Origin of the sequence: Idiomarina rhizosphaerae (genome assembly GCF_024159085.1) — a bacterium.
Taxonomy (GTDB): Bacteria; Pseudomonadota; Gammaproteobacteria; order Enterobacterales; family Alteromonadaceae; genus Idiomarina; species Idiomarina rhizosphaerae.
This window is the reverse complement of sequence record NZ_JAMZDE010000001.1, coordinates 224996-282666: the sequence shown is the minus strand read 5'-3', so window position 1 is coordinate 282666 and position 57671 is coordinate 224996. Positions and strand designations below refer to the sequence as shown.

55 protein-coding genes (2 of these 55 running past the window's edge) are annotated in these 57671 nt (G+C 47.7%); 39 read left to right on the top strand and 16 right to left on the bottom strand.

What is annotated here, in order from left to right; translation table 11 throughout:
* Together NJR55_RS01440 and katG are read left to right on the top strand one after the other, a co-directional pair.
* Window positions 1–255, top strand: partial view of a DUF418 domain-containing protein gene (locus tag NJR55_RS01440; protein ID WP_253617202.1) — the 3' portion only. The gene continues 990 nt to the left of window position 1, outside the view; 255 of the gene's 1245 nt are visible here — the last part of the coding sequence; the start codon falls outside the window, past its left edge; the stop codon is at window positions 253–255.
* A 153-nt stretch (window positions 256–408) separates the two neighbouring features.
* A complete protein-coding gene (gene katG, locus NJR55_RS01435; protein WP_253617199.1) occupies window positions 409–2589 on the top strand; it encodes a catalase/peroxidase HPI in 2181 nt (726 codons plus the stop codon).
* A 94-nt stretch (window positions 2590–2683) separates the two neighbouring features.
* Here the strand turns inward: katG and NJR55_RS01430 are convergent, their stop codons facing one another.
* Entirely contained in the window at window positions 2684–4990 is a 2307-nt protein-coding gene (locus NJR55_RS01430; RefSeq protein WP_253617197.1) for a TonB-dependent receptor, read from the bottom strand.
* A gap of 183 nt (window positions 4991–5173) precedes the next feature.
* Here NJR55_RS01430 and NJR55_RS01425 point away from each other — a divergent pair, with 183 nt between their 5' ends.
* Together NJR55_RS01425 and NJR55_RS01420 are read left to right on the top strand one after the other, a co-directional pair.
* Window positions 5174–5848, top strand: a complete 675-nt coding sequence (locus tag NJR55_RS01425) for an SDR family oxidoreductase (protein WP_253617195.1) — start codon at window positions 5174–5176, stop codon at window positions 5846–5848.
* 213 nt (window positions 5849–6061) lie between these two features.
* Window positions 6062–7864, top strand: a complete 1803-nt coding sequence (locus tag NJR55_RS01420) for a cytochrome c/FTR1 family iron permease (RefSeq protein ID WP_253617193.1) — start codon at window positions 6062–6064, stop codon at window positions 7862–7864.
* Between the two features lie 114 nt (window positions 7865–7978).
* Here NJR55_RS01420 and NJR55_RS01415 read toward each other — a convergent pair whose 3' ends face one another.
* Window positions 7979–10096, bottom strand: coding sequence for a TonB-dependent hemoglobin/transferrin/lactoferrin family receptor (locus NJR55_RS01415; protein ID WP_253617191.1), 2118 nt, complete (start codon window positions 10094–10096; stop codon window positions 7979–7981).
* Between the two features lie 139 nt (window positions 10097–10235).
* Between NJR55_RS01415 and NJR55_RS01410 the strand changes: the two genes are divergently transcribed.
* From NJR55_RS01410 to NJR55_RS01375, 8 genes are all read left to right on the top strand, one after another.
* Window positions 10236–11102 (top strand): heme/hemin ABC transporter substrate-binding protein, encoded by an 867-nt coding sequence (locus tag NJR55_RS01410; RefSeq protein WP_253617524.1) that lies wholly within the window; start codon window positions 10236–10238, stop codon window positions 11100–11102.
* 4 nt (window positions 11103–11106) lie between these two features.
* Complete coding sequence (locus tag NJR55_RS01405) at window positions 11107–12123, top strand: FecCD family ABC transporter permease (protein ID WP_253617188.1); 1017 nt, start codon at window positions 11107–11109, stop codon at window positions 12121–12123.
* Complete coding sequence (locus tag NJR55_RS01400) at window positions 12116–12892, top strand: ATP-binding cassette domain-containing protein (protein ID WP_253617185.1); 777 nt, start codon at window positions 12116–12118, stop codon at window positions 12890–12892. The genes NJR55_RS01405 and NJR55_RS01400 overlap by 8 nt, the downstream gene beginning before the upstream one ends.
* A gap of 13 nt (window positions 12893–12905) precedes the next feature.
* Complete coding sequence (locus NJR55_RS01395; protein ID WP_253617184.1) at window positions 12906–13640, top strand: HugZ family pyridoxamine 5'-phosphate oxidase; 735 nt, start codon at window positions 12906–12908, stop codon at window positions 13638–13640.
* Between the two features lie 143 nt (window positions 13641–13783).
* A complete protein-coding gene (locus tag NJR55_RS01390) occupies window positions 13784–16606 on the top strand; it encodes a TonB-dependent receptor (RefSeq protein WP_253617182.1) in 2823 nt (940 codons plus the stop codon).
* Window positions 16607–16609: 3 nt separating this feature from the next.
* Window positions 16610–18592 (top strand): metallophosphoesterase, encoded by a 1983-nt coding sequence (locus NJR55_RS01385; RefSeq protein WP_253617180.1) that lies wholly within the window; start codon window positions 16610–16612, stop codon window positions 18590–18592.
* Between the two features lie 79 nt (window positions 18593–18671).
* Complete coding sequence (locus NJR55_RS01380) at window positions 18672–19736, top strand: lysylphosphatidylglycerol synthase transmembrane domain-containing protein (protein WP_253617178.1); 1065 nt, start codon at window positions 18672–18674, stop codon at window positions 19734–19736.
* The gene (locus NJR55_RS01375) at window positions 19733–21952 is read left to right on the top strand and encodes a glycosyltransferase (protein ID WP_253617176.1); all 2220 of its coding nucleotides are present in this window, start codon (window positions 19733–19735) and stop codon (window positions 21950–21952) included. Before NJR55_RS01380 ends, NJR55_RS01375 begins: the two co-directional genes overlap by 4 nt.
* A 14-nt stretch (window positions 21953–21966) precedes the next feature.
* On the opposite strand, the gene NJR55_RS01370 is transcribed toward NJR55_RS01375, so the two are convergent.
* Window positions 21967–22422 (bottom strand): DUF3429 domain-containing protein, encoded by a 456-nt coding sequence (locus NJR55_RS01370; protein WP_253617174.1) that lies wholly within the window; start codon window positions 22420–22422, stop codon window positions 21967–21969.
* 87 nt (window positions 22423–22509) lie between these two features.
* Here NJR55_RS01370 and NJR55_RS01365 point away from each other — a divergent pair, with 87 nt between their 5' ends.
* Window positions 22510–23859, top strand: a complete 1350-nt coding sequence (locus NJR55_RS01365) for a DASH family cryptochrome (RefSeq protein ID WP_253617172.1) — start codon at window positions 22510–22512, stop codon at window positions 23857–23859.
* Between the two features lie 118 nt (window positions 23860–23977).
* Entirely contained in the window at window positions 23978–24985 is a 1008-nt protein-coding gene (gene galE, locus NJR55_RS01360) for a UDP-glucose 4-epimerase GalE (protein ID WP_253617170.1), read from the top strand.
* On the opposite strand, the gene NJR55_RS01355 is transcribed toward galE, so the two are convergent.
* Window positions 24955–25509, bottom strand: coding sequence for a 4'-phosphopantetheinyl transferase family protein (locus tag NJR55_RS01355; RefSeq protein WP_253617167.1), 555 nt, complete (start codon window positions 25507–25509; stop codon window positions 24955–24957). The genes galE and NJR55_RS01355 overlap by 31 nt on opposite strands.
* Before the next feature lie 79 nt (window positions 25510–25588).
* On the opposite strand from NJR55_RS01355, the gene NJR55_RS01350 reads away from it, so the two are divergent.
* The 23 genes from NJR55_RS01350 (at window position 25589) to NJR55_RS01240 (ending at window position 46469) form a co-directional block, all read left to right on the top strand.
* Entirely contained in the window at window positions 25589–26257 is a 669-nt protein-coding gene (locus NJR55_RS01350) for a beta-ketoacyl synthase chain length factor (protein WP_253617165.1), read from the top strand.
* Window positions 26247–27083 (top strand): lysophospholipid acyltransferase family protein, encoded by an 837-nt coding sequence (locus NJR55_RS01345; protein WP_253617163.1) that lies wholly within the window; start codon window positions 26247–26249, stop codon window positions 27081–27083. The genes NJR55_RS01350 and NJR55_RS01345 overlap by 11 nt, the downstream gene beginning before the upstream one ends.
* Complete coding sequence (locus NJR55_RS01340) at window positions 27025–27297, top strand: phosphopantetheine-binding protein (RefSeq protein ID WP_253617161.1); 273 nt, start codon at window positions 27025–27027, stop codon at window positions 27295–27297. The genes NJR55_RS01345 and NJR55_RS01340 overlap by 59 nt, the downstream gene beginning before the upstream one ends.
* A gap of 11 nt (window positions 27298–27308) precedes the next feature.
* On the top strand, window positions 27309–27560 hold the full coding sequence (locus tag NJR55_RS01335; protein WP_253617159.1) for an acyl carrier protein: 252 nt from the start codon (window positions 27309–27311) through the stop codon (window positions 27558–27560).
* Window positions 27560–28108, top strand: a complete 549-nt coding sequence (locus tag NJR55_RS01330; protein ID WP_253617157.1) for a COG4648 family protein — start codon at window positions 27560–27562, stop codon at window positions 28106–28108. The genes NJR55_RS01335 and NJR55_RS01330 overlap by 1 nt, the downstream gene beginning before the upstream one ends.
* Window positions 28086–29438 carry an AMP-binding protein gene (locus NJR55_RS01325; RefSeq protein WP_253617155.1) on the top strand — a complete coding sequence of 451 codons (1353 nt, stop codon included), beginning with the start codon at window positions 28086–28088 and terminating at the stop codon, window positions 29436–29438. Before NJR55_RS01330 ends, NJR55_RS01325 begins: the two co-directional genes overlap by 23 nt.
* Window positions 29439–29445: 7 nt before the next feature.
* A complete protein-coding gene (locus NJR55_RS01320) occupies window positions 29446–29802 on the top strand; it encodes an ApeI family dehydratase (RefSeq protein WP_253617153.1) in 357 nt (118 codons plus the stop codon).
* Window position 29803: 1 nt separating this feature from the next.
* A complete protein-coding gene (locus NJR55_RS01315; RefSeq protein ID WP_253617151.1) occupies window positions 29804–30544 on the top strand; it encodes a glycosyltransferase family 2 protein in 741 nt (246 codons plus the stop codon).
* Window positions 30545–30546: 2 nt separating this feature from the next.
* On the top strand, window positions 30547–31491 hold the full coding sequence (locus NJR55_RS01310) for an LpxL/LpxP family acyltransferase (RefSeq protein ID WP_253617149.1): 945 nt from the start codon (window positions 30547–30549) through the stop codon (window positions 31489–31491).
* 1 nt (window position 31492) lies between these two features.
* A complete protein-coding gene (locus NJR55_RS01305) occupies window positions 31493–33040 on the top strand; it encodes an HAL/PAL/TAL family ammonia-lyase (protein WP_253617147.1) in 1548 nt (515 codons plus the stop codon).
* On the top strand, window positions 33037–33447 hold the full coding sequence (locus NJR55_RS01300; protein WP_253617145.1) for an acyl-CoA thioesterase: 411 nt from the start codon (window positions 33037–33039) through the stop codon (window positions 33445–33447). Before NJR55_RS01305 ends, NJR55_RS01300 begins: the two co-directional genes overlap by 4 nt.
* Entirely contained in the window at window positions 33444–33974 is a 531-nt protein-coding gene (locus tag NJR55_RS01295) for an outer-membrane lipoprotein carrier protein LolA (RefSeq protein ID WP_253617143.1), read from the top strand. Before NJR55_RS01300 ends, NJR55_RS01295 begins: the two co-directional genes overlap by 4 nt.
* A 6-nt stretch (window positions 33975–33980) precedes the next feature.
* Window positions 33981–36203, top strand: coding sequence for an MMPL family transporter (locus NJR55_RS01290; protein ID WP_253617141.1), 2223 nt, complete (start codon window positions 33981–33983; stop codon window positions 36201–36203).
* A gap of 11 nt (window positions 36204–36214) precedes the next feature.
* The gene (locus NJR55_RS01285; protein WP_253617138.1) at window positions 36215–37450 is read left to right on the top strand and encodes an NAD(P)/FAD-dependent oxidoreductase; all 1236 of its coding nucleotides are present in this window, start codon (window positions 36215–36217) and stop codon (window positions 37448–37450) included.
* A 14-nt stretch (window positions 37451–37464) separates the two neighbouring features.
* Window positions 37465–38034 (top strand): DUF3261 domain-containing protein, encoded by a 570-nt coding sequence (locus tag NJR55_RS01280; RefSeq protein ID WP_253617136.1) that lies wholly within the window; start codon window positions 37465–37467, stop codon window positions 38032–38034.
* Window positions 38015–39208 (top strand): beta-ketoacyl-ACP synthase, encoded by a 1194-nt coding sequence (locus NJR55_RS01275; RefSeq protein WP_253617134.1) that lies wholly within the window; start codon window positions 38015–38017, stop codon window positions 39206–39208. Before NJR55_RS01280 ends, NJR55_RS01275 begins: the two co-directional genes overlap by 20 nt.
* 1 nt (window position 39209) lies before the next feature.
* Window positions 39210–39665 (top strand): hotdog family protein, encoded by a 456-nt coding sequence (locus tag NJR55_RS01270; RefSeq protein WP_253617132.1) that lies wholly within the window; start codon window positions 39210–39212, stop codon window positions 39663–39665.
* Window positions 39666–39669: 4 nt separating this feature from the next.
* The gene (gene fabG, locus NJR55_RS01265) at window positions 39670–40398 is read left to right on the top strand and encodes a 3-oxoacyl-ACP reductase FabG (RefSeq protein ID WP_253617522.1); all 729 of its coding nucleotides are present in this window, start codon (window positions 39670–39672) and stop codon (window positions 40396–40398) included.
* A complete protein-coding gene (locus tag NJR55_RS01260) occupies window positions 40398–41636 on the top strand; it encodes a beta-ketoacyl-ACP synthase (protein ID WP_253617130.1) in 1239 nt (412 codons plus the stop codon). Before fabG ends, NJR55_RS01260 begins: the two co-directional genes overlap by 1 nt.
* A 16-nt stretch (window positions 41637–41652) precedes the next feature.
* On the top strand, window positions 41653–42090 hold the full coding sequence (locus tag NJR55_RS01255; RefSeq protein ID WP_253617128.1) for an excinuclease ABC subunit A: 438 nt from the start codon (window positions 41653–41655) through the stop codon (window positions 42088–42090).
* Window positions 42091–42101: 11 nt separating this feature from the next.
* Window positions 42102–44240, top strand: coding sequence for a prolyl oligopeptidase family serine peptidase (locus NJR55_RS01250; protein WP_253617126.1), 2139 nt, complete (start codon window positions 42102–42104; stop codon window positions 44238–44240).
* A gap of 119 nt (window positions 44241–44359) precedes the next feature.
* Window positions 44360–45274 (top strand): SPFH domain-containing protein, encoded by a 915-nt coding sequence (locus tag NJR55_RS01245; protein ID WP_253617125.1) that lies wholly within the window; start codon window positions 44360–44362, stop codon window positions 45272–45274.
* Window positions 45267–46469 carry an EAL and HDOD domain-containing protein gene (locus NJR55_RS01240; RefSeq protein WP_253617123.1) on the top strand — a complete coding sequence of 401 codons (1203 nt, stop codon included), beginning with the start codon at window positions 45267–45269 and terminating at the stop codon, window positions 46467–46469. Before NJR55_RS01245 ends, NJR55_RS01240 begins: the two co-directional genes overlap by 8 nt.
* Here NJR55_RS01240 and NJR55_RS01235 read toward each other — a convergent pair.
* The 7 genes from NJR55_RS01235 to sufB are packed head-to-tail and all read right to left on the bottom strand — an operon-like array spanning window position 46466 to window position 52504.
* On the bottom strand, window positions 46466–46879 hold the full coding sequence (locus NJR55_RS01235; RefSeq protein WP_253617121.1) for a SufE family protein: 414 nt from the start codon (window positions 46877–46879) through the stop codon (window positions 46466–46468). The two genes, NJR55_RS01240 and NJR55_RS01235, sit on opposite strands and share 4 nt — an antisense overlap.
* A gap of 44 nt (window positions 46880–46923) precedes the next feature.
* Window positions 46924–47457 carry a putative Fe-S cluster assembly protein SufT gene (gene sufT, locus NJR55_RS01230; protein WP_253617119.1) on the bottom strand — a complete coding sequence of 178 codons (534 nt, stop codon included), beginning with the start codon at window positions 47455–47457 and terminating at the stop codon, window positions 46924–46926.
* A gap of 14 nt (window positions 47458–47471) precedes the next feature.
* Entirely contained in the window at window positions 47472–47828 is a 357-nt protein-coding gene (locus NJR55_RS01225) for a HesB/IscA family protein (protein ID WP_253617118.1), read from the bottom strand.
* Window positions 47829–47844: 16 nt separating this feature from the next.
* Window positions 47845–49062, bottom strand: coding sequence for an aminotransferase class V-fold PLP-dependent enzyme (locus NJR55_RS01220; RefSeq protein WP_253617116.1), 1218 nt, complete (start codon window positions 49060–49062; stop codon window positions 47845–47847).
* Window positions 49059–50309, bottom strand: a complete 1251-nt coding sequence (gene sufD, locus NJR55_RS01215; protein ID WP_253617114.1) for a Fe-S cluster assembly protein SufD — start codon at window positions 50307–50309, stop codon at window positions 49059–49061. The genes NJR55_RS01220 and sufD overlap by 4 nt, the downstream gene beginning before the upstream one ends.
* Entirely contained in the window at window positions 50306–51064 is a 759-nt protein-coding gene (sufC, locus tag NJR55_RS01210) for a Fe-S cluster assembly ATPase SufC (protein WP_253617112.1), read from the bottom strand. Before sufC ends, sufD begins: the two co-directional genes overlap by 4 nt.
* A 3-nt stretch (window positions 51065–51067) precedes the next feature.
* Window positions 51068–52504 carry a Fe-S cluster assembly protein SufB gene (gene sufB / locus NJR55_RS01205; protein ID WP_253617110.1) on the bottom strand — a complete coding sequence of 479 codons (1437 nt, stop codon included), beginning with the start codon at window positions 52502–52504 and terminating at the stop codon, window positions 51068–51070.
* Between the two features lie 360 nt (window positions 52505–52864).
* Between sufB and NJR55_RS01200 the strand changes: the two genes are divergently transcribed.
* Window positions 52865–53509, top strand: coding sequence for a response regulator transcription factor (locus tag NJR55_RS01200; RefSeq protein ID WP_253617109.1), 645 nt, complete (start codon window positions 52865–52867; stop codon window positions 53507–53509).
* A gap of 6 nt (window positions 53510–53515) precedes the next feature.
* On the opposite strand, the gene NJR55_RS01195 is transcribed toward NJR55_RS01200, so the two are convergent.
* The 5 genes from NJR55_RS01195 to NJR55_RS01175 are packed head-to-tail and all read right to left on the bottom strand — an operon-like array spanning window position 53516 to window position 57031.
* Window positions 53516–54274, bottom strand: coding sequence for a CsgG/HfaB family protein (locus NJR55_RS01195; protein WP_420844450.1), 759 nt, complete (start codon window positions 54272–54274; stop codon window positions 53516–53518).
* 12 nt (window positions 54275–54286) lie between these two features.
* Window positions 54287–54670, bottom strand: coding sequence for a curli assembly protein CsgF (locus NJR55_RS01190; protein WP_253617105.1), 384 nt, complete (start codon window positions 54668–54670; stop codon window positions 54287–54289).
* Between the two features lie 11 nt (window positions 54671–54681).
* Window positions 54682–55059, bottom strand: a complete 378-nt coding sequence (locus NJR55_RS01185; RefSeq protein WP_253617103.1) for a curli production assembly/transport protein CsgE — start codon at window positions 55057–55059, stop codon at window positions 54682–54684.
* 52 nt (window positions 55060–55111) lie between these two features.
* A complete protein-coding gene (locus NJR55_RS01180) occupies window positions 55112–56599 on the bottom strand; it encodes a hypothetical protein (RefSeq protein WP_253617101.1) in 1488 nt (495 codons plus the stop codon).
* Between the two features lie 24 nt (window positions 56600–56623).
* Window positions 56624–57031: a curlin subunit CsgB gene (locus NJR55_RS01175; RefSeq protein WP_253617099.1), complete on the bottom strand. Its 408-nt coding sequence runs from the start codon at window positions 57029–57031 to the stop codon at window positions 56624–56626.
* Between the two features lie 317 nt (window positions 57032–57348).
* Between NJR55_RS01175 and NJR55_RS01170 the strand changes: the two genes are divergently transcribed.
* Window positions 57349–57671, top strand: partial view of a S8 family serine peptidase gene (locus NJR55_RS01170; protein WP_253617097.1) — the 5' end (the start) only. Its footprint extends 2212 nt past the window's final position; the window shows 323 of its 2535 coding nt (coding positions 1–323); it begins with the start codon at window positions 57349–57351; its stop codon lies off the right edge, out of view.

Sequence of the window (57671 nt, the reverse complement as noted above, 5' to 3'; positions counted from 1 at the left end):
CCGGCTGGCCGTATGGCTTTGACAAATTATTTACTGCAATCCCTGTGTTTCACCACCTTATTCTATGGTTACGGATTTGGTTTATATGGCGACCTTGGACGGCTTGAAATGATATTGTTGGCTCTCGTTTTTTGGCTGCTTCAGTTAAAATTAAGCCAGTGGTGGTTGCAGTACTTTAATTATGGGCCTTTTGAGTGGCTATGGCGTTTGGCTACCTATGGTCGTTGGCAAGCATTCAAAAAAGTGACAAGTTGAATATTAACGGCATTCCGATCTTTCCCGCCATTTCTCCTGTATCTATAAAACCTATCAAAGCAAACGAAATCTTGCCTTTGAGTAAGTAGCCGGGCGTTGCTATAACTTACATAACAAGTATTCAAATTGAACACAGAAGATAAGGAAGGCTAAATGACTAAATCAAGTGGCGGCGGAAAATGCCCTATCATGCACGGCAGCATGACCTCTGAGAAGAAAACAAACACCCATTGGTGGCCAAACTCGTTGAAGCTGGAAATTCTGCGTCAGCACGACACCAAAGCTAATCCAATGGATGAAGATTTTAACTACGCAGAAGAGTTCAAGAAAATTGATCTTGAAGAACTCAAGCAAGACCTGAAAAACTTTATGACTGACAGCCAGGAGTGGTGGCCGGCAGACTGGGGTCATTATGGCGGCTTAATGATTCGTATGGCCTGGCATTCGGCGGGTTCTTACCGCTTAGCCGATGGTCGCGGTGGTGGCGGTACAGGTAACCAACGCTTCGCGCCGTTAAACAGCTGGCCTGATAACGTAAGCTTAGACAAAGCGCGTCGCTTATTGTGGCCAATTAAGAAAAAGTACGGCAACAAATTGTCATGGGCAGATTTATTCATTCTGGCCGGTAACATGGCCTATGAATCTATGGGTCTTAAAACCTTCGGATTTGCCGGTGGTCGTGAAGATATTTGGCATCCGGAAGAAGACACTTACTGGGGTAGCGAGAAAGAATGGCTGGCGGAAACGAAAAACCGTTACAGCTCAGATGAAGAGCGTGATTCACTGGAGAACCCACTGGCAGCAGTGCAAATGGGCTTAATTTATGTGAACCCAGAAGGTGTTGACGGCAACCCGGATCCGCTTCGCACTGCAAAGGATGTGCGTGAAACCTTTAAACGCATGGCAATGAACGATGAAGAAACCTGTGCGTTAACTGCGGGCGGGCATACTGTGGGTAAGTGTCACGGTAATGGCAAAGAAGAAAACTTAGGTCCGGAACCCGAAGCTGCAGATGTTGAAGAGCAGGGCATGGGCTGGCGTAACAGCGGTGGTAAAGGCGTTGGTCGCGATACCGTTACCAGTGGTATTGAAGGTGCATGGACTACGGAACCAACCAAATGGGATAACGGTTACTTTTACTTGCTGTTTACTTACGAGTGGGAACTTAAGAAAAGCCCGGCCGGTGCGTGGCAGTGGGAGCCTATCGACATTAAAGAGGAAGATAAGCCGGTTGACGTGGAAGATCCCTCCATTCGTCATAATCCAATTATGACTGACGCCGATATGGCGATGAAAATGGACCCGGACTACCGCAAAATTGCGGAGAAGTTTTACAACGACCCTGAGTACTTCTCAGAGGTGTTCGCACGTGCCTGGTTTAAACTGACACACCGCGATTTAGGTCCAAAAGACCGCTACTTAGGTGCGGATGTGCCGGAAGAAGACCTGATTTGGCAGGATCCTATTCCGAAAGTGGACTACAGCTTAAGCGAACAAGAAATTGCTGATTTAAAAGAAAAGTTATTAAACACAGAGTTAACGTCTTACGAGCTGATTTCTACCGCATGGGACAGCGCACGTAACTTTCGTTGCTCGGATTTCCGTGGCGGCGCAAATGGTGCTCGTATTCGCTTAGCGCCGCAAAAAGACTGGCACGGTAACGAGCCGGAAAAACTGCATAAAGTCCTTCGTGTACTGGAAGAGCTGCAGTCGACGCTGGACAAGAAAGTCAGCTTAGCGGACTTGATTGTTTTAGGTGGTACGGCAGCGGTTGAGAAAGCCGCAAAAGATGCCGGTTACAACGTAACGGTTCCGTTTGCGCCGGGTCGCGGTGATGCAACCGACGAACAGACCGATGTGGAAAGCTTTGAGCCGTTAGAACCTTTGCATGACGGTTACCGTAACTATCTGAAAAAAGATTACGCGGTACCGGCGGAGGAACTGATGCTGGATCGCACGCATTTAATGGGCTTAACAGCACCGGAAATGACAGTGCTGGTTGGTGGTATGCGCGCTTTAGGTGCAAACTACGGTGAGTCTGAGCACGGCGTATTTACTGACCGTGTTGGTACCTTAACCAATGACTTTTTCGTTAACCTGACTGACATGAATAATGTCTGGAAGAAGGCGGATGGTCACTACGAAGTTCGTGACCGCAAAACTGACGAGCTTAAGTGGACAGCAAGCCGCATTGACTTGGTCTTCGGTTCAAACTCTATTCTGCGCTCGTATTCAGAGCTTTACGCTCAGGACGATAACCAGGAGAAGTTTGTAAAAGACTTTGTGAAGGCCTGGACGAAAGTAATGAACGCAGACCGGTTTGATTTAGCTTAATACTGAATTAGCTGGTTAATAAAAAGGGGCGCTTACTACTAAGCGCCCCTTTTTTTATAGCCGATTCAGTTTTACTGAGTATGCTTTTAGCCTATTAAAATTCAGCCTCGAAACCAACACCAACCACTCTTGGTGCGCCGAATATCGCGTACGGGAGATCAGGTCGTGTGTATTCGATGTAGCCTTTGTCGAAAATATTGTTGGCGAAAATATAGGCCGACCAGTCGAACTTGTCGTAACTGATTTTTGCATTAAATAAAGTGCGTGATGATACTTGGTTATTGGTCTCGCGGGTTGCCATGTTCATGGAGTCGCGATAGTTAGCGTTTACATTCACCGTCCAGTCGCGTGCCGGATATAAGTTCACGCCGAGTGCAGCTGTATGCTTAGGTGCGAAGATGAATTCAGTACCAGCATAGTTTCGGACCTGAGCCCCGGCAATGGCTTCAAACTGATCGTACTGGGTTCTGGAATATGAATACGAGCCGTACCAATCCAGGTATGAATTGACGTATTGGCGCGCTTCAAGCTCAACCCCGTACAAGTGAGCTTTGCCAGCATTCACTGTATGGTTATCAAAACTGTTAAGGCCGAATTCAGCGCTGACTTGTTTATCTTCCCAGTCAATATAATAGAGGTTGCTGCTGACAAAAAGCTTGTTGTCTAACAGCTGACTGCGCCAGGAAAGCTCGTAGTTGGTGGTGAATTCCGGGTCGTAAGCGAAGACTTCGGCACGCGCTATATTGTACGAGCTACCACCGGAACGGTAGGCCCGCTGTACCGTTAAAGCCAGCGAATCGTTGTTATCGTAGTCCCAGCGCACCGCCAGCTTCGGCAAAAAGGCATTAAAGTCGCGGGTACTTTCGGGAACACTGTTACCTGCGCGATCAACCAGGTTCAGTACTTCCTGATTGATGCCGCTGATAATGCTATGAGGGGCGGTGCCGGGCTCGCCGTAATTTGTTGGGTCGGGTAAGGTTCCGGCAAATTCAGCCTCAGTTAACGACTCGTAAGTATAACGTTCCGTGTCGTAACGAAAACCGGCAATAAGTGCTACCTCGTCGGCTAAAGCATACTCAACGTCGGCAAATAAAGCTTGGTTGGTTGAACGGTCGGCAACATCATTACCGTAATCAACAGGAATAGACGGCAGCGCCTGTGAATAACTGTTAGCAAACTGAGTGGCGGTGGCCTCGTCTAATCCCATATTTTGTAATGCGCTGACAATAGTTGCTACTGGTGTTGCGACACCGCCCAGTTGGTTATCAACGCTGTCTTTCTGACGATCAGACCAGTACCAGCCGAGCAGTCCATGAAAATCGGGGTAGTCAAAGTGTAACCGTAATTCCTGAGAACGATTTTGATAGTCATGATCCATTCTGCCGTACTGATTATCTTCTGCGATTAAATCAATATCGTATAAGCGCAGCGAGTCCGAATCAGATTGAGACGTGACGGACGATAACGCCCAGTTTTCGTTCAATTGATAACTTAAGTCCAATGACAAAATGTCCGTCGTGATATCAGTCACATTTTCCCGGTTAGAGGTGTTTTCGCGGTTATCAAAATAGTCTTCGATATCGGTGCGGCTATACGTGAAGCGATAAGGGTCTTCACGGTCGTCGCGCATAAGTGTTAGTTTTGCAGTAAAGTCTTTCAGTGCTTTGGGCTTCCAGAGCAGCTTGAATCGGCTGGCCATGGAGTCGACAGAGTCTTCCATATCGTTACGCGTGGTGTTTTTGATAAAACCATCAAAATCACGCTTTTCTACTGCAACCCGAAAAGCCAGTTCGTCGGCGATCAATGGGCCACCACCGGCAAAAGCTAAGCGTCTGTCGTTTGGATCTGACCAAATAGCTCTGGTTTTCCAGCTCCAGTCCATGGTCGGATCCTGTGTGCTGATAATAATCGCGCCGGCCAGTGAGTTTTCGCCCTGCACCGTTGATTGCGAGCCCCGGAGAATTTCAACCTGAGAAACGTCCCATAAATCCGATGGACCGGCGTCGTTAATTTCGCTGGGAAGGGCGACTCCATCGACATAGACAGTGGATAAGGGGTTAGCTGAATTGCTTTCGTCACTAATGCCCCGAATGGTGAAGCCTGAACCGCCGTACATCTTGGATACGTTAGCGGTGTTGTCTATGATATTGCCAAGGTCGAGCAAGTTTTCCTGATCAATTTTTTGTGCCGTTGTTACGGCGACACTACTGGTCGTTTCTGACAGTGAGCGCTCGCGTTTTTCACCCTGAACTTTAATAATTTCCAGGCCGTCTTTTTGCGACTGATCCATAGCGTCTTCTGCTGAAACAAAGGGAGGGGTAAAAGCAGCTCCAACAAAAATGAATGCACATAAGCCTGTTATTATTCTTTCATTTTTTCCGGTCACTTTTTTATTCTCCATGGTTTCACTTGTGAGTCAGCTTTAATAAGAACGCCACTTTAATGTAAATGCGAATCAGTATCAATAACATGTTGGTTTTTTCTTCGAAAGGGTATAAAGCACGGTGCGTTATTATCCGTTGTTGATCGCTAAGCAAACTAGAAGAGTACAATAGAGCTAGAAACACGAATTTAAGGAGGAAGTATGTCCAAAGTATTATTGATAACAGGTGCCTCAAGCGGCATTGGTGAAGCTACTGCCAGAAAAGCGGCGAAAGAAGGATTAAAACTGATATTAACGGCGCGTCGGAAAGAAAAACTGGATGCGCTGGTTGAGGAATTTGGTGCGGATAATGCCATTGGCGTGGCTGCCGATGCCGGAAATTATGACGAGTTAGCCGAGGCTGTAAAGCAGGGCGTTGATAAATTTGGTCAGCTGGATGCGGTATTCGCTAACGCCGGAACCGGGGTTTCGACCGCAGGAACAGAAGAAGGCGACCCGGACGAGTGGAAGTCTATGGTGGATGTGAATATCAATGGTCTTCTGTACACGGCTAAACTGACCTTGCCGCACTTACGTAAAACTACCGGTCACTTTTTAATGACAGGCTCTGCCGCCGGGCGAATTACGCTAAAAGGTTCGGTTTATGGTGCAACTAAGTGGTTCGTTCATGGTTTTGCTCAGAACCTGGCCGAAGAAATGAAAGAGTGGAACGGCCGCTGCACAACCATAGCACCGGGTATGGTCAATACGCCATTCTTTGACGAACCTAAGCCGGACAAGCTGGCCCCTGAAGACGTTGCCGATGCAGTGTTGTATTCAATCAATGCGAATCCGCGTAATTGTGTGCGTGAAGTGTTCTTAATGCCGGCGTATTGATTCAGCTCTGATTAAGAGACATTAAAGATAAACAACAATCGTTATCATTTAATATTCCTCAAGGTTCCTGTATAATTTTAAGCCTGATTATGACATGAGCCTTGAGGAGTACTCGTGTTTTCCCGATTCTTTTTCCCTATTGCCTTAATAGGCACATTACTTTTCTCCGGCCAGGTTTTGGCCAATTCTTCAGCGGACACTCAAAGTTCTGACATGCGTCAGTTATTGCAGCTGGCGGAATACGTTGGCGTAGACTATTCCGAAGCGGTAGCCAACGGTGAAGTCATTAATCCCGATGAATACAGCGAAATGACCGAGTTCGCCGGCCTTATTGGTGAAAAAACTGAACAGGCGCCGCAGGCGGTGCAACCAGAAATGCGTCAGCTGGTGGACAAGCTTAAGCAGTTGATTAATGACAAAGCCGACCCGGAAGCTGTGGTTGCGTTAACCAGTGAGCTAAGAGACACCCTGTTATCGGCTCTGCCAAAATTAAGTCTGCCATCGAAATTGGCAAGTGAAGCGCAGGTTAAACAGCTATTTCAACAAAACTGTGCTGCCTGTCATGGTGCGAGTGGCAAGGGCGATGGGCCTGGTGCAGCCGGACTGGAACCTACGCCTACCAACTTTACCGATCGTGAGCGCGCTAATAACCGTTCATTACTTGGGTTATTTGACGCGGTGTCCGACGGCATCGACGGCACGGCAATGGCGTCTTTTAGTCATTTAAGTGAAGAAGAGCGTTGGGCGTTAACCTTTTACGTGGGCAGTCTGGCGTTTAATGACAGTGCCGACTCTGAGCAAAAAGTGGCGTTGAGCGAACTCATTAATTACAGCCCGAATACCTTATTGCAGCGCGGTATTTCGTCTAACGCTATTGATTACTCGCGTACTCACGCCCGTAGTTACTTTTCTGAGAGATCGGTCAACAGTCCTATTGCAATTGCCCGTATAACCCTTGGTCAGGCTTTAAAGGCGTACCAACAGGACAATTACAGCGAAGCTAAGCGGTTGGCTATTTCGGCGTATCTCGATGGTTTTGAGTTAGCTGAAAATTCCCTTAATGCCAAAGCTCCGGAGCTAATGCGAACCATAGAACGTGACATGATGGCGTTGCGTGGGGTTATCAGTAAACCCGGCAAGCTGCAGCAGGTAGAGCAAATGACAGCGCAGTTGCAACAGGAACTGGACGTTGCGGCGAATACGTTGTCGGAAGATAAGCTGTCAGAATCCGCATTGTTTGCCGCAAGCGCCGTTATTCTGTTACGCGAAGGGCTTGAAGCTTTACTCATTGTGCTGGCAATTGGCACAGTGCTGGCGCGCTCCGGACGCAAAGACGGCCTGCGTTATGTGCACGCGGGATGGATCACGGCACTAATTGCGGGTGTCGGTACCTGGCTGGTGGCGGAATACTTTATCAGCATTAGTGGTGCCAGCCGCGAGATTATTGAAGGTGGGGCCGCGCTGCTGGCCGCCGTCATATTGTTTTACGTAGGTTACTGGATGCACAGCAAAACCCAGTCGCAGCAGTGGCAACGCTTTATTCAGGAAAAAGTGCAGACTCAGCTAAAGCAGGGCGCTTTATGGGGTCTTGCCGGTCTTGCTTTTTTAGCCGTGTATCGAGAAGTGTTTGAAACCGTATTGTTCTATCAGTCTTTACTACTGCAGGCGCAGGACAATGGCAGCAGTGTTGCCTATGGTTTTGCCTTTGGCCTGGTGGTTCTGGCGGTAGTGGCCTGGGCTGTCATTAAATACTCAGTCAAACTGCCAATGAATACGTTTTTCAAGTTCACAACGTACATCATTCTGGCTCTGGTCTTTGTTTTGCTGGGTAAAGGCATTAGCGCCCTGCAGGAAGCTGCCTGGTTTAGTCATACGGCGTTTCCAGTGGATGTAACCTTCGACTGGCTGGGTATTTACGCCAGCTGGGAGACCTTAGGTGCGCAATTGGTGTATTTGATTCTTGTGATGGCTTTATTTAAACGGCAGGTTTCATCAAAATTGAGTAAAGTCGTCTAAAAACTGTCATATTTAATCTTTAACATGCACCACAACTTAACATTGTTTGGTTATACTCCCTGGTTAAGTTTTTATGCCCCCAATATTTGGGGGCTTTTTTTTGGCTGCTTTAGTCTAAAAAGTGTATTTCACCTGCACCCCAAACGAACGTCCGGGCTGACTGTACTGTTCCGTCGAGGCTTCGTTCTGAAGGCCTGCCACACTCTGGTAAGGCACATAATACTTATCTGTTAAGTTACGCGCCGCAAGGTTAACTTGCCAGTTTGTCAGTGTGATACCTGCCAGCAGATCAACGGTTGCGTAGCCCGGTGTTTGAATAGATTCATCGGTTGGAACGCGACTCATGCTATCTACTGCGGTAACAACGCCACGCACATACCAGTCATTGCCGTGGTAACCCACGGAGGCATTGCCGGAAAGCGGTGACAAAGTGGTCAGGTAATCGTCTGTTGTTTCATCCTTGCCGGTTGTGTAGGCCACTGACGAAGCCAATTGAATATTGTCATTCAGCCAGTGAGTCACTGAGGCTTCAACGCCTTTTATCGTCACTTCGTCCTTATTAATATACTGATACTCGACGCGATCCACGCCCGGAATATAGGTGGGACTGGTTCCGACGACCTGAGTATCGATAAAGTCGTCAAACTTGCTGTAAAAAGCTGACAGATTCCAGCGAGTGTTGTTGTCCGCAAATTTCAGGCCGGTTTCCAGCGAGCGGCTGCTCTCAGGATCTAAGTCGGGATTAGGCAATATGGCATAAAAAGGTTCGATACCATGGTTCTGGTAGGCCTGATCATGAGGTGGAATTTTAAAGCCTTCGGCGTATTGAACGTATCCACGAATATCATTTGAAAAAGTGTATATAGCCGCCAGTTTAGGTGACAGAGCCGTTTCACGTATATCACTTAATAGCGACATGTCGTAGAGTGCATTGTCTTGAGGCGTCATGCGGTAATGGTCGATACGGACACCGGCAATGAATTTAAGCGGCATATTTTTCAGCTGGATATTGTCCTGCAGGAATAACCCTGCTAACCAGGTTTCTGCACCGGGAAAGGCTTTTTGCGGTTCGTTGTCCTGCAGTAAGGTGCCGTCTGCTGCGGTGCGGGTTTTAAAGCGTGGTCGTTCCGTGTCGTAGTAGTCAACATCGAATCCAAATACCAGGTCTTGTTCCACTTGGTTGCCGGACAACAAGGTTTCGCCCTGCCAGCGGGCACCAATAATACGTTGTTCAAAGCCGTAATCGTTATTGTCGATATAAGGACCGCTTTGATCTGCGCCTTGCACTATCTGGTCACTGTTTTGCTCGTAGTGACTCAAATACAACTGCCAGTGCTGAGTATCGGTCAGCCAGTTGCTGTTATTATTGAGATAGTCGATGGAAAAGGCGGTTTGTTTGTCTTCATCCTCGGTTTGCTCCGGCGGCTCCTGCAACTGCTCATTGTTTTGCTGGTAGTGGTCCAGAGTAAACTTAAGTTCATTGTTATTCTCAAGCGCGATAGCCCACTTAGCCAGCACACCAACACTGTCGTAATCAAACTCCGGTAACGATTCCTCATAGTTCTGGGTTTCGTTTCCTTTGCGGGCGGTGAGCTGAATGGACGCCTGTGACCCGGAAAACTGTTTTGCCGCCTGCACACCTAAACTACGTTCGTCTGCAATGCTATCAAAACCCGCCTGCAGGGAGAGTGCGTTTGATTCACCCTGTAGCATATCGTCAGGGTCAGGCGTAGTCAGAACAATAACCCCACCCAACCCGTCGGAGCCGTAAAGTGGCGATGCTGCCGCTTTAGCGACTTCCACTTGACTCAATTGTGAGACGTCCAGGTAACCCCGGCCAACCAGATATCCGCCACCGCCGGCATAGGCATCGTTTAAGCGTCGGCCGTCTTTAATGTAGACCACCCGGTTACCGCCAATGCCACGTATTGACAGGGTTTGTGCCTGACCCTGACTACCGGTTGAACTAATGCTGGGGTCATAACGAAAAATATCTGACAGACTGTTGCTAACCTGAATATCAATTTCCTCGGCTGTTACAACACTGACGGCACCGGCTACATCTTCCAATTTTTCTTTACTGCGGGAGCCGGTTACTACCAGTATTTCATCGGTTTCCAGCTTGGGTTCGGCCAAATCAGCTGCGTAAACGGCGGTTTGTAAGGTAGCGAAAATTGCTGTCGCCAATAAGCTTTTTGCAAAACTGTGAGTTGTCTTATGTCCTTTAGTCACTTTTCATCTCCAATCCTGAACTAACACGCATATGAAAAAACCAATAAGATCTAAACGAAAATGATTTGCATTTGCAAGTGAAAGTTACTATTTTTGATTTAGGACAAAAAAGAAAACCTAATTCAGGAGTTTTATTGTGATGACAGGACGACAGTTTCTGGTTCATACCGGCGCCGCTTTTCTATTGTTGTTTTCGTGGTTCGGACAGGCTGAGGATACGCTGGCTACGGACGTTAACCAGTTAATAACCGCAGGCGGAACCTTAACCGACATCGTGTTTGCGCTGAATAAAAACGACAGACTGATAGGCGTAGATACTTCCAGTACCTCGCCTGCTGCTGTCAACAGGTTACCAAAAGTCGGTTACTACCGTAATTTATCGGCTGAGGGCGTTCTGAGCTTTGAGCCTGAACACCTGTGGGTACTGGAAGGCGGCGGTAGCGATAGAGTGTTGCAGCAAATTGAGCGGGCCGGAGTTTCTGTGGTTGTATTTGATAAGCCAACGTCGCTTCAGGGGCTGTACGAGCTAATTGAAAACATGGCGGATCGCTTTGGTGCGAAAGCCGAAGGAAAGCAGGTTATTGCCGGTATAAAGTCAGATTTGACGACTACTAGCTCGCGTAAAGAACCTTTGAAGGCGCTGTTTGTTCTGCAGGCGTCAGAGCGAGGCGTGGTGGCAGCCGGGAAAGATACTGTGCCAGATCTTCTGTTCGGCTTTTCCAGTATTGCTAATGTATTTTCCCATTCCGGGTTTAAAACTGTATCGGCTGAATACCTTTTAGTTGAGCAACCCGATTTTTTAATGGCCCCTGAGCATGTCGTACGAAGCCACGGCAGTAAAGAAGCGTTTTGTCAGGCGCAGGCACTTAAGCTACTGGAAGCCGGGAAGAATTGCCGGGTTTTGGTTATGGATTCGTTGCTGGCGCTGGGTATGACAACCCGCATTGCAGAGGCTCAACGAGTGGTAGCTGAGTTTGCCAATGAAATAGCGGCGGGCAGGGAGTAAGACCATGCCGCTTGAACGTCGCTATTGGTTACTCGCCGGGGTTATGGGTATTGCCGTTAGCAGCATTCTGTTGCTTTCAAGCGGGCCGGTGATGTCGGACTGGCGGTTGCCCTTTATCTGGTTGCCCGGGGTTTTGCCCGACGCGACCGATATTCAAAAAACAGTTTTAATTGATATTCGGTTACCCCGGTTGGTTTTGGGGCTGATGGTGGGCGCGGTGCTGGCGCAAAGTGGTACTGCAATGCAAACCTTGTGTCGTAATCCGCTGGCTGACCCCGGGCTCATTGGTATTTCGGGGGGAGCGGCTGTATTCGCACTGGCAGTTATTGCCTTAGGTCCCGAGTTCGGGTTACAGGGACAGCTTTGGGTTTCCGGCGCGGCTTTTATTGGCGCTCTGCTGACCACCTTTGTGGTTTACCATTTGGCAGGCGGCCGCTCAGGAGTTCATGTTGCCACCTTACTGCTGGCAGGGGTTGCCATTAATGCGTTGGCCGGTTCTATTCTTGGGTTACTCAGCTACTACGCTAACGATGACGCCCTGAGGCTTATGAGTTTCTGGCAGATGGGGTCTCTGGCCGGAGCCAACTGGCAACAGTTACCACTTGGCTTTTTGTTTATGGGTGTCAGTTGCGTTGCACTTTTTATTCAACGCCGGGCAATTAACACACTGCTTTTAGGTGAACGACAAGCGCGTTATCTGGGCGTTAATGTGGGCACTCTGAAGCGTCGGATAATTTTTTTCGTTGCACTGGGTGTTGGCGGAGCTGTTGCCTTAACCGGCATGATTGGCTTTATCGGACTGATTATTCCCCACATTGCACGAATGCTGGTTGGCGCTAATGTGCGCTGGTTAATGCCGGTATCCATGTTGTTTGGCGCGGCCATTTTAGTGCTTACTGACTGGTTGGCAAAAACTCTGGTTGCTCCGGCGGAATTACCTATTGGCATTATTACGGCGGCTATCGGCGCGCCATTTTTTATTTATTTGCTTATGAAGCAACGACGGAGGTTTTATGCTTGATATCGATGTGTCGAATCTATCTATTGGTCGGCAGCAAGTGTTAACGTCACTGAACCTAAGTTTAGAAGCCCACCAATTTGTTGCTATTGTCGGCGAAAACGGTGCGGGCAAGTCCACCTTTTTAAATATGTTGGCGGGGGAGCTTCCTTATAACGGTTCTATTTACTTAAATGGAAGAGAACTGAACTCGTGGGATGCCTTGAAACTGGCACCGATAAGAGCTGTTATGGAGCAACATCAGGCCGCGCCTGAAGGGTTATCGGTTAAGGAACTGGTGGCCATGGGGCGATATTGGTCACAGGAGTCTGATGCCGATGCGGAACAACGCGCAACCCGATGGTTAAGCCGCTTTGACTTAGCCCCAATGGGTGAGCGTGGCATTGAAACCTTGTCTGGTGGCGAACAACAGCGGGCACATTTAGCCCGGTGTTTATGTCAGCTAGATAAAGACTTGCCGGGCGAACAATTGTTGCTGCTGGATGAACCGACCTCAGCACTGGATGTGTATCATCAACATGCGGTGTTGCATGAAATTAAGTCATTCAGCCAAAAAGGCAACCTGGTTCTGTCGGTTATGCACGATTTAAACCTGGCCTCTTTGTATGCCGACCAAGTCATTGTTTTAGGCAATAACTGTATTCAGCATGTCGACAGACCCGAGAGTGTTTTCCGGGAAGACATTCTGGAAAGAACCTATCGCACACCGGTGCATGTCAGCTCGCATCCGAGCTTTTTAAAGCCAATGATTTTCACCGAGCCAAGACATTAAGGAGTATTTTATAATGAATGAACGAATAAAAGCGGCGCGGGAAGCGCGAGTACTAGCACAAAATAACGATACCGCAGTGCTGTCCACTATCTCGAAGAAGTTACTGGGATATCCGTTCGGCTCGGTATCACCGTTTATGCTTTCCGCAGAAGGTCAGGTCGTATTTTATGTATCTGACATTGCCCAGCATGCCCGTAATTTATCAGTAGATAACCGTTTAAGTATTACCGTGTTTGATGCGGCTGAAAGCGGTGACCAGAATACTCACGGGCGACTAACGTTAACGGGTAATGCCCGGTTTTTAGTGGATGAATCTTTAGGGGAATTGTACTTCCAGCGTTTTCCCGGCGCTTTAAGTTATCTCAATGCTCATGACTTTAAATTCTGGCAAATGGACGTTGAACATATTCGCTATATTGGCGGCTTTGGCAAAATTTTCTGGATCAATCCAGCTGAATGGCTGCTGCTTGAACCACAATGGAATTCCGCAGACGCATTGCAGATGATCCAGCATATGAATGATGACCATGCCGATGCTTGTGGTCTTATTTTGCGCCACCAGAAAGCGGAGTTCAGAAATTATGCAGGCACCGTCAAAATGAGCAGTATTTACCCGGACGGGTTTCACTTAATTGCTGATGAACGCAGTATTTTCATTCCTTTTGAGACTGATTGTGTGACCTCTGGTGAGGTCAGAAAGCAATTAGTGAAAATGACTCATGATGCCCGGGAGTCGGCGGCGGCTTAGTTTTATACTTAATGTGCTAAAAGAGGAGCTTTCATAAAACTGTCAGCTAAACGAAATCCTATTGAAATACTATCGCATCTATTATACGCGCTTTGATTAATAAGCTGCTGTCGGTAGTGGCTTGCAACAATAGGGTTTCGGGAATGAAGACAGGCAATCATCGCAATCAGAAGTCATTGGGTAAAAAAACAAAATTAAGTCAGGCAGTACAACAAATTCTGCTGGGCATGGCCTTAAGCTCGTCCGCTTATGCTCTTCAGGCTCAGGAGCTGGAAGAAAGTAAAACCGCGGAGAAAGACGAAATTGAGGTGATTGCGGTTAGCGGAAGCTACGTTAAAAGTCTGGAAAAAGCGGTTGATATAAAACGTTCTAACATTAGCTTTTCTGATTCGATAGTTGCGACTGACATTGCCGACTTCCCCGAGCAGAACCTCGCCGAAGCTTTACAGCGTATGCCGGGTGTCACGATTGAGCGTAACAAAGGGCTGGGCTCAAAAGTGAATGTTCGCGGTCTGCCAACAGAATTTACGCACGTATCTATTAACGGCTTAGCGACTGCTTCGGGTAGCGGCGGACGTGATGTTGAATTTGATATTTTCGCATCCGAGATCATCCAGTCGGTGACTGTGAAAAAGTCTCCAACTGCTGCTGACGAAGAGGGCGGAATTGCCGGCTCGGTATTAATTACAACGGCTCGTCCTTTTGACTATGAAGGCGGTCAGTTTGTGGCTTCAGCAGAAGCGGCTCACAACTCTATTTCGGAAGAAATTGACCCTAAGTTTTCTTTTCTTGCCAGTGACACCTACGGTGACTGGGGCGCGTTGGTGTCGTTCTCACACAGCGAACGTACCAACCGTACTGACTCAAACTCCGGCATCGACTTCCGCCCGCTGTCACGCTGGACTGAAAAATCAGGTGATTCTCAGTGGCAGTCGGATCAAACCATTGCTGTACTTGAAAGAGACACCGGCATTGTCATCGACGACCCTATGGATGGTGACGAAACCAGCCGCGTTGTGTTCATGAATAAGGTCGGTGATCGTGCTTATTTAAACGAGCAGGAAAAGTGGGGCGCTACGGCGTCTATACAATATAAGCCCAGTAATGACTTTAGCCTGACGCTTGATGCCATGCTGGGTGGTTATGACAATACCGAAGACGAATACGACGCTGCCGCTTATTCTGCCTCCAGCGTCAGTGCTTTAGAACGCATTCACGAATACGACGACACAACTTTCTCTGAGTACGGCATGGTGGTACTTTCTGACGTGTCTTATGCCGCAACGCAACATGAGTTCTTAAGTAAAGAAAATGTGCATGAAACCGACTACAGCCAACTGAGCTTGTCCATGGACTGGCAGCTGGGTGAATGGGCTGTGACCGGGTTATTGGGGTATTCTGGAGCGGAAAAAACGTCTGACCGCACCAACTTAAAGCACACTGCTTATGCACCGTCGAGAACTCGCTATACCGACACTGGTGGTGAAACCATACCAAGCGACAACCCCGATACGATTGATATGTACCAGTCACCGGGTTCTTATTTGTTTGATTTCTATGATGTGAATCTGGAAGAAATTACAGACGACAAATACGCGGCTCAGCTCGATTTCAGCCGCGGTATTGTCTGGAGTGCCTTCCCAGCTTTAGCCCGGGTTCATTTTGGTGCCCGTTACACAGATAAATCTAAAGAGCGAAATCTCGGCAACGTACAAGTGAAAGGCCCAACCGCGGGCGATAGCTCATGGAGTGGTGTCCGCACCTTAGAAGATAGCGAACTGACCAAAATTTCTGACTTGGTTCCGGGCGGCAATTATTTAACCGAAGTTCCTGGTAAAGGTGGCTGGAGTCAGGTGTCTAACGCTTATGCGCGTAATGAATTCCGCTACGATGGCTTTAACGTACCTTTCCAGGATAACCAGTTTTACCGTGTGGACGAGGAAGTTCTGAGTATTTACGCAATGGCTGACTTTGAATTCAATATAGGCCAGTTTCCAGCTTCCTTGAACGCAGGTGTACGCGCTGTTGATACTTCTGTTTTATCCTTTGGGTATCATCAAGTCCAAATGCCGGATGGCAGCACGGGCTATACCGATGAACCGGTTTCAAAAGAAGGCAGCTACACCGATGTTTTACCCAGTCTGAATATGATGGTTGAACTGAGCGATAGCGTTTTGCTGCGTGCCGCTGCTTCGGAAACCTTTATTCGTCCGGCGCTTGGTGATATTGCTTATAAACGTACGGTGAGTGTTAGTGAATTTAAGTATCGTGATGGTAACCCGGATCTGAAACCGACCTATGCTGACCAGTGGGAACTGGGTGTTGAATGGTATTTAGATAACGGTGGTATTCTGGCCGCGTCTTATTTCGATAAGACCATTGAAGGTGTTGTCCGAGAATCGTTAACGGGCGTGGTAAAAGACGTTACTAAATACAACGACAATGGCACGCTGGACGGGGTCTATGACTTTGATGTTTATCAGAAAATAAACGACGAAGGTTCTTATGACGTGTCCGGAATTGAGTTAATTGCTCAGTTCCCGCTGAAAGCTTTGCACCCGTCGTTAGAAGGCTTTGGTATTAACTCAAACTACACCAAACTGGATAACTCCTTAACCGGATCATCGGATTTGGATATCCCGACACCGCCGCCGGGTTTGGCTGAAACCACTTATAACTTCACCGCTTATTATGAAAATAGCAGCTTTGATGCGCGGGTTTCATACAACTACAAAGATGAGTACGTTGAGCGTATTGAGCGTGATATGTACCCGGTTTACCGCGACGACTATGGTCAGGTCGATATCTCTTTAGGTTATAAAATTACTGACTCCATTAAGGTTGTGGTTGAAGGAATTAACGTGACCGACGAGGTAACCAAAGGTTATACGATGGATCCTAAATTCCCGACTATGTATGAGTTTTCAGGGCGTCGGGTAAGCCTGGGTATTCGCGGCAGTATCTAAGCTATGAAGTGTATTTTAAGTACCATACTACTTGCGCTGTCAGTGGCGACAGCGCAAGTTAAAGCCGAAGATAATAATGTTCCGCCCGTTGCTTTTATGCCAGACATCCACTTTCACGATGTTTATGCTGATTTTAACGACGGCTCTTTTAAAGGCTTACCAAATTCACAGAGCCATGACCACGCCACTATTCGCACTATGCAGTCTCAACTGCATTCCACCCGATTGTTTAATGAGAATTACTTTGCTCTGCTTGCGGCGTTAGATGACGCGGCGAAAAGAGGGATTAAACTCATAGCGCTTCCCGGCGACTTCAGTGATGACGGACAACAGGTGCATTTGCGCGGGTTGCAGAAGATACTCAAGCATTATCAACAAAAGTACGATATGAGTTTTTTCGCAGCACCAGGAAACCATGACCCGGTTCGTCCCTTCAGTCGTCCCGCCGGTAAACCGGATTATTTGGGCGTTGACGGGCATCCGCAGCGGATATTCAGCAAAGGTGCCGCCGAATGCACCGGCTATGAGGGTAAGCAGGCGGTTATTAAGACCGAACACCCGTTGCCCACCATCTGTACCGAAGAAGTGCAGGAGTTGGGTTACAACGGAGTGCTATCGATTCTGGGCGAGCATGGGTTTTCACCTCAACCAGAATACATTTACTGGGAAACGCCGTTCAGCGATTACTCCTATGAGGATTATGACTTAGCTAAGGCAAAAACCAGTGCTGAACTCATCGCAAGACAATACGAAATTTGCAGTAACGGCAGCGGTGGTGAATTTAAGGCTGAAAACGCGGGGAACTGTGCGGAAATAACGGATGCCAGTTATCTGGTGGAGCCGGTTGAAGGTTTGTGGTTGCTGGGCATAGATGCCAACGTCTACATTCCTAAAGCGGAGGCTGACAGCGAATTATTGTCAGCGAATGACTTTCAGGGCTCAGGTAATGCCGGCTATAACCGCGTGCTGAGCCATAAAAAGCACTTGCTGGGCTGGATAAAAAATGTGGTTAAACAGGCGGAAAAGCAGGGCAAAGCCTTAATCGCTTTTAGCCACTTTCCTATGTCGGAATTTTACGACGGACAGTCTGACGCGATAGCCGATTTGTTTGGTGAAAGTACGTTCCAGCTGGCGCGCAAGCCCGGGGAATCGGTCAGTAAATTTTTAGCCGAAACCGGACTAAAGGTGCATGTGGGCGGACACATGCATATGAACGACACCGGTGTTACCCGCAGTGGCGAGCGATTTTTAGTCAACATACAGGCGCCTTCACTGGCTGCTTATGTGCCAGCTTATAAAGTGCTGAGCTCTGAAAAGCCTGGTTCGCTTGCCGTTGATACCATTGTTATTAAAGAGGTTCCGCGTTTTGATGAGCTTTTTGAGCACTATCAGCAAGAGTACGATCAACTGCTATCAAGCAACGCGGAAAAACTCTGGGATAAAAGAGTGTTAACGGCTAAAAATTACCGGGAATTTACCGACTGGCACATTCGCGAATTGACTCGCCAGCGTTTCCTTCCCAATGACTGGCCGGCTGATTTACGTGACTGGGTGTTTTCGTTAAACGGCGAGCAGCTATTGTCATTATCGCAGCTGACAGAGCAGAGATCCTGGCCGGAGGCTAAAGCCGCGGGTGAGTCTTTAGCTCGCAGCAAAGGCTTTCAGATGTCGGATTTTTCGCAATGGACAGGGTTTGAATTCGCTGTCGATTTTTATCGTATTCGTAATGCTGGCCGGTTAGCACTTAAGGACATTTCTGAGTCCCGTTTGCGTCAGTATCAGTTACTTGCCGTTAGCCTAAGCGAGCTCGCGACTGAGGTTAAAGCGCCTGCAAATGTAACGCAAGAAAACGACAGCAAGCACTCGTTGGCCGCCGCTCTGGCGCACCGGTTTGGCCCAGTGTTGGATATCTTCCTCGCTCTGCAGGAAGGTGAACCTGACGATAATTTCACTATAGACTGGCAGTCGGGTGAGTTGAGGCCCTAATGTAAGGTTTTTGACATCCCCTCCCCACAACTCCATAATCCTTAATCTTTAGGCTTTGTGGGGAGTAAACGGCAGCAAGATGGCAGCTTCAGCGGAAGAAGAAAAACAATACAAAGCCTCATGGAAACGCTTAACACTCTTTAGTGTGTTATTTGTTTTACTCACGGCGGCCGGGTTTTACGCCATTTATGACCACTTTTCCGGTCGCAGCCTAACCTTCGATTTTCGTTTATTTGCCCCTGAAGTTTTAAGTGCCGCAGTCTTGCTGTTGCTGGTTTATTTTGCCGCTGACGGGCTGCGGCTTTACTACACTTTGCGTGCTCTGGGTTACCGTATTCCCAAAAAAGCCATGGCTAAACTGGTCTTTATTAATATCTTTTTCTCCAATATTACGCCTATGGCCACGGGTGGTGGTTTCGCGCAGGTCTGGTTTTTACACGAGCACGGCGTGCCTGTGGGGCGGGCGACAGCGGCCACTACTATCCGTACGGTATTGGCTATTTTCTTCATTTTTTCGCTGACGCCGGTGTTCTTGCTGACGCTGGAACCACTGCAGGACAAGGCCATTATTGGTGAAATTGGTACGGCTCTTGCTGTTTTCATTGTGCTTTATCTGCTTTTTTTCGCGGTGGTTTTATTGCGGGCGCATTGGTTAATTGTGCCGCTAAGCTATTTATGTAAAGCGGTGCACAAGCTGCAACTGATCAGTCCTGAACGTCACCTGCGCTGGCAATACAAAACTCGCCGGGAAATGCTGCGTTTTTCCCGTAGTTTTTCGGAGTACCTCCGTGGCTCTAAGGTGGCTATTGCGCTGTCGGTATTGTTCACCGTCGTTTTTCTACTTAGCTTATTCAGTTTCCCCGCGCTGTTAATGTGGGGATTAGGGTACGACGTTGACTATCTTGTCAGCCTGGGACTGCTGGTTGTTACCACCTTTATCATGTATTTCGCGCCAACGCCTGGTGCCTCGGGAATCTCCGAAGGCGTATTTGGCAGCTTTTTTAGTGACATTCTAGCCAATAACCATTTACTGTTAGTCACCTTTAGCTGGCGCTTTTTAACCATTTATCTTGGTATGTTACTGGGACTCTTTATTTTACAGCGCTACTTAGTTCAGTCGGCTAAAGTGCAGGGCATACAATGAATAAAACCAAGTTACTGAAAGTCCTGTTTTACCTCAACATTGCGGTTGTGGTTGGGCTTATTGGCTATAAAATTTATTTGAACCTGGTGACTTCTGAGTTTGAGGCGGAGCACACGGAACAGCTGGCATCAATAAGTGCCCGACTGGAAGGACAGGACAGTTACAGCTTTGCTGTAGTAGGCAATATCAATAATTCGGTGGGTATTTTCGAGCGTCGCATTATTCCCATGTTGAATGATACCGATATTGATTTTTTAGTGTCTGCGGGGAATGCCGTGAGCGGTGGCGGAGAAGACAAATACCGAGCAATAAAAGGTACGTTGTCGCAACTAGATATGCCGTATTTACTGACCTTCGGTAACAATGAATACGAAGAGTTTGGCAGCTTCCGCTTTTATGACCATTACGGTCCGCATTTTTTCAGTTTTACTGCCGACGATAGCCGTTTTATTTTTTTAGACAGCACCGGGAAAACGCCATGGCAATGGCAGCTGCGCTGGTTAACTGACATTCTTAAGGCCGACGATTCAGAGCATCGCTTTGTTTTTATTGGTCACCCACCTTTGGAACCGGAAGAAGAGTTCTTTTTAGCCGAAGAGGACGACTTTTTGCAACCCATGGAGTTTCGTCATGCGTTACTGCAAACACTCAGTAACTTCGGCGTCGATCGTGTCTTTTCATCCAATATTTCTATTTACTCAGAGCGTGAGCACAACGGCATTCCCTATATTACTACTGGTGGCGCGGGTGGTCTGGTACTGAATCAGGATGAAAGCTTTTATCACTATGTGAAAGTAACAGTGAATGCCGATGGCTCGGTTGAGCATTCTGTTGAAGAGCTGGAAATTGGTCAGCACCCCATTTTGAAGCAACTGGAAAGCCTGTGGTTCTTTATTCATTCGTTATTTTACGTGGGCTATCTGAATTTTATTCTGCTGGTGAGCCTGTTTTTGGTTATTAGTACCAAACTGTACAACGCGGTATTTGTCGGTAAAGATTACTACCCGGACTATGATATTGACCCGCAGCCCTGGTTCAAAAAGCCGTTGCGCGTGGCCATGTTCACTAATAACTATCTGCCTTTTATCGGTGGTGTGCCAATTTCTATCGAGCGCCTGCGCCTGGGGTTAGTTAAGCTTAAAGATAAGGTATTGGTTGTTGCGCCGCGCTATCAGCAAAGTAGCGAAAAAGAAGAGCATGTGGTGCGTATGCCTTCGTTGTTTTCATTTGGCGAAAAGAGTGAGTTTCAGTTTGCCAATATCTTCTCCGGTGCAGTGCGTAAAAAGGTTAAGGCCTTTAAACCGGACATTATTCATGTTCATCATCCGTTCTGGATAGGCTCGCTTGGGGTTTTTATTGCGCGTCGCCTGAAAGTGCCAGTGGTTTATACTTATCACACGCGGCTGGAACATTATGCGCACTTTGTGTTTTTACCCGGTTCGTTGTTCCGTAATATTATTGCGCACTTTTTGGTGCGTCGCTTTGCCAACAAATGCGATGGCGTAATTGTGCCGACTCAGTCTACGGAAGAGTACCTGCGCATGATAGGAGTTAAGAAGCCGACATTTGTGCAGCCAACGGGTATTGAGTTTGAGCGTTTCCAGCAAGTTGACGACAAGCAAATAGCAGACCTGCGTCAGCAACAAAAACTAGGCGATGAAACGGTGTTTGTTAGCGTGTCCCGATTGTCGAATGAGAAGAACATCGATTTTATGATAGAGGCGGTGGCGCAACTGAAAGAGCAAACCGATAAACCGTTCCGCTTGCTCATTGTTGGGGACGGTCATCAACGCCATCGGTTACAGCAACGCATTGATAACATGAAACTGCAGCAGTACATTACTCTGGTAGGCGCCGTTCCGCCTGAGCAAATGGCCGCCTGGTATCAGTTAGGAGACGCTTTCCTATTTGCCTCGCAGTCAGAAACTCAGGGCATGGTTATTCTGGAAGCTATGGCAGCGGGCTTACCCGTGGTTGCGGTGCGCTCAAGCGGTATCGACGATGTTGTCGAAGACGGGCACAATGGTTACAAGACTCCGGCTAAGCAGGCGTTGTGGTGTGAGCGGGTAAAACAGTTACTGGATGACGAGGCGTTGCGCCAGAGCCTGGCGGAAAATGCTCTGGCTTTTGCCCGTGATTATTCAGTGGAAAAATTCAGTGATGACGTGCGCCATATTTATGCGGAAACTCTGGCGCGGTATCACGAGAAAAAATAGTGCTACAACTAGCGCTACAAAATGTGGTTACCAAAGACCAGCAATTGGCAGACGATAACAATGGTCGTTAATAATACGCGTATACGGTAGTAGCCCATATAAGACGTCATAGCCGAACTGCGTGCCAGCTTTTGTTCAAAGTACAGAACTAAGGCAAAGCCCACCATCTGCATACCTAATGACCAGGCTGCCGCGTTAATTAAAATGGTGAACCAGGCCGCCAAAGCGAAAGCATTGCTTAATAACAGTAAACCTGTGGTTTTTTCGCTTTCTGCGCGGTGCAGTGCCCGGCCCCATAAAGTGCCGCCCAGAAAACTGAGAATCACAGCGCCGTAAGTAATTAAAAACTCTAAAGGTGAAATTCCCCACCAGGTTCCGGTATGCATTAAAGCCGCAAGCGACGATGCCAGAAAGGGAATAAGCCCTAAAAAGCCCAGAGTATAAATTAGCCAGTTTTTACCTTTGTTCATAAAAAACGAGTCCACCAGAAGTCAGTTATTATTACTTTACGCTCATTGTTCAATTTACGTTTAGTCCAATTCTAAATGACTTACGTAATGAATACTAAACAACAACTCGTATCCATTATGGCAGATTATCGGCTAGGCCTATTTGTATTTCGGAATGATCTCAGGGTTGAAGACAACCTGGCACTTTATGACGCCGCGCAGCGCAGTGAAATACTCATCTGCTGCTTTTGTTTTAATCCGACACAGAATAAGTACGGTCATTATGGCATTCCGGCAATGGGGAAGCATCGTTTTACCTTTTTGCAGCAGAGCTTAAAGCAACTGCGAACCGAGCTGGAAATGCGTGGACAAAAACTCATTGTTTTGACCGGCACATTTGATTGGATTTTAACCGAACTCATTTCCGAACGTCAGGTGGATGCGGTATTCCTGAGCCAGCATCAGGGCTATTACGAACGGCTTCAACTGAGTTTGTTGCAGCAACGGTTTCCGTTTCTGCCTTTTCATGAAACACCAAACAACACCTTGTTTTCGGAGCCGGAACTTCCGTTTGAGCTAGCGGACTTGCCGGAAACCTTTTCTCAATTCAGGAAAAAAGTCGAGCCGTTAAGCCGTGACTTTTCGGTTCAACTGGTAGACGCATTGCCTCCATTACCGGAGAACATCAGTTACCCGGGGTTCAAGGCTGAAACTCTGAATGAATTGGCGTCGGCTGACTTTGAAGGCGGAGAAAGGGCCGGTTTAGAGCATCTAGCAAGCTATTTTTCTGGTCAGTCTGCCGGTACTTATAAACAAACACGAAATGCTTTAGACGACTTTTCGAGCTCGACCAAGTTTTCGCCCTGGCTTGCGCAGGGCTGTCTTTCTGTCCGGCAAATTATGGCGGCGTTAAGAGAGTACGAAGCGCAGTTTGGCGAGAATGAATCCAGCTACTGGATAAGTTTTGAGCTATTGTGGCGCGAGTACTTCTTCTGGTATGCACTGAAGCACGGGAAGCGCCTGTTCGCTTTTTCCGGCCTCTCCGGCAAGTCACCCAAAACCAGCTTTTATTCCGAAAGGTTTCAGAAATGGTGCTCCGGTAACACGCCTTACCCTATAGTTAACGCCTGCATGAAGCAGTTGAATGCTACCGGTTATATGTCGAACCGGGGGCGCCAACTGGTTGCCAGTTGTTTCGTGCACGAGCTGAGTCTGGACTGGCGTTATGGCGCGGCCTATTTTGAACAGCAGCTGATTGATTACGATGTTTCCTCGAACTGGGGCAACTGGCAGTATCTGGCGGGTGTGGGAGCCGATCCCAGAGGACATCGTCAGTTTAATCTGGAAAAGCAGACGGAACGCTATGACCCTGATAATGAGTTTATCAAGCGTTGGGCCGGCGACTTATCTGGACAGCCCATAGACAGCGTCGATGCTGCAGACTGGCCGGTGCGGTGAGAATACCTAAAAGCCTTTGAGGCTGGCGCATGAGTTTAAGTTGCGTTAGGAAAAGTCAGCCGATACTATTTCGCCCCTTTGATTTTTAACGGCGTTACGGTTTTTGGGCACATCACCTATGAAGAAACAGATATTGGTTACCGGAGGCTGCGGATTCATTGGTTCGCACACGGTTGTTGAGTTGATACTTAACGGCTACCAGGTGATTGTGGTTGATGACCTGAGTAACAGTAATGCGTCGGTAATTGATAAGATTCAGAGCGTTACGGGCGAGCGACCCGACTTTCACCAGATTGATATCTGCAATCGGGATGTGTTGACTAGCCTATTTAAACAATACGCTTTCGATGCCGTTATGCATTTTGCTGCACTTAAAAACCCTCAGGAAAGTTACCACTTAAAAGAGAAGTATTTCCTGACCAATGTGGAAGGAACCAGAAGACTGCTAGTGGCAATGGAAGACTGTTCAGTTAATCACTTAATTTTTTCTTCTTCAGCCGTTGTTTACGGCAACCCGTCGAGCGTCCCTGTTGCGGAATCGGCTCCGGCCGGAGCGACAACCAATCCCTACGGTGAGACCAAATACCGATCCGAATGTGATTTGGCTGAGTTTTGTGAGAAAAACCTCGCTTTTTCGGCTATAAGTTTGCGCTATTTTAATCCGGCGGGAGCTCATCCGTCGGGAATTATTGGTGAGCAACCCATTAAACCTGCGGCTAATTTGATCCCAGCCATAGGTAATGTGATAACCCGCAAAACTGACTCAGTTCAGGTCTATGGTTGTGACTATTCCACCTGCGATGGCACAGCAATACGTGACTACATTCATGTTTGTGACGTAGCAAAAGGTCATGTTGCGGCGCTGGAGGCGGGGTTTGCCCGCACTGGACACCATATATTTAACTTAGGAACAGGCAAGGGCGAGTCCGTACTGGGCGTGATCCATGCGTTCGAACAAGCAAGCGGGCGCGTTATTCCTGTTAAGTTTTCAGAGCGTCGCCAGGGCGATGTGGCAAGCTGTTACGCTGAGGCTGATAAAGCACGTCAGGAATTAAACTGGAAAGCCGAGCATGATTTGCCGACGATAGCCCGGGATTACTGCCATTGGTTATCGTTATCTAACTGATATATCGACACAGCCTCTTCTCCCTTAGATGCAGGGCTCTGATAAGCACAGAGTAAAAAAGGCTCTATCTGGAAATATTTTGCTGAGTGTTTTTGTATGTGAAGTGGGCTCTCTAGTACGCTAAGTAAATGTACTCCCGAGGCTTTCGCGAAAGCTTCAGCCAGGGTCCAGTGATGAAAAAAATCACTTTTAGTTAAAGCACTCCCAGCCAGAAAACCGTCCTTATAATAGTCGCGAATACGGTGGTAATCTTTTCGCGTATGCACATTCTCGAGGTCAATGCCGATACTACTTGTCGTTGAGTAAGCCGCAGCGATACATCCAGATTTATGAGACAGAGAGCAGTAAACAGGGTGGCCATTCACACTTAATAACGGCGCACCGGAATCGCTGTTTTCAATAGAAATTCGCTGAGGTTCAGCAGCCCAATATTTTTTGACAAGCTGCAGAAGCAGATTTTTAGCGGCTGCCGATACCTGTTTTGTTGATGCAGCTTCGTTGTAGAGTCTATATCCGATAACCATATGCGATGTTATATTTTTGAAATGTCCGCTGAGATTCTGTACTATTCCGCTTCTTTTTTGAGTATCTGCTTAGAATCCTATGCGAGCTTTTGTTGCTGATAGTACATTAGTCGAAACCGAATGTCGTGAGCGGCTGAAGCAAATACCGGCTTCTACCCGGCGGCGACTGAGTTCGTATGCAAAAGTCATAATGACGGCCATACTTGAGCTAAGCGACCGACATCCGCAGTTAAGAGAGACGCCAGTGGTTTTGGCAACGCGGCATGGCGACTTGCACCGTACTGAAAAGTTACTACGGGAGTTGGTTCGTGGCGAGGTCTTATCACCAACACAGTTTGCGTTGTCGGTGAATAATGCTGTGCTGGGGCAATACAGCATGGTGGCAGATAATCGACAGGCTATGACCACTTTGTCCGCTGGTGAGCAAACTTACCCCCTGGGGTGGCTGGAAGCTGTAAGCCAAGTACAAAGCGAAACTAAGCAGGTACTGTTGGTTTATGCCGATGAAGTACCACCGGCTGTTTATTCTGGCCAGGTTCATTCGCCAGTGAGAAACTTTGCGCATGCGGTTTTGCTCGATAGAGAAAACGGACAGAAACTGATTTTGGATCGCCTTGTTGAAAAAGAAAGTCAGTTACAGGATGACGTCTGGTTAGTTGCCAACAGTGTTCAACAGATTCTGGATTCCTGTAGTGGCAAGGTGGTTAAAGACTATAACGGAGTACGGTGGAGCTGGCATGTTGCTTAATCTCTGGCAGATAATAAATCGTACCTGGCGGCGTTTCGCGACCGGGCTATGCTTTGCCGTTTTTGGGTTGGGCGGTTTATTGCTGTCTATTACTGCACTGCCGGCGCTGGCGTTATTATCCAATGGTAATGAGAGACAGCGCGAAGCACGTGCCAGATGTTTGGTGCAAATGACGTTCCGCTGGTTTATCGGAATAATGAAGTGGACTGGCGTGTTCAACTTCGACTTTAACGCCACTGAACAGCTTAAAGGAACTCGGGGCCACGTCATTATTGCTAACCATCCATGTTTGATTGATGTGGTGGCATTGATTTCTTTTGTTCCGAATCCGGATTGCGTTGTTAAGTCCCACCTATGGAAAAACCCCTTTATGCGCGGTGTAATCCGCTCAACAGGTTATATCAGCAATGATGACCCGGAAGGTTTGGTTCAGGATTGTGAGCGCTCTTTAGCGCGCGGTAATAACCTAATAATTTTTCCTGAGGGGACACGAACCACTCCGGGAAAAGGAATAAAGTTCCAGCGTGGAGCGGCTCATCTGGCATTACGTACCGGCGCTAAAGTCACGGCATTGAGGGTAGACTGCTCGCCAGTGACATTGATTAAAAATGAAGCCTGGTATTGCGCGCCTGAACGGAAACCGACTTTATCGGTGCGTTATCTTGGTGAAATCGACTCAGCTTCTTATTGCGATGCTGAAAAACTCAGTATTGCTGCGCGTCAACTGACTCGCGATTTACAGAATTACTATGAAAAGGTGTTAGAAGATGACGGAAAACCTGAAGCAAGAGATCAAAGCCTTGATTATCGAGTCGCTGGATCTTGAAGACGTAGAGATAGCAGATATTAATGATTCGGCGGCCTTGTTCGGAGACGATGACGATGGCTTGAATCTTGATTCTATTGATGCGCTGGAGTTAGGTCTTGCGATAAAGAAAAAATATGACGTGAAGCTGGACGCTAATTCGGCAGAGACAAAAAAGCATTTTTACAATGTCGATACGTTAGCGGATTTTGTCGCTAATAACCGTGGTGAGTAAACGAGGGAACGATGAAGACAAGAGATGAAGTATATGCGCGGTTGACTCAAATTCTGGAAGAAGATTTTGAAATCGACTCTGACGACATTTCTCTGGACGCTAACTTGTATCAGGATCTTGACCTTGATTCGATTGATGCGGTGGATTTAGTCGTGAAATTACGCGAAATTACCGGCAAGAAAATCAGTCCAGATGCGTTTAAAGCTGTGCGCACAGTCGAAGATGTTGTCGAAGAAGTTTATAAACTCGTTCACAGCGACTAATGAAAAACGGTCTGCGCTTGTTAATCAGTGGCTTACTGATTGCCTACCCGCTACTTGTCTGGTGGCTGGCGCAGAACGGGCTAACTAACTGGTTATTGCTGGTTCTGCTGGCATTACTGAGTTTAAGTATTGTTTCCCAGGGCATTCGTCACCCCAGAAGCTGGCTTACGCTGGCTGTACTTCTGGTTGTTTCAGTGACAGCTATTTTTGCAGACCAGTTGACTGGCGTGCTGTTTTATCCCGTTTGGATGAACAGCGCCTTGTTGCTGGTTTTCCTTGCATCATTATGGCGCAAACCAGCGGTGATAACTCGCCTTGCCATGCTTATGGAAGGTTCATTGTCAGATAAAGCGGTTGCTTACACTGAAAAAGTGACGCTGGTCTGGGCGGTATTTTTCCTCGTGAATGGCGCTATTTCGCTGGTAACTGCGGTGCATGGTGACCTCAAACTCTGGACGCTATACAACGGTTTTATCTCCTACGTTCTGATTGGGTTACTCTTTGTGATTGAGTGGAGTGTGCGACGTGTTGTTAGACATAAACACTGAGCAATGGCAGCTGCAATGGCAGCAAGCAGATGCTGAGCTGGCCGTAGTGAAAGGGCAGTCTATAAGCGCATCGGTGTGGCTAAAGGATATTGCGGCGGCAACCCACTGGCTAAGTGAACAAGCCGGTGATGCGCTGCTTTATCATCGCGACTGGTATCATTTTAGTGTCTGGCTGTTCGCTTTACTCAATAGTAAAAAGAGAATTGTTTTACCAGCAAATGATAAGCCGGCAACTTTGTCAGAGCTGTCGTCGCACTATTCGTTCAGAGTCCCTGCTGAATTACCTCAACACCTTAGCTCTGAAACGCCGCCTTTAACGCTGAAAGGCAGCTTAAATTCTCAACTGACCTTCTTCACTTCTGGCAGCAGCGGCAAACCTAAAGCCGTCAGAAAAACGCTCAGGCAGTTATGGTTAGAAGTGATTACGCTGGAACAAACCTTTGCGGAGCAATTGGGGCCGGCCAATATACTGTCAACGGTGACACATCAGCACATTTACGGATTGTTATTCACGGTACTCTGGCCACTTGCTGCGCGCCGTCCGGTGACTTTGCCTTTGGTCGATTATCCTGAGCAGTTGCAGCAAATATTGGCGAAAGCTAACCGCCAGCGTTACGCTTTAATAAGTAGCCCTGCGCACTTGCAGCGGCTGGATAACTTACCTCAGCTTGCTAAGTGCAAGCATTCTTTGGTTATGGTTTTCTCATCGGGCGGTCCGCTACCCGATTCTGTTCCTGAGGATTTTGCTGAACATGAGTTAAATGCGCCAATTGAAGTGTACGGTAGTACGGAGACCGGAGGTATAGGCTGGCGTCAGCGCAGCCCGGGCTCTAATGAGAACTTCCAGCCTCTGGCGGGAGTTGATGTGAGCTGTAATCACAACGGTTTACTGGTTATTCAGTCACCGTATCTGAATAATCCGCAAAAGCCTTACACAACAGAAGATAAAGCCCGGCTTCAGGGGCAGGGAGATTTTCAGTTGTTGGGGCGGCAGGATCGAATTGTAAAAATTGCCGAAAAACGAGTGGCTCTGAACGAAGTAGAACAATTCATTCAACGGCATGGCTGGGTCGAGTCAGCTAAAGCTTGTGTGTTACATAGCCCGCGTGTTGAACTGGGCTTAGTTTTAATATTGACGCCTGAAGGCGTTAATCAGCTTAGCACTCAGGGGCGATTTAAAGCGCGACAAGAGTTGCGACATCACTTACTGCAGCGATTTGAAAAAGTGGTTGTACCTAAACGTTTCCGTTATGTGCAGCAGTTGCCATATAACGGTGCCGGTAAAGTGACACAAACCGATTTACAGGCATTGTTCGAAGAGGAAAAGTAACAATAGCATGCAGACTCAATTACCTGACTTTATAAGTTTCTCCGAAGGGCTTAGCGACAAAGAAAAGCCTCTACTCTGCGGTCGGTTTACGCTGGCGGCAGACTGCATTTATTTGCAAGGGCATTTTCCTTCAACCCCGATTCTTCCCGGGGTTGCTCAAATGGACTGGGTCATTCAGCTAGCGGGGCAACATTGGTCGACACCAACATCCATTCAGCGTATTGAAGTGCTAAAGTTTAACGACATGATTTTGCCTGGTGCGACAGTCGATTTGCTGATTGAAAGAAAGCGCGATGACTGCATCACGTTTAAATACTCTGACGGTGATAAAGCACTGTCTTCCGGACGCCTGGTGTTTACTTAATATGTCTCAGTATTGCTTTCTTATTCCTATTTATAATCACGATAAGACCATCACTACGACGGTTGAGCGACTGCTGCCTTACGAGTTGCCAATTATTATTGTTGATGATGGCTCAAATGACCACACCAAGGCAGTTTTGGCGACTTTGGCGGAAGAGCATAAATCACTTGTCTTACTGCACACGCTTCCCGAAAATAGCGGCAAAGGTGGGGCGGTTATGGCGGGGTTTCATTTGGCCGCCGAAGAAGGCTTTACTCATGCATTGCAAATAGATGCTGACGGGCAGCACGACAGTAACGATATTCCGGAGTTTTTAGCTTTGTCGAAACAGAACCCCAGTGCGTTGATAAGTGGATACCCGCAATACGATGAGAGTATGCCGACCAGCCGACGCATTGGGCGCAAGATCACCCATTTTTGGGTGCATATCGAAACCTTATCGATGCAGATAAAGGATACAATGTGTGGTTTTCGGGTGTATCCCTTGTACCCGACAGTCGGCCTAACAAAGCGTCGTCATATTGGCACACGCATGGATTTCGATATTGAAATTATGGTGCGTTTATACTGGGCGGGTACACCGGTTTTCTTTATTCCAACCAAAGTGATTTATCCACAAGGCGGACAGTCACATTTTCGCGCACTGCAGGACAACCTGAAAATTTCCTGGCTGCATACGCGCCTGTTTTTCGGCATGTTGCCGCGCATTCCGCTTTTATTACTGCACAGGTTTAAAAGTTAACTATGGTGGAGAAGCACTGGGCGAAAAAGAAAGAGCGCGGCAGCTACTGGGGCATCGTTATTGTTCTTCGAGTCTATCAGTATGGCGGTCACTGGTTAATGCGGCTGATTCTAGCGCCAGTGATCACTTACTTCTTTTTGACCGGAGGCGATCCTCGTAGGGCGTCTCTGGACTTCCTGCGTCGCGTGCATTCATTTGCTGCTGAACAGTCTCCCTTTGCCGCTGAGCCTGGTTGGCGCCAAAGTTGGTACCATTTTTGGCAATTTGGTTTGCACGCTTTGGCAAAAATTGATGCATGGGTTGGCAAGGTGTCTAAGAATCAGGTGCGTAATTGTGGTGATACCCACTTTGATGATTTAGAAAAACAGCCACAGGGCGGCATTCTTATTGGTAGCCACCTGGGTAATCTGGAGGTTGCGCGGGCGCTGGCTTCAAAAAAGTATACCCGGCGCATGAATGTACTGGTGTTCACTCAGCATGCGCAGTCGTTTAACCGTGCACTGAAAGATGTAAACCCGAAAGTTGATATTGACCTGATTCAGGTGACCGACATTGATATGGGGCTGACTATATTGCTGAAAGAGCGCATCGAACAAGGCGAGTTTGTGGTCATTGTCGGCGATCGCACTTCGGTGACTCAGCCCGGACAAACCATTGAACAGGATTTTTTAGGTAAGCCAGCCGCATTCGCCTTAGGGCCTTGGATATTGGCCAGTGTGTTAGAATGCCCGGTGTATTTTTTGTTCTGCTTAAAGAACCCCGACGACGGGCATTACGACTTATATCTGAACCATGCGTGTGACCAACTCAAACTCCCCCGGAAAAGCAGGCGGGAAGCTTTGCAGCCAGTGCTGAAAGCTTATAGTGAAACACTGGAGAAGCTGGCGATACGCTACCCTTATCAGTGGTTTAATTTTTTTGATTTCTGGAAGAAGGACAGTCAGTAGTATGACGACATCGATTATAGCCTTTGGTGGCCGCCCGTTAACCATTAAAGACGTGGTAGAAATAGCCAATGGCAAAGCGCAGGTTGCATTAAGTGATGCGCCGGAGTTTGTTGAAAAAGTCGATGCTGGTGTCCGTTTTCTGGATGAATTACTTGAGCAGGACGGTGTTATTTACGGCGTAACAACGGGCTATGGCGACAGCTGCACCGTATCGGTGCCGGAGAACCTGGTTAACGAGTTGCCCATTCATCTTACGCGTTTTCATGGTTGTGGCCTGGGCGATACCTTTGATGAGCAGGAAACCCGCGCCATTCTGGCAACCCGCTTAAGCTCGTTGGCACAAGGCTATTCTGGTGTCAGTTGGGAGCTGCTGGAACGTCTGGTGGTGATGCTGAACGAAAACATGTTGCCGCTGATTCCAAAAGAGGGCAGCGTTGGCGCCAGCGGCGATCTAACCCCCTTGTCTTACATTGCCGGTGCGCTTATTGGTGAGCGCGATGTGCGCTTTCGGAATAAAGTGATGAACAGTGCAGAAGCCTTTGAACTACTTGGTATGTCGGTTCACAAACTGCGACCAAAAGAAGGCCTGGCTATTATGAACGGTACCGCCGTGATGACCGCTTTGGCTTGCCTCGCCTGGGATCGAGCGGAGTACTTAACCCGGTTATCCAGCCGCATCACTTCTTTGGCGAGCATAGCTCTGGAAGGCAACAGTAACCATTTTGATGATCTGCTCTTTGCCGTGAAACCTCATAAAGGGCAGCAGCAAGTCGCCAGTTGGATCCAACAAGACCTGAATCATGTGGAGCATCCGAGGAATTCATCGCGTCTGCAGGATCGGTACTCCATTCGCTGTGCGCCTCATGTTATCGGCGTACTTAAGGACAGTTTACCGTGGTTTAAAGAGACCATAGAAAACGAATTAAACAGTGCTAATGATAATCCGATTATTGATGGTTTGGGAGAACACGTTCTGCACGGCGGTCACTTTTATGGCGGTCACATTGCTATGGTGATGGACTCCATGAAAACAGCTGTGGCGAATCTGGCGGACCTGCATGATCGGCAAATGGCGCTGTTGATGGACACGAAAATGAACCATGGATTACCCTCCAACTTGTCTGCGGCAGAAGGTGAGCGTAAGTCTATTAACCATGGCTTTAAAGCGGTGCAGATTGGTTGCTCAGCCTGGACTGCGGAAGCATTAAAACTGACTATGCCAGCCAGTGTCTTTTCGCGCTCAACCGAGTGCCATAACCAGGACAAAGTGAGTATGGGTACTATTGCAGCCCGTGACTGTATTCGTATTCTGGAGCTGACTGAACAGGTGGTTGTTGCAACTTTGCTGGCAGCTTATCAAGGTGTTGAACTGCGTAAGCGTATTACAGACAAACCGGTGAACCCTTCGATCGGTGTCTTAAAAATGACTGAAAGCCTGGCTGAGCAATTTGAACTGCTGACGGAGGACCGTCAGTTAGAGCCTGAATTACGTTATTGGCTTACCCAATTGCGGTTAAAAGCATGGAATTTGTATCAGGAGCCAGCATGAAACAAGCCAGTTTAATTATTGATGTTCCTTTTTTTGACGTCGACGCAATGCACGTTGTCTGGCACGGGCATTACATAAAGTACATTGAAATGGCGCGTAGTGAGTTATTGCGTACCTTCAATTATGACTACCCCGATATGGAAGCTAACGGCCATATATGGCCTATTGTCGATTTACGCTTAAAGTACGTTGCGTCGGCTACATACGGACAGCACATTCGGGTGACTGCCACTTTGGTGGAGTGGGAGCATCGACTGAAAATGAATTATGAAATTCGCTGTGTTGAAAGTAATGAACTGCTGACCAAAGCCACCAGTGTGCAGGTAGCCGTGTGCAAAGAGACGCGGGAAATGCTGTTTGAATCTCCTGGTATTGTGTTTGAAAAGCTGGGAGTTGAGCACTCATGATCCGCTTACTTTTAGCGACGACTTTATTGATTACCTCAGCAATGGTATTAGCCGGGGACGATATGACGTTGAAGGCGCTGTCGGCACTTGAAAAGCAATCAGAGCCTTTGCCGTTGTCGCTGGAGTTTAGTCAGAAAAAACAGTTGTCGGGGCTGCCGAGACCTTTGGTGAGTACAGGCCAGTTGGATATTAGAAAAGACGAAATAGTCTGGACAACCGAGCGGCCACAGCAGCAACAATTGACCATTAACCGTCAGGGTATTTTTGAACAAGGTAGTGAAGACTCGGTAAGTGGCAGTGACACCATTGCGCAGTTGTTATTGGCGATTCTGCAGCAGGATGAAGCCGTATTGAAGCAGCAGTTCAGGCTTTCACTTGCGCAGAATTGCGTAGTGATGGTTCCGGAAGCTGAAGCTTTAGCCAGTGTGATTGAAAAAATACACAGTTGCGGTACTAATAGCGTTGAGCTTGTAGAGCTGTTTGAGCAAAACGGTAACACCACCCGTATAGAGCTGAGCAAAAGGTAACTGCGGATGAGAAGGGGAGGTGGCGCCAACCGTTTAGTACTGCTATTTGCTTTTATTGCTGTGGTGATAGCCGGGCTTTTGATTCAGCTGTCGAATACTCAGTGGAGCAGCAGTCTGGCCGATGCTCTGCCAAATGAAGTCTCTGAGTTACAGCGCAGTTACTTAAAAAGTCAGCAACCTAATGCGCAACAACTGCTGCTGGGCTTTGAGTCACAGCAGTATTCCGACACTGAAATACTGCCTATTGTGCAAGAACAATTGAACTTACTGACTGAAGCTGAGCCGACCATTAAACTGGCGGAAATGACCAACCCGAAAGCGGTGTTGTCATTTTACCAGAATCAGGCCGGTCGTTTAGCAACACAGAACGACATGCAAGCGCTCGGGAACGGCGACTACGCAACGATAATAGGCAATGCTCAAAAAACCTTACAAAGCCCTGCGCCGGTATTAATGCCTTTAGAGCAGGACCCACTATTACTGACACAGCGTTTTGTGCAGCAATTGCCGGACTTAATGCCAGGATATAAGAGCCATAATGGACTGTATACCCGCACTTCGAACTCCATTCATCAGGTTTTAGTGCCGCTGCGTATTGCGGGTGATGCGTTAAGCGTGACTCAGTCAGGACAGTCAGTTCTGGTTATAAATGACTTTATTGCCAAAGTAACTGAGCAACTACCCGGTATTAATGTTTATCGAAGCGGCTTGTTGTTTCATTCCGATGCGGCGGCAAAGCAGGCGAAGCTGGAAATGACCTGGTTTGGCGGATTGTCTCTTCTGCTGGTGTTAGCTTTATTAGTCTGGGTGTTCCGCTCTGGTCAGCAATTGCTTTACACGCTGCTACTGCTGGGTGTGTCGGCAGCGACAGGGCTATTGGTCACTTTGTTGTTAAGCTCCCGGCCGCATGTGCTGATGTTGGTGTTTGCCACCAGCTTTATTGGGCTGTGCATTGACTATGTTATTCATGGTTTTATCGCCCGAAGCCATGGCGTTAAGGCCTGGTCGGCACTGAAGCCGGCTTTGTGGCTGAGCGGGTTAACCACCATTTTTGGTTATATTTTGCTTCTGTTGCTACCGCTGCCGCTATTACAGCAATTAGGTATTTTTATGGCGGTGGCTTTATTCACTGCCATCGTTCTGGTGGTTGTTACTTTACCCTGGTTACCGCAGCCAGAGGCGTCGCGCCCCGGCTGGCAGAGATTTTGCCATAGCATGGCGCAGCTTTACCGACAGATGCGCCAGCCAGGCACTACTGCATGGTTGAGTGTTATGGCGTTAGCAACACTGGGTCTGTTGCTTTGGTCTTTTACGGCCAATGATAACGTTCGTTTGCTGGCTAGTTCGCCCGAGTCGTTACTGCAACAGGAAAACCACCTGAGAAAGACCACGGACTTTTATTTTCAGCCAGATGTACTGTTAGTGTCGGGAGAAACTCAGCAGCAAGCATTGGAACGGACAGGTAACCTTGGCGACGTTGATGGCAGTGTTAGCTTGTACGACTATCTGCTGCCGGTGTCGGAACAGCAGCAACTGCTGCAACAGCAGGAAAAGTTGTTCCAAAGCCCGGAAGGGAAGAATTATCTGCAATGGCTAGGCATTGGACAGCCTGAATTCGCCAGTGAGCCGCAAGAGCACCCATTACAGAATCAATTTTTATATCCAATGGAAGACGGCTGGATGAGTGTTGTTCGGCTAAAGCAGCCCTTTAACCCGGGTGATATCAACGAAAGCCCCGGAAAACTGGAACATTTTAACCCTATTGAGCATGCATCGGACGCGCTAGCCGAGTACCGGCACTCCATGCAGTTGTGGCTTATCGCCTTGTTGCTTGTGTCGTTGCCTATACTGGCGATGTTTTTGCGCAATCAGCAAACCAATAAACTGCGGATTCAAGCCGCATGGCAAGTTACCTGTGTGATGACGTTGTCTGTGTCGACAGCGTTGCTGTTGGCACAGTTAATACAACCACTTAACTTGTTTCATTGTATTGGCGCGATGTTCGTACTGGTGCTCAGTATTGATTACGGCGTTTTTTGCGTCGGGCGGTTGAAGCGTGAACATGCGCTGCAAGCCATTTATCTGTCAGCCTTTACAACAATGGTGGCTTTTGGTGCCTTAAGCTTCAGCTCGACACCAGCCATTGCGGCTTTTGGAATTATTGTTTTGATTGGGGTTTTTATGAGTGCCCTGTTCAGTCCGTTGATAATAGAGTCACCTGATAACTAAGGAAAAGAGTCATGGAAGAGTCAATTTATGATGTGGTGATTATTGGTGCTGGACCGGCAGGTTCGACAGCAGCAGCGATGTTGGCGAATGCCGGGAAAAGCGTGTTGGTAGTTGAGAAACAAGAGTTTCCAAGGTTTTCTATTGGCGAAAGCTTACTGCCTCAATGTATGACCTTTATTGAAGAAGCCGGGTTATTAGAGGCGGTACTGGATAATGCAGAGCGCCTTGGGTTTCAGTACAAAGAAGGCGCTGCTTTTTATCATAATGGTAATAAAGTGGACTTTGATTTTCGTAAAAAATCGAGCGAAGGTCCGGGCACGACTTATCAGGTTAAACGCGAACATTTTGATCAGCTATTGGCGCAGGGCGCGGCAGAGAAAGGCGCTGAAGTCAGACATGGTGTTGCGTTAGAAGCTATAGATTTTAGTGACCCGGATGCGGTTAAATTGAGTTTAACCAGCGCCGCCGGAACAAGTGAAGCAAAGGCACGTTTTGTGCTCGACGCCAGCGGTTTCGGTCGAGTGCTGCCTCGCTTACTGTCGTTGGAATCGCCGTCTGACTTTCCCGTGCGTCAGGCCGTTTTTTGCCATGTAAAGTCTGAGCTGGCGGGCGGTAACTTTGACCGCAGCAAAATTCTTATCACCGTGCATCCACAGAACCCTGAAATTTGGTACTGGTTAATTCCTTTTGCGGATGGTACTGCCAGTATTGGTGTCGTTGGTGCGAGTGAGTATTTTGCAGAAAGCGACAGTGAAAAAGAAGCGTTGTGGAAACTGGTGGCAGATGAGCCTTACCTGCTTGAAGTGTTAGGTGAATACCAGGTAAGTCGTGCTGAGCAACGTATTACCGGCTACTCAGCTAATGTGAATGGCTTGTTTGGTGACCGCTTTGCTTTATTAGGGAATGCCGGTGAATTCTTAGATCCGGTTTTCTCATCAGGTGTAACCATTGCAATGCAGTCTTCATCGCTGGCGGTGCCTTTGGTATTGAAAGAGCTGAATGATGAGCCTCAGAACTGGCAGAAGCTTTACAGTGACCCACTACGTGTGGGCATTACCACTTTTCGCACTTTTGTTAAGGGTTGGTATGATACGCGCTTTCAGGATGTGATTTTTTATCCACACCAGCAGCAACAGGTTAAAGAAATGATTTGTTCTATTTTGGCAGGTTATGCGTGGGATACAGACAACCCTTATGTTCGCGAAAGCGAACGCCGCTTGAACGTATTGGCGGAATTATGTGGATAAAGTCGTTAAGAGTAATGAGTGGCTTAATGCTGGTGTTAATGGTTGCCGGTTGCCAGTCATTAGGCGGTCAGCCCGCTCAGGTTGCTATTGCTGATGGCAGTTACCAGTTGCAGCATAGCTGGCCGCGCGAGCCGGTGCAGTTATGGCAGAAAGTGGAGTGGAAGAAGGGCGAGCAGCAGCGCATTTTCATGGTGTCGGCGGTTTTTGATAGTGAACGATTACTGCTGGTTGCATTATCTCCCTTTGGCAATGAACTGTTCCGGAGCGAAATCAGTCGTGCAAACGGAGTAACCTTTAAAGGCAGCGAAGCTTTTGACGACTCGCGGCTGGCTATGCAGGTCTGGTCAGATTTACAAATGGCGTTGTGGCCACTTGACAGTATTAATGCCAATTTGACCAGTATGAGTTTGCAGGCCACCCAAACCGGACGCGAGTTGTGGCATAACAAGCAGCTGCAATGGTCATCAGTGAATGAAAATGAAAATTTGCAGAGAACGATTCAGAATAAATTTTTAGGTTATCAATTGACGATAACCACTCTCGAGTACGAGCTATTAGAAACCAATGAAAATCACCTTAAGTGAACCGGGCGCAATTTGTGCGCTGGGCCATAATTGCGAAAGCCTATGGCAGGCTGCACTGGCAGGCGATCAAACCGGGCTGAAGTCCGCAGCATTCAATACCAACGACGGTACTTCTTTGTTTGCCGGCTCAGTTGCAGACAATAAGTTGCCCGACATTGGTAGTCTGCCAGCAACCATGCGTACCCGTAATAACCAACTGGTTGCGGCTGCCTTAAAACAAATTGAAGAACCCTTGTTGGCGCTTATAGATAAATTGGGCTCTGACCGGGTTGCGGTCGTGCTGGGGACTAGCACGTCCGGTATTGCCTCTGGTGAATCGGCGTTAGCGCATGACGAATTCGAAGGTGGTTTACCCGATACCTTCTATTATGCCATGCAGGAAATGCTGGCACCGGCAGAGTGCGTCGCTGCGTTAGCCGGCATTACCGGACCGGTTTACAGTATTTCAACGGCTTGTTCGTCCAGTGCCCGAGTTTTTATGAGTGCTCGCTCTTTATTGCGTTTAGGCGTCGTGGACGCGGTGGTTGTCGGCGGTGTTGATTCTCTTTGTCAACTTACCTTAAACGGCTTTAAAGCGCTGGAATCGACCTCGGAAGGGCGCTGCAATCCGTTTAGTGCGAATCGCGACGGCATTACCATTGGAGAAGCCGCAGGGCTTTTTATTGCTACTCGCGAAGAGGACAACCTACAGTCATCGCAGGTGACTTTAACCGGTGCCTGTGCAACTTCAGACGCTCATCATATGTCGGCTCCTCACCCACAGGGACGAGGGGCTTTGGCGGCAATGCAGGGGGCACTGACCGATGCTGGTATTACTGCACAGCAACTCGGCTATATTAACTTGCATGGTACTGCTACGCCGTTAAACGATTTGATGGAAGCTTATGCGGTCAATGCATTGGGCGCTGGAACGGTGCCAGCGAGTTCAACAAAAGCGCTGACCGGCCATACCCTGGGAGCGGCAGGAGCAATTGAAGCGGTGTTCTGCTGGCTGGCGTTGGCGAAACAGAACGGCTTACCAAAGCACGTATGGGATGGCGTTAAAGATTCTGATTTGGCAGATATCCATTTGTATCAAGGTGGGTCACTGCAATATCCAATAGAGCATTGTTTGAGTAATTCTTTCGCGTTTGGCGGCAACAATGTCTCTCTCGTTTTTAGTAGAGGAAAATAACATGGGGCACGATTTGGCTGAGCTTATCAAGCACGAACCGCCGATGCGGTTGATTGATGAGCTGTGTTCGGCTGAAGAGGGGAAAGGGCAGTGTTGCCTCGTCGTGAATAGCGACAACCTTTTTTATAGTGAGCAGCATCAGGGGCTGCCGGCGCATGTTGGAATTGAACTGATGGCCCAAACGATAGCGGCTGTAGCTGGTTATCAAAGCAAAGCCGCTGGTGGAGAAATAAAACTGGGGTTCTTGCTGGGAAGTCGAAAATATCAATGTGATATTGACAGTTTTAAGCTGGGAGAAAGATACGATATTTTTGTTGAAGAACTGCATGTTGAGTCTTCTGGCCTGAGTGTTTTTGAATGCGATATTCGCCACAACGGCAAGATCGTTGCGCAGGCTCGGCTAAATGTTTATCAACCGCCCGACGAAACAGCATTTATAGAGGAAAACTATGGTTGAAGGTATGGCTGAACGTGTTCTTGTTACCGGTTCCGGCAAAGGAATTGGTCGGGCAATAGCCCTGCAACTGGCAAAAGATGGTTTTGATCTGGCGATTCATTGTCGCTCAGACAAAGCCTCAGCAGAGCAAGTTGTGGATGAAGTTAAGTCACTGGGTCAACAGGCGTCTTTACTGGTGTTTGATGTCAGTGACCGGGAGGCTGCACGCAACGCAATTGAGCAAGATATTGCCGATAATGGCGCTTATTACGGTGCGGTTTGTAACGCAGGAATTACCCGGGACGGTGCCTTTCCATCGTTAACCGAAGATGACTGGGACAGCGTTTTGCAGACGAATCTGGGTGGCTTTTACAATGTGCTGCACCCGTTAATTATGCCGATGATCCAGCAACGCCGGGGTGGCCGAGTGGTGACTATTGCTTCAGTTTCCGGTATCGCCGGTAATCGCGGGCAGGTCAATTACAGTGCGTCTAAAGGTGGCGTTATTGCGGCCACTAAAGCTTTATCGCTGGAATTAGCCAAACGCAAAATAACTGTCAACTGTGTGGCGCCGGGACTCATTGAAACGGACATGACCGGCGAACTAGAGCATGAGAAAGAAATTTTGTCGATGATACCGATGCGCCGTGCCGGTAAGCCGGAAGAAGTTGCTGGTTTGGTTGGTTACTTATTTCAGCCGTCAGCAGCATACATTACGCGACAAGTTTTTTCGGTAAATGGTGGGTTAGTTTAATGAAACGTGTGGTAGTAACCGGCATGGGGTGCCTGACGGCCTTCGGTGACAACTGGCAGAGCTTTCGTAGTCAGCTGGAAAGTGGCAAGAATGCCGTGGTTAGTATGCCAGAGTGGGAGCGTTTTGACGGTCTGAACACACGCCTGGCGGCGCCTATTCAACCTGCGTTTAAAAAACCTTCGCACTACTCCCGCAAAGCGGTCCGTTCAATGAGCACGGTAAGCTTAATGGCAACACGGGCAACGGAACTGGCACTAATCGATGCCGGGTTGTTGGAACATCCTTGCATCAGCGATGGAAGTTGTGGTGTTGCTTACGGCTCTTCAACTGGCGATACCGAGCAAATGAAAATATTCGGCAACATGCTGGAAAGCGGTGATATGACCGGCCTGAACGCCACCACTTATATAAAGAGCATGGGTCATACAACCGCTGTAAATCTGGGCGTCTTTTACAATGTGAAAGGACGGGTTCATACCACGAGCTCTGCCTGTACCTCTGCTTCTCAGGGGCTGGGCTATGCCTATGAAGCCATTCGTTACGGTCATCAGAAAGTGATGATTGCTGGTGGTGCAGAGGCGTTGTGTCCGTCCGAAGCGGTCGTATTTGATACTTTATTCGCAACCAGCACCCGTAATGACGCGCCGCAGTTGACGCCAAGACCCTTTGATAAAAACCGTGACGGGCTGGTTATTGGTGAAGGTGCCGGTACCTTTATTCTGGAAGAGCTGGATCATGCTCTGGAACGTGGCGCACACATTTATGCCGAACTGGTAGGCTTTGGCACGAATTCTGATGGCGCCCATGTGACTCAACCTACGGCCGATACCATGGCCATTGCTATGAAGCTGGCGTTACAGCAGGCACAACTTGAACCGGAGCAAGTAGGCTATGTGAACGCGCATGGCACAGCCACTGACAGGGGCGATGTTGCTGAATCTAATGCCACCGCCAGCGTGTTTAAACGATCGGTACCCATCAGTTCGTTAAAAAGCTACTTGGGCCATACGCTGGGCGGCTGCGGTACAATTGAAGCCTGGGCCAGTATCAATATGATGCAGGAGAATTGGTTTGCGCCCACGCTTAACCTGACTGATATTGACCCGGAGTGCGGTGACTTAGATTATATAACTGAACAGGCACGTGAACTTGATACAGACTATGTCATGACAAATAATTTTGCCTTTGGCGGCATTAATACTTCATTGATTTTTAAACGCTGGAATAACTCTAATTAATATAAGGAAATAGAAAATGAAAAAACTGTTTGTTGCTACTGTGGTTTTATTGAGTTCGTTGTTGTCGCTGCAGGCCGAAGCGCGTAATGACCTGGTAACTCTGGAGCTTAAGCCTGTTATGGAAAGTAGTAAGGCGAAAGAGGCGTTGCTTGATGTCCCAGTTTATTTTGCTGGTCAATCGCACCCTGAAGTTGCGCAGTCAATGGGGGTTATTACCACCAGCCGTAAAACCAATGCGGTGAATAAGTCCGACCGTGAAGCTTGTGAATGGGTACTGCTTTCGGCACTTAAAGTGCTGCAAGACAACGCGCGTGATAACGGTTACGATGCAGTAATCAATATTAAATCGAATTATGAGCATAATGAGTTCAGCAGTGCCGAGGAGTTTCAGTGTGGTGCTGGCTTTTTAATGGCAGGCGTTGCCTTGAAGGGTGAAGTGGTTAAATTCAAATAAGGATAATAACAATGAAATATCTACTGGGAGCAGTTGCAGTCGGTTTGCTGACAGCCTGTTCACAAAATGCTGAAACAGAACAAGAGGCGAATACGCAATCTATGTCGTATCCGGAAACGCGTAAAGGCGATGTGGTTGATACCTACTTTGGTACAGAAGTGGCGGACCCATATCGCTGGTTAGAAGATGACCGTAGCGAAGAAACCGAAAACTGGGTTAAAGCTCAGAATGAAGTGACTTTCGCACACTTAGAGTCTATTCCATATCGCGAGAAGATAGAAAAGCGTCTGACCGAGTTGTGGAATTACGAGAAAATCAGCGCGCCGTTTAAAGAGGGCGATTACACCTATTTCTACAAAAACGACGGTTTGCAGAATCAGTACGTGGTGTACCGCCAGAAAGGTGACGAAGAACCAGAAGTATTCCTGGATCCGAACACCTTTAGTGAAGACGGAACAACCTCGCTGGCGCAGCTAACCTTTTCTGACGACGGTTCGTTAGCGGCATATTCAATTTCTGAGGGCGGCAGTGACTGGCGTAAAATTCGGGTTATTGACGCTGAAACCAAAGAACAGCTGGAAGAGCCGTTAGTGGATGTGAAGTTCAGCGGTATTTCCTGGGTAGGCAATGAAGGTTTCTACTACTCCAGTTATGATAAGCCAGAAGGTAGTGAGCTTTCTGCAAAAACCGACCAGCACAAGCTGTATTACCACGAGCTGGGTACAGACCAGTCTGACGACAAACTGGTGTTTGGTGGAACGGATGCTGAGAAGCACCGTTACGTTGGCGGTTACGTTACCGATGACGACCGTTACCTGATGATTTCAGCGGCAAACTCCACCTCTGGCAATAAGCTCTTTATTAAAGATCTTACAAAAGAAGACAGTGAGCTGGTCACCGTTCTGGATCATACCGATTCGGATACTCGTGTATTAGATAACGACGGCTCAAAGCTCTATCTAGTGACGAACTTAGACGCGCCAAACCAGCGTGTTGTGACCGTTGATGCCAGTAATCCAACGCCTGAAAACTGGGAAGACTTTATTCCAGAAACAGAAAACGTGTTGAGCGTATCAACTGGTGCGGGTTATATCTTTGCCGAGTACATGGTCGATGCCGTAGCTAAGGTGAAACAATACGCTTATAACGGCGATATGGTTCGTGAAGTGCAGTTGCCGGGCGTGGGCAGTATAGGTGGCTTCTCAGGTAAGAAAGAAGCGGACGAGTTGTACTACACCTTTACCAACTACAGCACACCGTCAACAATTTATAAGTTTGACCCAGACCAGGGTGGCTCAGAAGTCTATGCCGAATCCGGTGCTGATTTTGATTCTGCAAACTATGAATCAAAGCAGGTGTTTTATACCTCTAAAGACGGTACTGAAGTGCCTATGATCATTACCTACAAAAAGGGCACCAAGCTGGATGGCTCAAACCCGACAATTTTGTATGGTTATGGCGGCTTCAATATCAGTCTGACCCCTTCGTTCAGCATTGCTAATGCAGCCTGGTTAGAAATGGGCGGCGTTTACGCTGTTGCTAACTTACGTGGTGGCGGCGAATACGGTAAAGACTGGCATAAAGCTGGTACCAAAATGCAGAAGCAGAATGTGTTTGACGATTTTATCGCTGCGGCCGAGTATTTAATTGAGAAAGACTATACTTCACCGGAGCGTTTAGCCATTCGTGGTGGTTCTAATGGTGGCTTGCTAGTCGGCGCGGTAATGACCCAGCGCCCTGAGTTATTTGCAGTCGCATTACCAGCTGTCGGTGTTCTGGATATGCTTCGTTATCACACCTTCACCGCTGGCGCAGGTTGGGCATACGATTATGGTACAGCCAATGACAGTAAAGAAATGTTCGAGTACTTGTTAGGCTATTCGCCTGTTCACAACGTGGAAGAAGGCGTGGCTTATCCGGCAACGCTGATCACTACGGGTGACCATGATGATCGCGTGGTTCCTGCGCACTCATTTAAGTTTGCGGCGGAGCTGCAAGATAAAGCGGGCGGTGAGAATCCTCAGCTTATTCGTATTGAAACCAACGCTGGGCACGGCGCTGGCACACCGGTTTCAAAAACCATTGAGCAGTATTCCGATATCTTCGGTTTTACTTTGTATCACATGGGGTTTGAAGAGCTTCCTGAGTAACTACTGTTCAGCAAAGGCTTCGCTATAGACGGCGATGCCTTTGCATCATTCTTTCGATATTTTTCTCATTTCCCGTTAATCTCTTTTCCCTCCCATTCTCGTACTATGAGGATTCAACAATGAACAATGATTTTAATATTATGTGGGTAGTTGCCGCTGTAGTTTTTTTACTTTTACTGATAGCGTCGGTGCGCATTGTGCCGCAGCAAAGCGTGTATTTGGTTGAGTTGTTCGGGCGTTATCGGCGCATGCTGACGCCGGGGCTTAACTTTATTATCCCGCTTATTGAGCAGGTTGCTCATAAACAGTCAATGAGAACGCGACAGCTGGATGTCGATGTTGAGACCAAAACAAACGACAACGTGTTTGTTATTGTCCGGGTGTCAGTGCAGTATCGCGTGAGCAATGAAACCTCAGTTTATAATGCGTTTTATCAGCTGGAAAACCCCGAGTGGCAAATGCAGTCCTATGTGTTTGATACGGTGCGCGCACAAATTCCTAAGCAGAATCTGGACGCAGTATTCGACAATAAAGACTCTATTTCTAAAGATGTAAAAGAGCAGTTGCGCGATACCATGGAAGAATATGGTTTTGAGATTATTGCGTCGCTGGTGACAGATATTGACCCGGATCAGTCCGTTAAAGATTCAATGAACCAAATTAACGCCGCAGAAAGAGAGCGTCGTGCAGCAGAACATAAGGCGGAAGCTGAAAAAATTATGCTGGTGAAGCAGGCTGAAGCCGACAAAGAATCGAAAATTTTGCAGGGTCAGGGTATTGCCGGTCAGCGTTTAGCGATAGCTGAAGGTTTGCGGGATTCTATTGCCATGGTTACCGATCAGGCAAACGATATATCTTCTAAAGATGTCATCGATTTGCTGAAATTCACTAACTATGTCGATGTATTGGGTTCTTTCGATACCGCTGCCAGTAAAGTGATTATGTTGCCGCAACCAACAGGTCAGCTGGATTCTTTATCCTCGGATATATTAAGCGCAATGGAAGCGGCCAAAGACACTAAAAAAGATGCCTGAAACCTTTCCGCTGTTGGCAGCTCAACCAATTTACGATAATAAAAATCGGTTTTATGCGGTTGAGCTGCTGTATCGTAGTGCTTTGAATTTAACAGCAGAAACGGTTGGAGACACGGCAGCAACCAGCGAGGTTGTGTTTAACCTTTGCGCCGGAATCACTAGTCAAACCGAGCACTATGACGCAACCGCTTTTATCAATGTTTCCAGCGAATTTTTAGTGTCACAAAGCTTTTTACCTCTTGAACCAAACAAAGTAGTTATTGAATTGGTGGAGCGTATTAAGCCGAGCAGGGCAGTAGTCAATGCGGTTGCGCGTTGGTATGAGAAAGGCTTCCGCTTTGCGCTGGATGACTTTGAGTTCGACCCGGCGTGGGAGCCGCTGCTACAGTATGCGTCTTACATTAAAGTGGACGTATCGACTTTAACCTTGGCTCAAGCGCGGGCTTTTAAGCAGAAACTGAGTGGCTTCAAAGGGAAATGGCTGGCTGAGCGAGTCGAAGACGAAGCGACTAAGCAGGCTTATGAAGAGTTAGGTTTTGAGTTGTTTCAGGGATACTACTTTGCCAAACCGGCGGTTGTGTACGGAACAAGGCTCGAACCATCATCCTTACAACTGGCAAAAGTATTATCACTTTGTTTCGAGGAAGAACCTGATTTGACCGAACTTTCCCGGGTTATTTCTGAAGATCCTCAGTTGTCGGTATGTTTACTTAAAATTGTAAATAGCCCCCTATACCCGACAGCCAGTCCGATAACCCGCGTGAAAGACGTCATTATGCGTCTGGGTATTGAAAAGCTTCGGCGCTGGATAGCCTTAATTGGCGCAGTAACCGCAAGTAGCCCCGAAGCGTCCCGAATGGTCTTAGTGAGAGCGCAAATGTGCTATGAGTTGGCTAAGTGGAAAAACTCTCCGGATTTAGATGCTGATCAGTGCTATTTCGTGGGTTTACTCTCGGGTGTTGATATTATGCTTGGCGTGGATAAAGCCAGCTTCTTTGAAAAACTGCCGCTATCTGAGCAAACGAAAAAGGCGGTTGAAGACTGCGCCGGGCCTATGGGCCAATGTTTACGTATTGCACTTAAGCTGGAGCGTGTAGTTCGAATGAAAGAGCGGCTGGATAAAGTCGACTCGCGTCTGTTAACTACCTATCAAAGCGTGTCGACTAAAGTGCAGGAACTGTTTAATACCATTTAAGTTTGGCTGCGTTTCGCCAGCTGCTGAATTCTTCCAACAATAGCACGTAAGCCATTTCCACGAGTTGGTGTAATGTGGTTTTCTAAGTCCAGCTGAGCAAAGTAGCTGTCGATATCAAAGGCAAGAATTTGCTCCGGCGTTTTGTCGTGATATGCGGCCATAACTAAGGTCAGTAGCCCCTGAACAATGACTGCGTCGCTATCAACGTGCAGCAACAGTTTGCCGTCTTTTTCTTCACTGATAAGCCAGACGTTACTTTGACAGCCGCGCACCAGATACTCGTCTTTATGCTGGCTTTCCGGTAGGCCGGGCAAAGCTTTACCTAAATCAATGATGTACTGGTAACGTTGCTCCCAGTCATCTAAAAACTCTAAGTCATCAATGATTTCATCTGTGCTGGGTAAATTCATGCTGACCAATAACCTTCGCTTATAAGTTAAAAGAACGACTCATGTTAAAAGAAAACACCGGCTTCAAGCTGAGCTTCTTCGCTCATCATGTCACGTGACCAGGGTGGGTCAAAAACCAGCTCAACCTTCACATTTTTAACGTGTGGCACCAGAGAAACCCGATATTCAACATCACCAACTAATACCGGACCCATACCGCAGCCTGGTGCGGTTAAGGTCATATCAATAGTAACGGTGCCGGAGTCTTTATCAACAGCGACTTTGTAGATAAGCCCCAGCGACACTAAGTTAATCGGAATTTCCGGGTCATAAATGGTTTCTAACGCTTCCCAGACCTGATCTTCCGAAACTTCTCCGTTTGCTGGCGGTTCAAAGTCGAGCTTTTCTGGCTTACGCCCAATAGCATCCGCATCAGTGCCGTCTATACGCAGCATGTTACCCTGAAAGGTAACCGTATAGTTACCGCCTAAATCCTGAGTAATAGTAACAAACTCACCTTTAGGAATAACTTTAGGCTCACCCGTTGGTACGCGACGCGCTTTTACTTCACGGGTGGTGGACACCATTTTTTGCTGCATAATTTAAACTTCCGTTACTGCACGTTGAAGCTTTCGCCGCAACCACACTCATTAACAACATTCGGGTTGTTGAATTTAACCACGCCGTTAATGCCTTCTTTTACGTAATCAATTTCCGTGTTACGCACCAGTTCCAGCGCATTAGAGGCAATAGCGACTTTGATGTTGTCGTTAATATCGACCACTTCATCGCCGTCTTCCATCGCCTCGACGGAATCAAGTACATAGGCATAGCCCGTGCAGCCACTTTGCTTAGTCGACAGGCGAATCAGTTTGCCCGGTTCATCTTTTAAGCGTGACTCAAAGTAACGTACAGCGTTTTCTGTCATCGAAATTAACGAAGACGATGGTACAAATGTTTCTACAGACATGAGTCTCCTCCTGCCATTAGGCTAGCATTAAACGAGCTTTGTTGATGCCTTCAAAAAGCTTATCAACCTCGTCTAACGTATTATAAATGGTAAATGACGCTCGCGCAGTACCCGGTACATTCAGGCGTTTCATAAGCGGTTGAGCGCAGTGATCACCAGTACGAATGGCAATGCCTTGTTTGTCCAGCAAAAAGCCAATATCAGCCGGGTGTGCGCCTTCTAAAATAAAGCTTAGCACACCAATTTTGTTGTCGGCGTGACCAACAATGGTTAAGCCATCGGTTTGCTCGGCCAGCTCGGTTGCGCGTGCCAGTAAGGCAGTTTCGTGAGCTAAAATGTCGACTTTATTAAATTGCTGTAACCAGTTTATAGCTGCCGCCAGACCAATGGCACCAGCGATATTTGGCGTACCGGCTTCCAGTCGGTTGGGTAATTCCCCCCAGGTGGCGTCCTGGTAACTGACTGTAGCTATCATTTCGCCGCCGACTAACCATATAGGCCAGTCTTTTAAAACCTCATAACAACCCCAGAGTACGCCAATGCCGGTTGGACCGAACAGCTTATGACCGGAAAACGCGTAAAAGTCACAACCAATGTCCTGCACGTCAATAGCGCCATGTGCAACACCCTGAGCACCGTCTATCATGACCAGTGCGTCTTTGGCTTTAGCGGCAGCGGTGAGTTCTTTAATTGGGTTGATGGTGCCCAGCGCATTTGAAATGTGCGGCATTGAAACGAAAGCCGTGTTCTCACTCAATAGAGCGTGAAACTGCTCGGTATTCAGGGAACCGTCTTCGTTAATGGGTACGACTTTTAACGTGGCGCCAGAACGCTTACACGCCTGTTGCCAGGTGACCAGGTTCGCATGGTGTTCCATTTCGGTCACCAGCACTTCTTCACCGGCTTTTAAGCGCTGAGCGACACCATTAGCGACCAGGTTAATACCCTCGGTTGTGCCGCTGGTCCAGATAACCTCTTCCTGACGATTAGCATGTATGTAATCAGCGACGGTTTTACGTGCCGCTTCGTAGCGACGGGTGGCTTCATCAGAAAGATAATGAGCCCCGCGATGAACATTGGCGTTGCACTGAGTATAGTAATCCGTCAGCGCATCGATGACCGCTTGTGGCTTTTGCGTGGTGGCAGCGTTATCCAGATAAACCAGTGGTTTACCGTTTACCTGCCGTTGCAGTATCGGAAACTGCTCACGAATTTGTGCAACGTTCAGGCTCATTGCTTCTCCATCATACTTTCAAAGCGGGTTTTCAAAATAGGCTGCAACCAGTCGGCCAGGGCTTTATTTGGCATTTGGAACACCATTTCCTGTACGAAGCCAAAGTTGAGCATAACCAAAGCCTGTTGTTTGTCGATGCCACGCGTCAGCATGTAATACAACGCCTCTTCGTCAATTTCAGCAACCGTTGCACCGTGCGCACACTGTACATCGTCTGCGTAAATTTCCAGCTCGGGCTTAGTATTAATTTGCGCACCACGAGTCAGCAGCAGGTTACGATTATTCAGTTCGGCCAGGGTTTTTTGCGCATGCCGGTGAATATGAATACGACCGTTAAAGACCGCTTTTGCCCGGTCACCGATAATGCCCCGGGCGTTCTCTTCCGTGGTACCGTTGGGTGAGGCATGTTCAATGGTGCTGTGCAGATCGAAGTGCTGGCGTGGAGCCAGTAAATACACGTTATTAAACTTAGCAAAGGCGTGCTCGCCCGCGTGTTCAATATCAACGTCCAGACGGGTTAATTGACTGCCGTAGCCAATTAAGGTGCTGTTCAGTCTGGCGTGATCGTGCAGTTTAAAGTGACTGCCGCCAATATGAATCGCTTCGCCTTCATGCAGTGCAAAGCGGTAATGCTCTAAACGCGCTTTCTCGGCAATATCATACTCAGCAAAGACGGTATTCAGGCTATTACCTGAGCCGCTGCCGTGCTCAATAATGGTTGCCTGCGCATTTTCACCAACACGCACCAGCGTACGCTGATGAGATTCAATACCGGCAGACGCAAAGTTAACAATGCGAATGGGCTGTTCAACTTTAGCGTTAGCTGCAATGTCGATAACAACGCCTTGCTGCGCCAATACGTCGTTCACCAGACCAAACAAATGGCGGCTGGGTTTTACTTGCGCAAAAATAGCTTCAGCGGGTTCGCTGGGCGCTGAAAGCTCACTAATAGTGATGCCTTCAGGTAACTTAAGCTTGCTGATGTCGGTACTAAGCTGACCGTCCACAAACACCAAATCCAGACTGTTTAAGCCTTCAATGATTGGTGCTTCGGCGGTCACATTACCGGTGCCGGATTTCAGCTCTAAGTCAGCAACCGGATGCAACGACGTATAACGCCAGGCTTCGGTGCGGCGTGTCGGCCATTGCTGCTGCTTTAAAGTGTCCAAGGCTTGTGCCCGGACCGGAGATAGCCAATCGTCAACGGTCGAGGCACGCTCTAAAACGTGGTTTAACCATTGACTCATGCATCTGCTCCTTCTGCTTCCGCTAACCAGGCGTAGCCTGAAGCTTCAACTTCTTTAGCTAGCTCAGGGCCGCCACTTTTCACAATTTTGCCTTTTGACAGAATGTGAACGTAGTCAGGCTGGATGTAATCCAGAAGGCGTTGATAGTGGGTAACCACGATAAAGCTGCGCTTGCCGTCGCGCTGGCTGTTAACGCCATTGGCGACAACCTGCAATGCGTCAACGTCCAGACCTGAGTCGGACTCATCAAGAATGGCCAGTTTAGGCTCCAGCATGATCAGCTGCATAATTTCGTTACGCTTTTTCTCACCACCGGAAAAGCCTTCATTGACACCACGCTTTAAGAAATCCAGCGGTAATTCAACTTGCTTACAGGCTTCTTTTGCTTTTTTCAAAAACTCTGCAGAGCTTAAAGATTTTTCGCCACGCGCTTCACGTAGTGCATTCACGGATTCCTTCATGAATTCCATGTTGCTTACGCCGGGAATTTCAACCGGATATTGGAATGCCAGGAATAATCCGGCCTGAGCGCGTTCTTCCACTTCCATGTCCAGTAAATCTTTACCGTCCATTTCCACGCTGCCGCTTTCTACCTCGTAGCCGTCGCGGCCGGATAAAACGTAGCCTAAAGTACTTTTACCGGCACCGTTAGGACCCATAATGGCATGTACTTCGCCGGGTTTTATTTCCAGATTCAGGCCTTTCAAAATTGTTGTTTCTTCCACACGTGCGTGCAGGTCTTTAATCGATAGCATGTTTTACCCCACTGAACCTTCAAGACTGATTTCAAGCAACTTACCGGCTTCCACCGCAAACTCCATTGGCAGTTCGCGGAATACCTCTTTACAGAAGCCATTTACAATCATTGAGACTGCTTTTTCAGGGTCCAGGCCTCGTTGCCGACATAAGAATAATTGATCGTCACTCACCTTAGAGGTGGTGGCTTCGTGCTCAACAATCGCGGTTGGATTGCTGCTTTCAATATACGGGAATGTGTGTGCGCCGCACTGGTCGCCAATAAGCAGCGAATCACATTCGGTAAAGTTACGCGCGCCTTCAGCACCAGGGCCCATACGCACCAGACCACGGTAAGCGTTATTACTGCGACCAGCGGAAATACCCTTGGAAATGATGGTGGACTTAGTGTTTTTACCTAAGTGAATCATTTTGGTGCCGGTATCGGCTTGTTGTTTTCCGCGAGTTAATGCGACCGAGTAGAATTCACCAACGCTGTTGTCACCTTTAAGAATACAGCTTGGGTACTTCCAGGTGACGGCTGAGCCTGTTTCTACCTGAGTCCAGGAGATTTTAGCGTTTTTCTCACACAGGCCGCGTTTAGTGACAAAGTTGTAGATACCACCTTTGCCGTTTTCGTCGCCCGGGTACCAGTTTTGCACCGTCGAGTATTTGATCTCGGCATCATCTAGTGCAACAAGCTCAACTACGGCTGCGTGTAATTGGTTTTCGTCGCGCTGGGGTGCAGTACAACCTTCGAGGTAACTGACATGGCTGCCTTCTTCGGCAACGATTAACGTACGTTCAAACTGACCGGTGTTCTGTTCGTTTATGCGGAAGTAAGTTGATAGTTCCATAGGGCAGCGAACGCCTTTTGGAATATAAACAAATGAACCATCGGTGAATACGGCACTGTTCAGCGCAGCAAAGAAGTTATCGCCACGAGGAACTACAGTACCTAAGTACTTTTTAACTAAGTCAGGGTACTTATGAAGGGCTTCGGAGATAGGGCAGAAGATAACTCCTGCTTCTTCCAGCTTCTCGCGGAATGTTGTGACCACGGATACTGAGTCGAAGACTGCATCAACAGCTACGCCTGCGAGCATTTCCTGCTCATGCAGAGGAATACCCAGCTTTTCGTATGTGCGTAGCAGTTCCGGATCAACCTCGTCTAAAGACTTAGGCTTGTCTTTCATACTCTTAGGTGCGGAGTAATATGAAATTGACTGGTAATCTACTTTGGGATAATCGACGTGTGCCCAGTCAGGCTCTTCCATTTTTAACCAGGTGCGATAAGCCTTCAGACGCCATTCCAGCATCCATTCAGGTTCACCCTTAATGGCGGACAGACGGGCAATGACGTCTTCGTCCAAACCAATTGGGAAAGTTTCTGACTCTATTTCTGAAACGAAGCCTGCGTCGTATTTACGCGCAAGCGCCTGATCAATCTGTTCACTCATGATTTACCCACTCTAAAAGCTGCGGATGGGAGTTTCGCCCGTTACTGGCCGACAGTATAAAATACCTGACTAAAACACTCAACTTTATCTGCTGACCAACATTATACGGGATCACAGCCTTTTTGTCGCTTATTTCGCCGGGGAAGGTAAGCCTGTCGCTCTTTATTTTAAATGGCATGAGATAAATTAGAATGCTTGTTACATTTTGTTACATGTTCTAAGGTGCTATGTCTTTCAGCACAAATTTTAATCATATATTGTAAAGAGCTACATGAGTCGTTGGAAAAATGTAATATAAGAGGAATATAAGAAGAGAAGTACAGTGATAAAAAGTAGGTCTTTAGGTTTAGGGGGGCTGTTATGGGGCGTTACACTCGGTTAGCTTTAATCGAACACCAAAAACGTACGCAGAACTTAGGGTTGCTCGCAGAATCCTTAGAGATATCAGTCGTCCATCGTGCATTTTCTGAACTGGTTGGTCATTCGCCAGAGTCCGAAACCATGGTGGCCTATTCTCTGGGAACGGAGCAGTTATCCCGTTCCCACATCACCAGTGAAATTGCTGCGTTAACCAAAACCTATCCTTTATTTCTGGTTAATGCGAGAAAAGACGATGTTCGGCCTATTCAAGCCCTGAACCTTGGTGCCCGCGGTATTATTTATGAAAACGACCATTTAGACCGGGTACTGACCGCGATAAAAGTTATTAGTCAGGGGGAACTCTATTATCCGCGCTCATTGCTTTCAAATAAGATTGAAGAAATGATGCTGCGGCGGCAAGCGGATGACTCTTTTACTACCGTGTCTCAAATTAACTCTCTTACACCACAAGAGTTAAAAGTTATAGAGCTGGTTGCTACTGGTGCTCGCAATAAGGAAATTGCTGAGCACTTAAATATTAGTGCTCATACTGTGAAAACACACTTATCTTCTATTTTTCGAAAGACCGGCGCGCGTAACCGGGTCGAATTACTAAAGTGGTCCAGTTACGCGACATCCGTTTAACGCTGGTTAACTTTCTGCACGCCAATAACCCATTTCCAGGCCTTTTTCTATTAATTCCACCAGCGCTCTCTCCATGGCTTGTTTTACCGACAATTGAACCGGTTCGTTGGTTGAATAGCCGCCCTCGAATTCGGCCAGCCGGTTGAGAGACACGTAGCGAAACAGACCCGCCCGTAGCTCTTGTGAGAACACTTTTTTATTAGCTGATACCGACACCAGTACCTGCCCACTATAAACGTCTACCGCTCGTAGATAGACGGATACCTGATCTTCCCGGTAGAGTTCCGATGCACCAATACCAAAATACTCTGCGCCGATACCTCCGGTACTGACATTGGTGTCGTAGCTTATAATTCCGCCCTCTAGCAACAATCTGGCCTCACTTAGCGGAGGGAGCTCTTTATTTTTGCCTGAGTTATGAATTTTTCGCTCAGTTAACAAATTTTGCAGGTTTTCTCGCTCCATAGGTAAGAACCAACCTGATTCCAGTAACATTTGAGTGAGCATAGAGGTTGCACCTTGAGTCACTGCGGTAGAAAAGCTGGAAACGTTAGCTTGTGGTTTATACTGCCCGGTTTGATCCCTAAAGGCATAAACCGATACCGGAATACGGGTCTGGGGTAATGGGCTTTGTTTCAAAGTTGTCATTGTTGAGCTGGGCGCGTCAATTTCAGCGGGCTGTATATTGATGTCCGTCGGCTTGGGCATTAACGCGCAGCCGCTCATAACAAGCGAAGCTAAAATGAGGAGAACTTTACGCATGATCATTATCCTCACTTATATTGAAGGCATGGTGATAACAGTCTGTTCACCACTGCCGTTATGAGTGATGTAGACAATAACGCTACCGTCTGGCTGACCAACAACTTCAACCGTGTACTCACCTGTGTCATACAGGCCTTCAACAATTTCGCCATCCGCAATACGACGGGTAAGTGAATTGATGATATTACGCTCTAACGCTTCACGGAAACGATCAACAAAAGAGCGGTCGGTGTCAGGAGCCGAATGAGCATTCTGACTTTGTGCTTTTTGTAATAAAAAACTCCCGTTCATTGGGTTTCCGCCAAAGCTCGGGTTGATAGGTTGATAGACAATTTCAGTTGCTGCGGCATTCACTGCCGTAAACAAAAAACCAATGAAGAGCCAACGTGATTTCATAATCTGCGCCTTTAAAAATTATTATCTTGTGGCGTATCAAATACAGAGTCCGCTTTCACTCGCGCGACTTCGTTAATACTGATCAAAATGGCTTGTTCGGCCATTTTCTTGACATCGTTTTGCCGTCTTCCGAAGTAGGTCTGGAATATCTTGGTTTGCTCCATCTCCACCCACAAATAGGTGCCAGCCTGAGGATAGACCTGCTCGTGAATAACTACGGTAATACCATTGGTTGAGGGAATGTCACGCCAATAGCTGGTGTAGTAAAAGAAGAAGTCTTTACCGAAACGTGAAATGGTTCGATCCAGCACCATGCCGCCAAGCTCTATTTCGTCAGCCTGACTAACCGGAGTAAACAACAGAACGAGTAGAATGAGTTTCTTTAGCATAAAGATTAAGAAAGCGGCTGCGTCAAAATGAGGCAGCCGCTAACCTTACTTTTTAGTATTGAATAACAGTAGCGACGTTGTAGTCGCCTTGCTGATATACGCTCATAGTGTTGCCGTCACTGGCCTGACCGCCGGTAACAACGTTGTAGTCACCTACTTGCTGAATATCAACACTGCCTTGGCTACCGCCAACAATGAACGAACCGCCATCTCCGGCGATAACGTTGCTATTACCTTCCTGATAGAAGCTGATTAGGTTTTCATCGCCACCAATAATGGTATCGATTAAGTTAATATCACCTTGCTGTTCGGAATCTAACGTGTTGCCTGACGTTGTGCCTGCGTCGTAAGAGTAAGCAAGAGTTACGTTACCGTTACCAACCTGGTTAGACATGACATCGTTATCGTCACCAACAAACACAACTTCGGCTGTGTTTGTATCACCGCGCTGACGGCTCTGAATGTCGTTAGATACGCCCTGTACAGCCACTCCGTTAAAGTTGTCATCACCACGGCTGCTGACCATGATGTCATTTTGCTCACCGTAAGATTCACCGACGGCAGTGTTGTTATCGCCTACCTGCTCAAGCTCAACATTATGCATGTCGCCTTCGGTCGCAAATACTGCGTAGTTATTGTCTCCGCGTTGGTATGCATCAATTAAGTTGTCGTTACCAATCATGCCATTCGCGGCTTCAACAACGTTTGAGCTACCTTGCTGCTGAACGACAATAAAGTTGGCTTCGCCCTGAATAGGCTGAATCAGGAATTCGTTTGCTGAACCGTCCTGAAACACATCGACAAAGTTTTCGTTACCCTCTAAGTCTCGGGCTATAAAAACGTTTGATGAACCATATTGCTGAGCATAAACTTCGTTGTCATCGCCATTTGCACCAACAACACCTGCAACGTTACCGTCACCTTCTTGTGATGCTTCAAAAGTATTGCGGTCGCCTGAAGCATTGAAATAGCCTGATTCATTCAGTGAGCCAGACTGTTCACTTAAGAACAGGTTATCACTGCCTGAAATCTGGAAGTTGCTCCAGTTGGAATCGCCTGACTGATAAATTTCTGCTGCGTTATAGTCACCGCTTAGATCGATGGTTGCCTCGTTTGCAATACCAGACTGGTCAGCAATTGCTGTGTTACCGTCACCTTGTAGGAAAATGCTGGCAGAGTTCAAACTACCTTCCTGATAAGCAGATAACCAGTTGTCATCACCAACGACATCAGCATTAAAAACGTTCCAAAATCCAGACTGCTCGCCTTCGGCTAAGTTGAAGTCACCGGTTACGTAGGCATAAGCTTCCTGCCACTCGTCAAACTGAAGCAGCGATGTAACGTTATCGTCACCGTATTGGTCGGCATACGCCCAGTGTACAAGACCTGCTTGTTCGACATAGACTTCGTTGCCAATTTCAACGGCGCCAGCCGACTCCTGATTGACGACGGCAACATGGTTTTCGGCAACAGCGCTACCTGCAAAGGCAATGCCTAAAGCAAGAGCGATGGCACTTTTCTTTATGAGTATTTTCGACATGATTGTTCTCCGTAATTGTTGTAATCAAAACTGCGTGATGGACATTTCAGCGGCAGAGCCTGATTGTTGGATAGTGATAGCATTGTCATTACCCAGCTGTTGTAGCTGAATAAGATTGCTATTCCCCAATTGCAGGATGGTCGCTGAATTACCGCGTCCTGATTGTTCTGCAGTGACAGAATTATTGAACCCTTGCTGTTCCAGACTCAGAGTGTTCTCAAAGCCCGACTGAACCAAATACGCATAATTTTGCTCGCCCGACTGAATAACAGAAGTGAGGTTATAAGATCCGAGTTGAGCAATTTCTGCATGGTTTGCAAGGGCCTGCCGCTCCAGTAACCCTGCTAGCGCAACAGGAATGTCTTTTGCCACTCCGGGGAGTGAGACAAAAAGCAAAACCAATGCTGCTAAAAGTTGTTTTTTGTAAGTCAAAGCGGAACACCTCTTGTTAATAATTCCGTTAACAAGAATAGGTGGTTCAGAGAGCTGAACAATCGTATGAAAGGGGTATTTTATGTGACGCGTTCATGATGTTTTTGAATTGAAATATCATTATTTTTCATGCTCTTGAAGATTTATCTGTACCTCTCTGCCCCAAACGGGCTAGCCCTTTTTTCCTATTTGTGATCAGATTTTGTAAAGCTATATCTTTCGAGATATCTTTACGTCAAAAATATGCTAGTTATTTTCTAGTGCTTAAGTTTTAGGCACGACGATAACTCATAAAACAACAAGACAGAGGAAGCAAAATGGCTAATATTAAAAAGTTAGTCGTTGGTATTTCTATAGCGTTGGCCGCAGGTTCAGCTGTAGCGGCAACCGATAAGAAAGCTGATGATGATTCATTGCTGGTGATGTTTAAGCAGTCAGTGACGAAAGAACAACGGCAAGACTTAATCAAAAATGCGGGCGGCAGTTTACGCGCACTCGATGACAGTGGTCGTGATATCGCAATGCGTCATATTGCTGATGGCCGAATTGCTAAAGTTAACGTACGCAATGCAAAACAGCGTGATGCGTTAATCAAGCGTCTGTCTCAGCATCCGCTGGTTGAGGTTGCTGAGCCTAATTA

Excerpts from the sequence above, each read along its gene's own strand:
- katG (WP_253617199.1), top strand. The coding sequence starts at position 409 with ATGACTAAATCAAGTGGCGGCGGAAAATGCCCTATCATGCACGGCAGC.
- NJR55_RS01430 (WP_253617197.1), bottom strand. The coding sequence starts at position 4,990 with ATGGAGAATAAAAAAGTGACCGGAAAAAATGAAAGAATAATAACAGGC.
- NJR55_RS01425 (WP_253617195.1), top strand. The coding sequence starts at position 5,174 with ATGTCCAAAGTATTATTGATAACAGGTGCCTCAAGCGGCATTGGTGAA.
- NJR55_RS01420 (WP_253617193.1), top strand. The coding sequence starts at position 6,062 with ATGCGTCAGTTATTGCAGCTGGCGGAATACGTTGGCGTAGACTATTCC.
- NJR55_RS01410 (WP_253617524.1), top strand. The coding sequence starts at position 10,236 with ATGACAGGACGACAGTTTCTGGTTCATACCGGCGCCGCTTTTCTATTG.
- NJR55_RS01405 (WP_253617188.1), top strand. The coding sequence starts at position 11,107 with ATGCCGCTTGAACGTCGCTATTGGTTACTCGCCGGGGTTATGGGTATT.
- NJR55_RS01400 (WP_253617185.1), top strand. The coding sequence starts at position 12,116 with ATGCTTGATATCGATGTGTCGAATCTATCTATTGGTCGGCAGCAAGTG.
- NJR55_RS01395 (WP_253617184.1), top strand. The coding sequence starts at position 12,906 with ATGAATGAACGAATAAAAGCGGCGCGGGAAGCGCGAGTACTAGCACAA.
- NJR55_RS01390 (WP_253617182.1), top strand. The coding sequence starts at position 13,784 with ATGAAGACAGGCAATCATCGCAATCAGAAGTCATTGGGTAAAAAAACA.
- NJR55_RS01385 (WP_253617180.1), top strand. The coding sequence starts at position 16,610 with ATGAAGTGTATTTTAAGTACCATACTACTTGCGCTGTCAGTGGCGACA.
- NJR55_RS01380 (WP_253617178.1), top strand. The coding sequence starts at position 18,672 with ATGGCAGCTTCAGCGGAAGAAGAAAAACAATACAAAGCCTCATGGAAA.
- NJR55_RS01375 (WP_253617176.1), top strand. The coding sequence starts at position 19,733 with ATGAATAAAACCAAGTTACTGAAAGTCCTGTTTTACCTCAACATTGCG.
- NJR55_RS01370 (WP_253617174.1), bottom strand. The coding sequence starts at position 22,422 with ATGAACAAAGGTAAAAACTGGCTAATTTATACTCTGGGCTTTTTAGGG.
- NJR55_RS01365 (WP_253617172.1), top strand. The coding sequence starts at position 22,510 with ATGAATACTAAACAACAACTCGTATCCATTATGGCAGATTATCGGCTA.
- galE (WP_253617170.1), top strand. The coding sequence starts at position 23,978 with ATGAAGAAACAGATATTGGTTACCGGAGGCTGCGGATTCATTGGTTCG.
- NJR55_RS01355 (WP_253617167.1), bottom strand. The coding sequence starts at position 25,509 with ATGGTTATCGGATATAGACTCTACAACGAAGCTGCATCAACAAAACAG.
- NJR55_RS01350 (WP_253617165.1), top strand. The coding sequence starts at position 25,589 with ATGCGAGCTTTTGTTGCTGATAGTACATTAGTCGAAACCGAATGTCGT.
- NJR55_RS01345 (WP_253617163.1), top strand. The coding sequence starts at position 26,247 with ATGTTGCTTAATCTCTGGCAGATAATAAATCGTACCTGGCGGCGTTTC.
- NJR55_RS01340 (WP_253617161.1), top strand. The coding sequence starts at position 27,025 with ATGACGGAAAACCTGAAGCAAGAGATCAAAGCCTTGATTATCGAGTCG.
- NJR55_RS01335 (WP_253617159.1), top strand. The coding sequence starts at position 27,309 with ATGAAGACAAGAGATGAAGTATATGCGCGGTTGACTCAAATTCTGGAA.
- NJR55_RS01330 (WP_253617157.1), top strand. The coding sequence starts at position 27,560 with ATGAAAAACGGTCTGCGCTTGTTAATCAGTGGCTTACTGATTGCCTAC.
- NJR55_RS01320 (WP_253617153.1), top strand. The coding sequence starts at position 29,446 with ATGCAGACTCAATTACCTGACTTTATAAGTTTCTCCGAAGGGCTTAGC.
- NJR55_RS01315 (WP_253617151.1), top strand. The coding sequence starts at position 29,804 with ATGTCTCAGTATTGCTTTCTTATTCCTATTTATAATCACGATAAGACC.
- NJR55_RS01310 (WP_253617149.1), top strand. The coding sequence starts at position 30,547 with ATGGTGGAGAAGCACTGGGCGAAAAAGAAAGAGCGCGGCAGCTACTGG.
- NJR55_RS01305 (WP_253617147.1), top strand. The coding sequence starts at position 31,493 with ATGACGACATCGATTATAGCCTTTGGTGGCCGCCCGTTAACCATTAAA.
- NJR55_RS01300 (WP_253617145.1), top strand. The coding sequence starts at position 33,037 with ATGAAACAAGCCAGTTTAATTATTGATGTTCCTTTTTTTGACGTCGAC.
- NJR55_RS01295 (WP_253617143.1), top strand. The coding sequence starts at position 33,444 with ATGATCCGCTTACTTTTAGCGACGACTTTATTGATTACCTCAGCAATG.
- NJR55_RS01290 (WP_253617141.1), top strand. The coding sequence starts at position 33,981 with ATGAGAAGGGGAGGTGGCGCCAACCGTTTAGTACTGCTATTTGCTTTT.
- NJR55_RS01285 (WP_253617138.1), top strand. The coding sequence starts at position 36,215 with ATGGAAGAGTCAATTTATGATGTGGTGATTATTGGTGCTGGACCGGCA.
- NJR55_RS01280 (WP_253617136.1), top strand. The coding sequence starts at position 37,465 with ATGAGTGGCTTAATGCTGGTGTTAATGGTTGCCGGTTGCCAGTCATTA.
- NJR55_RS01275 (WP_253617134.1), top strand. The coding sequence starts at position 38,015 with ATGAAAATCACCTTAAGTGAACCGGGCGCAATTTGTGCGCTGGGCCAT.
- NJR55_RS01270 (WP_253617132.1), top strand. The coding sequence starts at position 39,210 with ATGGGGCACGATTTGGCTGAGCTTATCAAGCACGAACCGCCGATGCGG.
- fabG (WP_253617522.1), top strand. The coding sequence starts at position 39,670 with ATGGCTGAACGTGTTCTTGTTACCGGTTCCGGCAAAGGAATTGGTCGG.
- NJR55_RS01260 (WP_253617130.1), top strand. The coding sequence starts at position 40,398 with ATGAAACGTGTGGTAGTAACCGGCATGGGGTGCCTGACGGCCTTCGGT.
- NJR55_RS01255 (WP_253617128.1), top strand. The coding sequence starts at position 41,653 with ATGAAAAAACTGTTTGTTGCTACTGTGGTTTTATTGAGTTCGTTGTTG.
- NJR55_RS01250 (WP_253617126.1), top strand. The coding sequence starts at position 42,102 with ATGAAATATCTACTGGGAGCAGTTGCAGTCGGTTTGCTGACAGCCTGT.
- NJR55_RS01245 (WP_253617125.1), top strand. The coding sequence starts at position 44,360 with ATGAACAATGATTTTAATATTATGTGGGTAGTTGCCGCTGTAGTTTTT.
- NJR55_RS01240 (WP_253617123.1), top strand. The coding sequence starts at position 45,267 with ATGCCTGAAACCTTTCCGCTGTTGGCAGCTCAACCAATTTACGATAAT.
- NJR55_RS01235 (WP_253617121.1), bottom strand. The coding sequence starts at position 46,879 with ATGAATTTACCCAGCACAGATGAAATCATTGATGACTTAGAGTTTTTA.
- sufT (WP_253617119.1), bottom strand. The coding sequence starts at position 47,457 with ATGCAGCAAAAAATGGTGTCCACCACCCGTGAAGTAAAAGCGCGTCGC.
- NJR55_RS01225 (WP_253617118.1), bottom strand. The coding sequence starts at position 47,828 with ATGTCTGTAGAAACATTTGTACCATCGTCTTCGTTAATTTCGATGACA.
- NJR55_RS01220 (WP_253617116.1), bottom strand. The coding sequence starts at position 49,062 with ATGAGCCTGAACGTTGCACAAATTCGTGAGCAGTTTCCGATACTGCAA.
- sufD (WP_253617114.1), bottom strand. The coding sequence starts at position 50,309 with ATGAGTCAATGGTTAAACCACGTTTTAGAGCGTGCCTCGACCGTTGAC.
- sufC (WP_253617112.1), bottom strand. The coding sequence starts at position 51,064 with ATGCTATCGATTAAAGACCTGCACGCACGTGTGGAAGAAACAACAATT.
- sufB (WP_253617110.1), bottom strand. The coding sequence starts at position 52,504 with ATGAGTGAACAGATTGATCAGGCGCTTGCGCGTAAATACGACGCAGGC.
- NJR55_RS01200 (WP_253617109.1), top strand. The coding sequence starts at position 52,865 with ATGGGGCGTTACACTCGGTTAGCTTTAATCGAACACCAAAAACGTACG.
- NJR55_RS01190 (WP_253617105.1), bottom strand. The coding sequence starts at position 54,670 with ATGAAATCACGTTGGCTCTTCATTGGTTTTTTGTTTACGGCAGTGAAT.
- NJR55_RS01185 (WP_253617103.1), bottom strand. The coding sequence starts at position 55,059 with ATGCTAAAGAAACTCATTCTACTCGTTCTGTTGTTTACTCCGGTTAGT.
- NJR55_RS01180 (WP_253617101.1), bottom strand. The coding sequence starts at position 56,599 with ATGTCGAAAATACTCATAAAGAAAAGTGCCATCGCTCTTGCTTTAGGC.